This window comes from Tepidanaerobacter sp. EBM-49 (assembly GCF_001896645.1).
In the GTDB taxonomy this organism is placed as follows: domain Bacteria; phylum Bacillota; class Thermosediminibacteria; order Thermosediminibacterales; family Tepidanaerobacteraceae; genus Tepidanaerobacter; species Tepidanaerobacter syntrophicus.
Map to the genome: position 1 here is coordinate 1 of NZ_MPPE01000024.1, position 57671 is coordinate 57671.

Genomic DNA, 57671 nt, shown 5'->3' on the forward strand with positions numbered 1-57671 from the left:
CCCACCAAGAATGAACCGAAGCATGAGCTCAAGCTGGAGGACGTAAGAGCCGTCCTTGCTGAGAAGTCCCGCGCCGGTCATACCGCAGAAGTACGCGCCCTGCTAAAAAAGTACGGCGCCGCAAAGCTCTCGGAGATCGCCCCGGCAAACTACGAAGCCCTGATGAAGGACGCGGAGGTGATCGGCAATGGCAGCTAAAGCACACGCAATCCTGTCCGCATCCAGCTCCGACAGGTGGCTGCACTGCCCGCCGTCGGCAAGGCTCTGCGAAACCTATGAGGACAAAGGATCAGACTACGCTGCAGAAGGCACCGATGCTCATGCGCTTGGTGAGCACAAATTGAAAACCGCGCTGGGACTTCCTTCAGAAGACCCGACCGACAGCCTCAAGTGGTATTCCGAGGAGATGGAAGACTGCACCAGCGGCTATGCCGAATATGTGCTGGAGCAGATCGAAGCCGCCAAGGAGACCTGTGCTGACCCGGTAGTACTTATCGAACAGCGTGTAGACTTCTCCCGCTGGGTAGAACAGGGCTTCGGAACCGCCGACTGTATCATCATCGCAGACGGTACGCTCCGAGTGATCGACTACAAGCACGGCTTAGGCGTCTTAGTCTCCGCAGAGGCGAATCCGCAGATGCAGTGTTATGCCCTCGGTGCTTTGGAGCTTTTCGATGACATTTACGACATCGATCAGGTTTCTATGACCATTTACCAACCGAGACGCCAGAACGTCAGCACCTACGAAATCAGCAAGAACGACCTGTATCGCTGGGCAGATGAAGTCTTAAAGCCTACTGCAGATCTGGCTTTTGCAGGTGACGGGAACTTCCTGTGCGGTGAATGGTGCGGCTTCTGCAAGGCTAAGAACGAGTGCCGCGCCAGAGCCGAGGCAAATCTTAAGCTCGCGCAGCATGATTTCAAGCTCCCGCCACTGCTTACTGATACCGAGATCGAGGTCATTCTCGGCAAGGTAGATGAACTGGTTAGCTGGGCTTCCGATATTAAGGAATACGCCCTGCAGCAAGCTCTCTCTGGTAAGGAATGGACTGGTTTTAAGCTCGTCGAAGGACGCAGCAACCGCAGATACAGCAATGAGACCGCCGTCATTGACGCGGTCGAGAAAGCAGGCTTTGACCCGTATGAGAAAAAGCTGCTCGGCATTACCGCCATGCAGAAGCTCCTCGGCAAATCCCGCTTTGATGAACTCCTGACGGCTTACATTGAAAAGCCGCAGGGCAAACCCACACTTGTGCCGGATAGTGACAACCGCCCGGCCATGAATACAGCAAAAAATGATTTTATGGAGGAAAACGACAATGAGTAAAAATGTAAAAATCAGCAATCCCATGAAGGTTATCACCGGTGTTGACACCCGCTGGAGCTACGCAAACGTCTGGGAGCCGAAGTCAATCAATGGCGGCACTCCCAAGTACAGCGTGAGCCTCATCATTCCGAAGTCCGATACCAAGACCATCGCCAAGATTCAGGCTGCTATCGAAGCTGCCTACAAGGAGGGCGAGGCCAAGCTCAAGGGCAACGGCAAGTCCGTTCCAGCGCTCTCTGTTTTGAAGACTCCTCTGCGCGATGGTGATGCAGAGCGTCCGGACGACGAGGCCTACAAGAATGCTTACTTCGTCAACGCCAATGCAACCTCTGCACCCGGCATTGTGGACGCAGACCTGAATCCGATTCTCACCCGCTCTGAAGTGTACAGCGGCGTGTACGGCAGAGCCAGCATCACGTTTTATGCTTTCAACTCTTCCGGCAACAAGGGAATCGCCTGCGGGCTCAACAACCTGCAGAAGATCCGCGACGGTGAGCCTCTTGGCGGCAAGGCAAGCGCTGAGTCCGACTTTGCTACTGACGACGATGAAGATTTTCTCAACTAAGGAAAGGAGCGCAAAACAATGGAAAGCACAGTTATGATTTCATCCCTTCTCTGCAACATTCTGATCGGGTGCTTCTGCATCGTAGTCCTGTCTTGGGCAGTGGTCGCCATCCAGACGGTGATCAACGACTTCAAGCGTGAGAAACGTGAGGAGAAAAAGGCCGCGCAGGACGACGAATACCATATCAAGCGTATGGAATCCCTGAAATAATCCAGTACCGGCAGGCGGCTTAGGAGCGATCTTAAGCCGCTTGTTTGAATTGAGGTGAAAATATATGCAAACACTCAGTATTGATATCGAAACCTACAGCGACGTGAACCTATCCAAATGTGGCGTATATAAATATGCCGAGTCACCGGATTTTGAGATACTGCTGTTCGGCTACAGCGCCGACGGCTCCGAGGTGACGGTCATTGACCTTGCACAGGGAGAACGTCTGCCACAGGAAATTATAGATGCTCTGACTGATGATACTGTCATCAAATGGGCTTTCAATGCAAATTTTGAACGGGTGTGCTTGTCACGATATCTCCGTGATCTTGGAGTAAGCCTTGATCCCTTCCATGATAACCACCCTCTCTCGACCGAATGCGCACGCTTCTTAAATCCGGTAAGCTGGCGCTGCTCTATGGTCTGGGCGGCAACAATGGGACTGCCGCTTTCTCTGGAAGGCGTCGGTGCCGTCCTCGGTCTTGAAAAACAGAAACTCACGGAGGGAAAAGACCTGATCAAATACTTCTCCGTGCCCTGCGCTCCGACGAAAGCAAACGGCGGTCGCACAAGGAACCACCCTTTCCATGCGCCGGACAAGTGGGAAGCCTTCAAAAAATATAACATCCGCGATGTGGAAACCGAGATCGGCATTAAGGATCGTCTTGCAAAATTCCCTGTGCCGGAGGCGGTCTGGGATGAATACCACATCGATCAGGAAATCAACGACCGTGGTGTCCGGCTCGATATGGATCTGGTAAAAGAAGCCATCGAAATGGACACCCGCTCCCGGTCAGAACTGACTGCTGCCATGAAAGATATGACAGCACTTGATAATCCAAACTCCGTCCAGCAAATGAAGCAGTGGCTCTCCGACAATGGGCTCGAAACTGACAGTCTTGGAAAGAAAGTCGTGGCAGAGCTTATCAAAACCGCTCCTCCAGAACTTCAGACCGTTCTGGAACTCCGACAACAGCTTGCCAAATCCTCCGTCAAGAAATATCAGACGATGGAGCGTGCGGTCTGTGACGACGGCAGGGCTCGCGGCATGTTCGCATTTTACGGAGCCAATCGTACCGGGCGCTGGGCAGGCAGGCTTATACAATTACAAAATCTCCCGCAAAATCATCTCCCGGATCTGGCCGACGCACGCGCTCTTGTCAAATCCGGCGACTTCGATGCTGTGAAGCTCTTATATGAAGACATCCCGGACACCCTCTCTCAGCTGATCCGGACAGCATTTATCCCGAAGGATGGTACGCAGTTTTATGTTTCCGACTTCAGCGCCATCGAAGCAAGAGTCATCGCGTGGTATGCCGGTGAGACGTGGCGTCAAAAGGTCTTTGAAACAGGTGGTGACATCTACTGCGCCAGTGCCAGTCAGATGTTCCATGTTCCGGTTGAGAAGCATGGCATTAACGGCCATCTGCGTCAAAAGGGCAAAATTGCGGAACTCGCGCTCGGCTACGGCGGCTCGGTCGGTGCCTTAAAGGCAATGGGCGCTATAGAGATGGGACTTTCCGAGGATGAGCTTCCTCCTCTGGTGGACGCATGGCGGCAGACAAATCCCAACATCGTAAAATTCTGGTGGGATGTCGACCGCGCTGTCATGGAGGCTGTGAAGTATAAACACACAACCAGCAGCTACGGACTTACCTTCTCCTGCCGTTCTGGGATGCTCTTTATTACGCTACCCTCCGGACGGAACCTCGCCTATGTAAAGCCAAAGGTCGGTACGAATCAATTCGGAGGCGAGTGTATTACCTATGAGGGCATCGGCAGCACGAAAAAATGGGAACGGCTCGATTCATACGGGCCGAAATTCGTGGAAAATATCGTGCAGGCAACCTCCCGCGACATTCTCTGTTATGCCATGAAGACGCTGCGCTGCTGCTCCATCGTCATGCATATCCATGACGAACTGGTCATCGAAGCAGACCCTCGCATGTCTCTTGACGTTCTCTGTGAACAGATGGGCAGGACTCCGCCGTGGGCAAAAGGCCTGAAGCTCCGCGCAGACGGTTACACCACGCCCTTCTACAAAAAAGATTAAAAATCGTCCGCTCAAATCAGGCGTTCATCTCCAGTGGAAATTGGAGGTGGACGCCTTTAAGTCTGCCCGGAAAGGAGGACTTTTGAGTGAGCAACGAATATCGCAACAGCGAAGGCTATCCTGACCCAACTGCGGGTGAAGCGCTCTCCCGGATTGCTGCAAATGAAAAGCAGTCCCTTCGTGCTTTCCGGCCTATCGTCTACATCTGCTCTCCGTTTTCCGGAGATGTGGAGACAAACGTAGCCAACGCCAGACGCTACAGCCGCTATGCCGTGGACAAGGGATATATCCCTATCGCACCGCATCTGCTATTTCCGCAGTTCCTTGATGATGACAATCCGGAAGAACGTGAGCTGGGTCTTTTCTTCGGAAATGCTCTCATGAGCAAGTGTGCTGAGGTCTGGGTATTCGGCAGCCGCATCTCATCCGGTATGGAAACAGAAATCAAACGCGCCAAGTGGAAGGACTATCGCTTGCGCTATTTCACAGAAGAATGTCAGGAGGTTTAACGCTATGTATGAAATTAAAGAAAATCGCAGAGAGCTTTTCGATGGCACGGAGATTACTACCTACACCCGTGATGTGGTAAGTGCCAATATCCTGCAGGTCGAAGCCGGGACGACCGGCTACAAAGGTGGCGACACCGGCCACGGCGGACGCACTTATTTCCGCATTTCCGATGAAGCCAGCACAGATATCCATGTCAGGCCTTTTATGGACAGATTCGGCTGCAACGGTTTTGAAGTTACCCTCGGCGGCGACTGCGAACTGGAAACTATGATCCGCGCCCTGAAATTTATCACGAAGGTGCTGGAGGAAGAATCGGAGGAGGTGTACGACTGATGTTTACCCTGTATAGCGCCGATTTTATCGGCAATCCCGGAAACTGCTCCTATCCGCATAAGACCGTTGTCATGAATACGGACAGCATGAGAGACGCAGTCGGTCACGACTATGTGTGCGCGGAGTACAAAAACCACTACCGCAACAGCGACAATTTCCTCTCCGCTGACTGTCTTCCCGTGGACTGTGATAATGACCATTCAGAAGATCCGAAAGACTGGATCACACCGGCAGACGTGCTGGAGGCATTTCCGGGAGTAAGCCTCGCCATCCATTACAGCCGCTTTAATCAGCGCGAGAAAAACGGCAAACCGGCAAGGCCAAAGTTCCATGTGCTCTTTCCCATCGACCGGGTAACGGATGCTGCCCTCTATAGCGATATGAAGAAGCTGGTCAATTCCATATTTCCGTATTTCGATACGAAGGCTCTGGATGCTGCTCGTTTCTTCTTCGGAACACAGGAGCCGAATGTGGAGCTCTATCCCGGTCGCATGAACCTCACGGAATTTTTGAATGACGATGAGTTCGATGCAAACCTGCCCGGCGGCCACGAGAAAGACATCGTGATCCCGGAAGGAAGCCGCAACGCTACCATGTCCCGCTTTGCCGGTATCGTCATAAAGAAATACGGCGATACGGAAAAAGCCTACCAAAGTTTTCTGGAAAAGGCCGCGACCTGCGTGCCGCCTCTGGATAACAGCGAGCTTAGTACAATCTGGCACAGCGCCCAGCGCTTTTATTCCAAGATCAGCCGAGAGGACGGATATGTCCCTCCGGAAGTCTATAACGATGAGAATAGCTATAAGCCGGAGGACTTTTCCGACGTCGGGCAGGCCGAGGTGCTCTCGAAGTATTTTGCAAACGAGCTGCGCTACTCACCAGCCACCCACTTTATCCGATACAGCGATCACTACTGGCAGGAAACAGAACCCGGCGCACAGGCCGTCGCTCATGAACTTACTCGCAGGCAGCTCGCAGAAGCCAATCGAAATATGATGGAGGCTCTGCAGAAGCTCAAAAATTGCGGCGCGCAGGAAATCCTTGATAACACATCCAAGGCCAAAGCTGAACAGCTGATGAGCGACGAGCAGATGGAGGCCTATCAGGAGTTCCTTGCCGCCAAGGCCTACCAGAGCTTTGCCGTCCGAAGACGCGACTCCAAAAACATTACATCTACCCTCAAAGAGACGCACCCGATGCTTGAAATCTCACCAAGGGATCTGGACGCGGACTGCTTCCTGCTCTGCACACCGGAGGCGACCTACGACCTTCGCAAAGGTATGGCCGGAGCCCGCGAGCACTCAGCAGATGACTTTATTACGAAAATCACGTCCGTGTCACCCGGAAGTAAAGGAGCGCAGCTCTGGCAGGATAATCTGGATCTGATTTTTCAGAAGGATCAGCAGCTTATCGACTATGTACAGATGATCTGTGGCCTTGCTGCTATCGGGAAAGTTTTTGTGGAGGCGCTCATCATCGCATACGGCGATGGACGTAACGGCAAATCCACCTTCTGGAATGCCATCTCCCGCGTGCTGGGACTCTACAGCGGAAATATATCCGCAGACACCCTGACTGTCGGCTGCCGCAGGAACATCAAACCGGAAATGGCTGAGGTCAAAGGCAAACGCCTGCTGATCGCTGCAGAAATGCAGGAAGGTGCAAGACTCAACGACTCCACCGTCAAGCAGCTCTGCTCTACGGATGATGTATTTGCGGAGAAAAAGTATAAAGACCCGTTTTCCTTCAAGCCCTGCCACACGCTGGTTCTATATACGAACCACCTGCCTCGCGTCTCCGCCTCCGATGACGGTATCTGGCGCAGGCTTATCGTGATTCCGTTCAACGCCAAGATCGAGGGCAAGGCCGACATCAAAAATTACGGTGAGTACCTGTATGAAAATGCCGGTGAAAGCATACTGGCATGGATCATCGAAGGTGCTAAAAAAGTCATTGCGCTGGACTACCAGATTCCGGTACCGGACTGCGTGACGAAGGCCATCGATGAATATCGCAGCCAGAACGACTGGTTCGGACATTTTCTGGACGAGAAGTGTGATGTGGATGAGTCCTTTAAGGAAAGCTCCTCGGCGCTCTATCAGGCGTACCGCAACTACTCGCTGGACTGCAATGAATATGTGCGCAGCACGGCAGATTTTTATTTTGCGCTGGAGAAAGCCGGATTCGAGCGGCTGACACTGAATCGGAAGCGCTATTTTAAGGGCTTAAAGATTCATGAGGACACTGGTGCAGAGGAAGATTTTCTGCAGTAATCCGGGACTATGACAAGGTGTATCAAGGTCTTATATAAAAACTCCCTTAGGCCTTAAAAAATAGCTCTAAGAAAAAGTTTGGTAAATACCATTGATACACCTTGCACATCCCCTGAAATTAACGCCTGACGGAGGTTTGCAATGATAGAAAAACAGATAGAAAACAAGTTAACTATGGCGGTGAAAAAGAACGGCGGCATTGCACTTAAGCTGGTGTGTCCCTCTTTCGCAGGAATGCCCGACCGCCTGATCTTACTCCCTGACGGCCATATCGGTTTCGCAGAGCTGAAGGCACCCGGCAAAAAGCCACGCGCTCTCCAGCTCTCGCGCCACAGGCTGCTGCAGGAGCTTGGCTTTGCGGTATACGTCATTGACGATCCGGATCAGATTGGAGGGATGATCGATGAACTTCAATCCACATGATTATCAGGACTATGCCATCAGCTACATCGAAAAGCATCCCGTGGCTGTAGTCCTTTTAGATATGGGACTTGGCAAGACGATCATCAGTCTGACGGCAGTATATGACCTGTTGTTTGACAGCTTCGAAGTGCATCGCGTGCTGGTGGTAGCTCCCTTGAGAGTCGCCCGCGATACTTGGCCAGCGGAAATAAAAAAATGGGAGCACCTTGCCGGTCTAACCTATGCGGTCGCAGTCGGGACACCGAAGGAGCGAAAATCCGCCCTCATGCAGCAAGCGGATATCACGATCATCAACCGTGAGAACATACAGTGGCTCATTGACGAGTCCGGCTTTCCCTTTGACTTCGATATGGTGATTATCGATGAGCTGTCGTCCTTCAAAAATCACAAATCCAAGCGCTTCAAGTCTCTGATGAAGGTTAGACCGAAGCTCCATCGCATTATCGGGCTCACAGGCACTCCTTCCTCCAACGGTCTCATGGATCTGTGGGCAGAGTTTAAAGTGCTGGATATGGGCGAGCGCCTCGGACGCTTTATCACACAGTACCGGACAAATTACTTCATGCCGGACAAGAGAAACGGCGAGATCATCTACTCCTACAAGCCACTGCCCTATGCGGAGGACGCCATCTATCGGAGGATCTCGGATATCACGATTTCCATGAAATCTACCGACCATCTGAAGATGCCGGAGCTGGTTTCAACAGAATATGAAGTGCAGCTTTCTGACTCTGAGCGCAGCCGTTATGAAGATTTGAAACAGGAGCTCATATTGCAGCTCCCTGATGGTGAGGTGACTGCTGCCAATGCCGCATCGCTTACAGGCAAGCTCTCACAGCTCGCAAATGGTGCCATATATGCCGATACCGGTGAGGTCATCGAGTTCCACGACCGGAAGCTGGACGCTTTGGAGGATATTATCGAGGCCGCCAATGAAAAACCGCTTCTTGTGGCCTACTGGTTCCGACATGACCTAAGCCGCATCAAGAACCGCTTCAATGTTCGGGAGATCAAGACCAGTCGCGATATTGCTGACTGGAATGCGGGAAAGATTCCTGTAGCAGTCATCCATCCGGCCTCTGCCGGTCACGGTTTGAACCTTCAGGCCGGAGGCTCCACCCTTGTGTGGTTCGGCCTTACATGGTCTCTGGAATTATATCAGCAGACCAACGCCCGTCTCTGGCGGCAAGGTCAAGAATCCGGCACTGTCGTGATCCAACACATTATTACCAAGGGCACCATCGACGAAAGGATCGTAAAGGCGCTATCCAAGAAAGAAATGACGCAGACCGCACTGATTGACGCGGTCAAGGCTGACCTTGAGGTGGTGTGATGACCGATCCTTATGAAAATCTCGCCAACGCCATCGTTCTGCAGGCAGTGAAGGATTACCGGGACGCCCTGAAGCGCCTGAAAAAGAAGCCCGGTAATCAAGCCGCCATGTCGGATGCAATGGAGTGTGAACGTTTCTTCCGCTCCGGCTGGTACAAAGCACTGACGAGTGTGGATGGCGAGTATCTCATACAAAAACTACGAGAGGAGGCGAAGTCCTTATGACAGCAAAAGAATATCTCCATCAGGCCTACCGCCTTGATCAGAGAATCAAGTCCGACACGATGGAAGCACAAAACCTGCGTGAGATGGCAGGCAGCGTGTCGGCTATCCAATATGATAAAGACCGCGTGCAGACATCGCGTAATACCGAAGCACCATTTGTCCGGACGCTTGAGAAGCTGTGGACACTGGAAAAGAAAATCGCCGGTGAGCTGGAAATGCTATCAGACCTTAAGAAACAGATACGGGAGGTCATTGAGGCAGTCCCTGATACCGACGAGCGCATGGTACTCAAGTACCGCTACATCCATAACTATACATGGGAGCAGATCGGGATGGAGCTCTGTGCAGATGCCCGCACCATTCGTCGCTGGCACGGTAAGGCGCTCCTTCATGTGACGCTTCCGGATGATCCAATTATCATTTGAAATGCGCCCGAAATGTCCTGCTTTGTCCTAAGATGTCCACCCGCCCTTTATGATAGTATATAATCAGCGAAAAGAATAAAGAAACAGCTGCACGCGCAGCCCACAAGCCTTGCGGGAACACCCTGCAGGGCTTTCTTTATGCCCTGAAAGGAGGCACGGCTTATGCCAAGAAAACCACAACGACCGTGCCGCTATCCCGGCTGCCCACACCTAACGGACGGTGTTTATTGTGAGGAGCACGTCAAGGTCATGGAACAGCACTACGAGAAGTTCCAGCGTGGCTACTCTCCCGGCAAACGCTACGGCAGAGCATGGAAACGAATCCGTGACCGCTACGTTCATAAGCACCCGCTTTGTGAGCAGTGCTTAAAGGAAGGACGTTACGTCGCGGTCGAGGAAGTCCACCACATCGTGCCGCTTGCTGAGGGAGGATCGAATGACGAGTCCAACCTTATGAGTCTTTGTCGTTCGTGTCACGAGAAGATTCACCGCGAGCGCGGCGACCGGTAGGGCGGTCAAAATCTCTACGACCCTTTTCCCGGAAAACGGCGCGGGGTCTTTTACGCAAAAATTGCAATTCAAACAGGGTATTAAACCCTGCACCACAGAAATGGAAGTGATCGACATGGCAAAAGACGGAACCTATCGCGGCGGGCGGCGTGTCAAAGCTGGCTCCAAGCCGGACGCCCTCGCCGACAAAATAATGAAAGGCGCACCTGCAAAGCGTATGGAGCTGCCGGACTTCACCGAAGACATGACCGACTTCGATGTTGACGACATCGGTGACGGTGTAGAGCTGGAAGGCATGGATATGCCAAGTCCGGACGATTACCTCTCTGCTCTGCAGAAGGACGGCAAGCCCCTCGGCGCAGATGAAATCTATAAGGAAACATGGCTGTGGCTCAAGGAACGTGGCTGCGAGAGGCTGGTAAACAAGCGCCTGCTCGAAAGCTACTCTGAGGCCTTTGCCCGGTACATTCAGTGCTCCGAAGCGGTCAGCAAATACGGCATGCTCGGAAAGCACCCGACCACCGGCGCTGCCATTGCGAGCCCTTTCACACAGCTTTTAATGAACTTTCAGAAGCAGGCCAACCTGCTCTGGTACGAGATTTATGACATTGTGAAGCAAAACTGCACCGAGCCCTTTGAGGGCAGCCCGCAGGACAGCGTGATGGAGCAGCTGCTTCGAAGCAGGAGGAATATGTAAATGAACACACAGAAATTGGAACAGGTACCTATTGATAAACTGGTGCCCTATGCCCGGAATGCCCGGACGCATAGCAAGGAGCAGATCGCACAGCTCCGCGCTTCTCTCAGGGAGTTCGGCTTTGTGAGTCCTGCGGTCATTGATGCAGATTATAACATCCTCGTCGGCCACGGTCGCATTACGGCTGCCCGCGAGGAAGGATATGAAACCGTGCCCTGCGTCTTTGCCGAGAACCTGACGGAAGCACAAAAGCGTGCGTATATCCTTGCGGACAATCAGCTGGCGCTCAACGCAGGCTGGGATGAGGAAATGCTGTCGGTCGAATTATCTGACCTGCAGGATCAGTCCTTTGACCTATCTCTCCTCGGCTTTGACGCCGGTGAGCTGGATAAGCTGCTCGGCACCGGGAATGAAAAGGACATCGCCGATGATGACTTTGACCTCACCGCTGCCCTTGAGAAGGCTTCTTTCGTGGAGCCCGGCGACATCTGGACAGTCGGCAGGCATCGTGTTATGTGTGGCGACGCCACCTCGCCGGAAGATGTGGAAAAGCTCATGAACGGCAAGAAAGCAAACCTCGTCCTGACCGATCCGCCCTACGGCGTATCTTTCAAAGCCTCGGACGGCCTTACGATCCAGAACGACTCTCTCAAGGGCGAAGAATTTTACAAGTTCCTGCTGGCAGCGTTTAAGAACATGGCTGACCACCTCGAAAAAGGCGGAGCCGCTTACTGCTTCCACGCGGATACTGAAGGGCTCACTTTCCGAAAGGCATTCATTGACGCAGGTTTTCACCTCGCCGGTGTGTGTATCTGGGTAAAGAACAGCCTCGTGCTCGGTCGCTCCGATTATCAATGGCAGCATGAACCTGTGCTCTATGGTTTTTTGCAAAACGGCAAGCATCCGTGGTATTCCGACCGCAAGCAGACCACCATCTGGAACTACGATAAACCAAAGCGCAATAAGGATCACCCGACCAGCAAGCCGCTCGATCTTCTGGGCTATCCCATCCAGAACTCCTCTCAGGAGAATTCTGTAGTTATTGATACTTTCGGCGGCTCCGGTTCCACACTGATGGCCTGCGAGCAGTTGAACCGCGTCTGCTACATGATGGAGCTCGATCCGAAATACGCCTCTGTCATCCTTCGTCGCTACGTAGAGGATACCGGCGATGAGGAAAATGTGTATGTAATAAGGAACGGCGAAAAGCTCCTCTATTCCGCTCTGGCAAAGAAAGTCGAGACCTCTCCGACGGCAGGTGTATAATACACAATTTCTGCCCGGATTCTTCGGCGATTTTCTACCTGAGAAAATGTCGGAAATCGCTTGATAAATAAGGCTTTCAGAGTGATGTATATACATGCCGAAAGGCACAGCCTAAAACCTTAATTAACAAAGGAGGAACACACTCATGAAAGCAAATTACAACGTAACCGGAAACGACAGAAAAGCATTGGTCGCGGCCATTGAAAAACTCACCGGCGACAAGGCAGTCTACATGCGTATGCCGACTTGTGCTTACGAGATCGGCGACGTCACGGTCGACAAAGAAGGCGGCGTAACCTGCGAGGACGCTGACAAGCTGGAACGCATCATCCACAGCCTGATCTCGGATGGCTTCACACCGGAAGATACCGAGGTGGTTGAAAGCGACGACGAAGCCACCGGCCTTACGGTCAGCCTCCCGATCGACAAGGTGGCGGTCGGAAATCTCACCAACCTACTCACAGCCAAGGAAAGCCTCATCAAGAAGGCACTCGGCATTGACGACCTTGGCATTGAGGTCTCAGAAGATACGGTCAGCTTCCCTTGGTTTACTGAGATGCCGGAGCCGGACGAGGTCAAGGCCTACACCCACTTCATTGCATCCCTTGGAAAGATGAGCCGGAATTTGAAGCGCATCAGCGCCACCGAAAAGGAAGTCGACAACGAGAAGTACGCATTCCGCTGCTTCCTCCTGCGGCTTGGCTTCATCGGAAACGAATATAAGGCAGAGCGCAAGATTCTCCTTAAGAACCTCTCCGGCAACTCCAGCTGGAAGAACGGCGCACCGGAAAAGGAGGTGGCAGCATGCGAATGATCACGAAAGAGCAGCTTGAAGCGCTCCGCTCCCGCTTCCCGGCAGGCACCCGCGTGGAGCTTCTCCAGATGGACGATGTACAGGCACCGCCCATCGGCACCAAGGGAACCGTTACGGGAGTCGACGATACCGGCAGCCTCATGGTGAACTGGGACAACGGCTCCGGCCTGAATGTCATCTACGGCATTGACCGTGTGCGAAAGGTGGTGGACTGATATGGACGAAAAGGTAAAGGAGCAGATCCTCGCCATACGGGATACCGGCCTAACAAATATGTTCGATGTGAACACGGTGCAGCGGCTGGCCTATGAACGGGACTTCTACGAGCTGGTTTTATACCTTGAGGATCACCGGTCTGAATACGTGAAATTCATCATGTCCGGCGAGGCATAAACTACACAATTTAGGCCTCAAATGTTCCCGCAGGATTGTCACATATATTTCGATAAATAGCTTGCTATTACATGCGTTCAGAGTGATATATGTACATACCAAAAGGGAAAACAACCACAAGGAGGAACCACCATGAAGTACACAATCGAAGCCATAGAAAACGCGAAGCCCGGAATGTGCTGGGAAGAAATCGGATGCCAGTGGACACTGGGACAGGCCTACCTTTACAGCAAGGAAGCCGGAAACGACCTGCCGAATTTCGCCGAAGTCATCTGGGATTACGACATCGAAGCGATCCTCGAAGATTGCCGGAAGCTCGGAGTAAAGGAATTCACCATCAGCTCCACCTTCTCAAGCCTCATCGAGACCATTGCAAAGTTTGAGGAGCTCGGCTGCACGCTGGACGGAATTGTAAAGGTCAAGGAGCGCTACACCCACTTCGGAAGCGACGAGCACGCCCTCATCCCGGCCTTCAAGATGACGGTAAAGGAGGCGTAAGAAAATGTGGAGCGAAGGAGTTATCGGCATCCCGGATGCCAAGGACAAGAAAAAATATACCAAATGTCACTACTGGGTAAAGCACTACGACGAGCCAAGCGAGACCTACGGCATCAACGGCGGCAGGATCAGCAAGCTCATGATCAAGATTGACGGCGAGACCGTTTGCAACTATGACAGAGGCTGGGACATTCATCCCACCTGCAAAGAAGCAGAGATGGCGCTTTGCATCCTGCTGGAGAATCACAACTAAGCATTAAACCCGAATATGAATATTCCGGGAGACTGAGCCAGTAGGCTCTTTCTCTCGTACTGATACCAGATCGCTATGGCGGTCTTTTATTTTGCCCTGAAAGGAGGCGGCTACCGTGCCAATGCGAAAACTGAAAAACTATAAGCCGACCCGCTTCATGGCAGAGACTTCTCACTACAGCAAGCAGATGGCGGACTTCGCGGTGATGTTCATCGAGCAGCTCACCCACACTAAAGGCACGTGGGCAGGAAAGCCCTTCGAGCTCATCGACTGGCAGGAACGGATCATCCGCGACCTGTTCGGTGTCCTGAAGCCGAATGGTTACCGTCAGTTCAATACGGCCTATATCGAAATTCCTAAGAAAATGGGAAAGTCAGAGCTGGCCGCTGCTGTCGCCCTGCTCCTTTGCTGCGGTGACGGTGAGGAACGCGCCGAAGTCTACGGCTGCGCTGCAGATAGACAGCAGGCCACCATCGTTTTTGATGTTGCTGCGGATATGGTGAGAATGTGCCCGGCGCTTAATCGTCGCGTCAAAATACTGGCCTCCCAGAAACGGATCATCTATGAGCCTACCAACAGCTTCTATCAGGTGCTCTCCGCTGAGGCCTACAGTAAGCACGGCTTTAACATCCACGGTGTGGTATTCGATGAGCTGCACACCCAACCGAACCGGAAACTCTTTGATGTAATGACAAAGGGCTCCGGCGATGCCAGAATGCAGCCGCTGTATTTCCTGATTACCACAGCCGGAAATGATACAAACACCATCTGCTATGAAGTCCACCAGAAAGCGCAGGACATCCTCGACGGCAGGAAGGTCGATCCAACCTTCTATCCGGTCATTTACGGTGCGGAACCTGACGAGGACTGGACTGATCCGGAAGTGTGGAAAAAGGCAAACCCCTCTCTCGGTATCACGGTCGGCATTGACAAGGTGGAAGCGGCCTGCGAATCGGCAAAGCAAAACCCCGGTGAAGAGAATTCCTTCAGGCAGCTGCGCCTTAATCAATGGGTAAAGCAGGCTGTCCGCTGGATGCCAATGGATAAATGGGACGCCTGCGCCTTTCCAGTTAATGAGGACGACCTCGAAGGCCGTGTCTGCTATGGCGGCCTTGACCTGTCCTCCACTACGGATATTACTTCCTTTGTACTGGTATTCCCGCCACGGGATGAAGACGACAAGTATGTGATCCTCCCGTACTTCTGGGTGCCAGAGGATACGCTGGATCTTCGCGTGAGACGCGATCATGTGCCCTACGATACTTGGGAGAAGGAAGGCGTGCTGCAGACGACCGAAGGCAACGTCATCCATTATGGTTATATCGAGAAATTCATCGAACGCCTCGGCGAGCGCTTCAATATCCGTGAGATCGCATTCGACCGCTGGGGAGCAGTCCAGATGGTTCAGAACTTGGAAAACATGGGCTTTACTGTCGTGCCCTTCGGACAGGGCTTTAAGGATATGAGCCCGCCCACAAAGGAACTCATGAAGCTGACACTTGAGCAAAAGCTCGCTCACGGCGGCCACCCGGTGCTCCGCTGGAATATGGATAACATCTTCATCCGTACTGACCCAGCCGGAAATATCAAGGCTGACAAGGAAAAATCTACAGAGAAGATTGACGGAGCCATCGCTACCATCATGGCGCTTGACCGTGCGATCCGCTGCGGCAATGACAACGGTGCTTCTGTCTATGACGACAGAGGCATTTTATTTATCTGAAAGGCAGGTGATCAATATGAGCATATTTTCAGGACTGTTTCGTTCAAGAGATAAGCCTACCAATTCAACAACCGGAAGCTCCTACCGCTTCTTCTTCGGCGGCACGACCTCCGGCAAGGCTGTAACGGAGCGCTCCGCCATGCAGATGACGGCGGTCTACTCCTGCGTGAGGATTCTGTCCGAGGCGATTGCAGGACTGCCGATTCACCTCTATCGATACGGCGAAGGCGGCAGCAAGGAAAAAGCGATAAATCATCCGCTCTATTTCCTGCTTCACGATGAGCCAAATCCGGAAATGACATCCTTTGTATTCCGGGAAACATTGATGACGCACCTACTCCTGTGGGGAAATGCCTACGCGCAGATCATTCGGAACGGCAAAGGTGAAGTGGTCGCGCTCTATCCTTTGATGCCAAATCGTATGACGGTCAACCGTGATGAAAACGGAGAGCTTTATTACGAATACCAAACATCACAGGATGAGGCGCACACGATGAACGGCAGCCGTGTGAGGCTACAGCCGTCCGACGTACTGCATGTTCCCGGCCTTGGCTTTGACGGTCTTGTGGGCTACAGCCCGATTGCTATGGCTAAGAATGCCATCGGCATGGCAATAGCCTGCGAAGAATACGGCGCTAAGTTTTTTGCAAACGGCGCGACTCCCGGCGGTATCTTGGAGCATCCCGGTGTGGTAAAAGATCCGGAGCGTGTTAGAGAAAGCTGGAACTCTGCTTTCGGCGGCAGCTCTAATGCAAACAAGGTGGCTGTGCTGGAGGAAGGCATGAAATATACGCCTATCTCCATCTCACCGGAACAGGCGCAGTTTTTGGAAACACGTAAGTTCCAGATCAATGAAATCGCACGTATCTTCCGCATCCCGCCTCACATGATCGGCGATCTTGAGAAATCGAGTTTCTCAAATATCGAGCAACAGTCGCTGGAATTTGTGAAATACACGCTCGACCCGTGGGTATGTCGCTGGGAACAGTCCATGCAGAGAGCCCTGCTCTCTCCGGATGAAAAGAAAAACTACTTCTTCAAATTCAACGTGGACGGTCTGCTCAGAGGCGACTACCAGAGCCGCATGAACGGCTATGCGGTCGGACGCCAAAATGGCTGGATGTCCGCTAACGATATCAGGGAGCTTGAAAACCTCGACCGTATTCCAGAGGAGGAAGGCGGCGACCTGTACCTGATCAATGGCAATATGACCAAGCTCAAGGACGCAGGTATTTTTGCGGCCTCAGCACAGACGCAGGAGGAAGCTGATGAAACGAAGGAAACACAAACCGAACCGGAACCCGAAGACGGGCGCATCCGGTTCAGAAAGAAGGAGGCACTATGACCAGAAAGTTTTGGAACTGGGTGCGAAACGAGGAGCCGGACAGCTTTGGCTCCGACCGAACGCTCTACCTCGACGGCGAAATTTCCGATGAAACGTGGTTCGGCGACGAAGTAACACCCAAGCTATTTAGTGATGAACTGCATGCAGGAGATGGAAACATCACCCTCTGGATCAACTCTCCGGGCGGTGATGTTTTTGCTGCTGCACAGATCTACAACATGCTGATGGACTACCCACATGATGTGACGGTCAAAATTGATGCTCTTGCTGCTTCGGCGGCATCGGTTATCGCTATGGCCGGAACAAAGGTCTGCATGAGTCCCGTAGCCATGATGATGGTACACAACCCTGCGACCATCGCCATCGGTGATACCGAGGAAATGCAGAAAGCCATCGACATGTTAAACGAAGTTAAGGAATCCATTATGAACGCCTACGAAATCAAGTCCGGGCTCTCCCGTCACAAGATTTCACAGCTCATGGATGCCGAGACATGGATGAACGCCAAAGAAGCCGTGAAGCTCGGCTTCGCTGACGAGATTCTGTTCAGGGATGGAGAAAAATCCGTCCCGGAGGATACGGCTGACGCGGAGATGCTTTTCTCTCGCAAGGCCGTCACTGATTCACTGCTTTCCCGACTGATTCCTAAGAAAAAGCCGGAAGCAAATAAACACATGGTACCAGTAACCGATCTTGAGAAGCGCCTTTCGCTTCTCGCACATTAAAGGAGGATTTTTATTATGACTCAGATTATGGAACTCATGGACAAGAGAGCGAAGGCATGGGAGGCCGCTAAGGCGTTTCTTAATAGCCACTCTCAGAACGGCGGCATGGTTTCTGCGGAGGATGCCGCAACCTACGACAAGATGGAAAAGGAAGTCACCGACCTCACCAAGGATATCGAGCGCCTGCAGCGTCAGGAGCAGATCGACAAGATGATGAGCGCACCGACTTCTACTCCGCTCACCGGAAAGCCCGGTGTAAAGGATGAACCGGAGGATAAGCCCGGCAGAGCTTCTGCAGCCTATAAAAAGGCCTTCTGGGACAACATCCGTCATCCCGGCAATCCCGCAATCCGCGATGTACTTGAGGAAGGAACCGATGCAAACGGCGGATACCTTGTTCCGATTGAATTCGAGCACACCCTTGTTCAGGCGCTCAATGAAAACAATATCATGCGTACTATCGGCTGCAAGGTCATCACCACGCAGAACGAGCGCAAGATCCCTGTGGCAAATGGTCACACGCAGGCGGCGTGGACTGCCGAGAACGGTGCCTACACCGAGAGCAATCCGACCTTCGCGCAGACCAGCATTGACGCTTTTAAGCTGACTGACCTCATCAAGGTGTCCGACGAGCTGCTTTCCGACAGCTTCTTTGATATCGAAGGCTACATCTCTGAGGAATTCGGTCGCGCCTTCGGTGAAGCTGAAGAAGATGCCTTCATCAACGGTGCTGTGCAGACCGGCCAGACGGCTATCGACAGACCTACTGGCCTGTTCATTCCTTCTGCCGCTGGTGGTGCTCCTTCCGGCGTAACCGCAGCTTCCGCTACGGCAATTACCGCCGATGAGCTGATCAGCCTTGTGTACTCTCTCAAGGCACCGTATCGCAGCAAGGCGAAGTTCCTCATGAACGATGCCACTGTCGCAGCTATCAGAAAGCTCAAGGATCTGAACGGCGTCTATGTATGGCAGCCTGCTCTTACTGCCGGAGAACCTGACAGACTGCTTGGCTATCCGCTCTACACCTCTCCGAAGGTACCTACAATGGCCGCAGGTGCAAGAGCCATCGCATTCGGCGACTTCTCCTGCTACTGGATCGCTGATAGAGCTGGTCGCACGATCAAGCGCCTCAACGAGCTTTACGCTACCAACGGTCAGGTCGGCTTTACCTGCACGGAGCGTGTTGACGGCAAGCTGATCCTTTCCGAAGGCATCAAGATTCTTGACATGAAGGCAACTTCCGGTTCTTAAGGCAAGGAGGTGAACGACCGTGGCTTTGATTTCAACTGAAGATGCGAAGGCCTATCTGCGCGTAGATTCGTCGGATGAGGATGCCACGGTCGGTATCCTCTTGGCCTCCGCAATTCGCTTATGTATTGATATTGCAAGACTTACGGATGATCAGTGGGAAGTGGTCGACTCCGATGCGGCTTCTTCTGATGAATATACCGAAGCGGAGCTGTCTGCAATCCGGGAAACCATGAAGGTCGCTATCCTCTATACCTGTGCCTATCTCTTTGAGCACAGGGAGGAAGCCGACCACCATGCTCTTACCATGACACTACGCTCACTTCTTTTTGCAATACGGGAAGGAGCGTTTTCATGAATATAGCAGCTATGAGGGTGCGCGTCACTTTCCAGAAAAATACAGTCATCGTCGACAAATACGGAAACCACAAAACCGGCTGGTCGGATTATTTTTCCTGCTGGGCGACTGTCGGCACGAGCTCCGGTTCCGAATCTTCCGATGTAGTCATCAATCCGGAGGAATCGCTGGACTTCACCTGCCGCTACTGCTCTGAGCTTGCGGCTGTGGAATCGACAAAATACCGGATCATCGCGGAAGGCCGCACCTACAACATCACCTATGTGAATCCGATGGGCTATAAGCATAACAGCCTGAAATTCAACTGCAAGCTGGAGAAGAACGCATGAGTAGAAATGTATCAATAAACGAGATGGGCGACGCCATTATGGAGGAGCTTGAAAAATATTCAAAACTCGCCACAGATGACCTGAAGGCCGCTGTGAAAGAAACTGCTGCTTCCGTCCGTAAGGATATTCAGGCAGGCGCTCCGGTCGATACCGGCAAATACAAGAAAAGCTGGTCGGTCAAGAATATGCACGAGGATTCACAGAGCATTGACCTTGTAGTGCATTCGAGGAACCGCTATCAGCTGGCACACCTTCTGGAGCATGGGCATGTGAAACGTGGCGGCGGACGTGTTCCGGCACAGCCTCATATCGCCTCAGCCGAGGAGCGCGGAAACGAAAAGCTCGTCAATACCATCAAGCAGAAGCTGGGAGGTGGATCATGACATACGACGATGTAATCACCATGTTAGAGGAAGCCGGTCTGCCGCTTGCCTACGACCATTTTGCCGAAGGCGAGTCACCAGACCCACCCTTCCTCGTTTTTCTTTATCCGGGCTCTGACAATATGTTCGCGGATGACACGGTGTTCAAGAAAATTGATGAACTGAACATCGAATTATACACGGACGTAAAAGACCCGGAAACAGAAACCCAGATCGAGGACATCTTAATCGCCCACGACCTGCCTTATGAGAAATCTGAGGTATGGATCGAGTCGGAGAAGTTGTACGAGGTCTTATATCAAACACAGATCATAGGAGGTTAAAAACTATGCCTAACACGAGTAACAAGGTCAAGTTCGGCCTTAAAAACTGCCACTACGCCATTGCTACGCTTGCCGCTGACGGCACTGTCACCTTTGGTACACCCGTAGCAATGCCCGGTGCCGTATCCCTTTCGCTGGATGCTGAGGGAGATAATGATCCATTCTATGCGGACGACTCCGTATATTACATGGTTTCAAACAACAACGGCTATTCCGGCGACTTTGAACTGGCGCTGATCCCGGAGAGCTTTCTTACGGATGTCATGCACGAGACTGAGGATGCAAACGGCGTCATTGTTGAGAACAAGGATGTAGAGCCGGAGCATTTTGCGCTGCTCTTTGAGTTTTCCGGCGACCAGAGAAAGATCCGTCACTGCATGTATTACTGCAGCGCGACCCGTCCTTCCGTCACCGGCAGCACCAAGGAGGACTCTACCGAGGTGCAGACTGAGACGCTCTCCATCACAGCTTCTCCGCTCCCTTCCGGCATTGTGAAGGTCAAAACTGGTACGAACACTACAAGTGCTGTTTACGACGCTTGGTACAGCTCTGTATATGAGCCGAGTGCTTCAGTAAGTAGCGGTGAATAAGGAGGCGCGATATGGCAGTAACAAAAACAATCGAAGTTGACGGCAAAGAGGTGCAGTTCCGCGCCTCAGCCGCCATTCCTCGCCTTTACAGAAATAAGTTCCACAGGGATATTTACAAGGATTTAAACGAGCTGCAGAAAGGCATCGATGAAAGCGACGCAGAAAGCTCCAATCTGGACACTTTCAGTCTGGAGCTTTTTGAGAATATCGCATGGCTGATGGCAAAGCATCAGAATCCTGATGTCCCGGATACTCCGGAGGACTGGCTCGACCAGTTCAACACCTTCTCCATTTATGAAATCCTGCCTCAGATCATCGAGCTGTGGGGACTCAATGTGGAACAGCAGGTGGAATCTAAAAAAACATCATCCGACAGAGCGGGAAATGACAACCCCGCTCTTTTTACTCCGGTGTGTGCAGATCGGGCTTTCCATCTCGGAGCTCGACCTGCTCACTATCGGGACTGTCAATGACATGTATGCAGAAATGAGCAACGACGATTACAACTATCCTGCGCTCGCGACACAGGAGCAGATGGATCGATTTTAACAGGAAGGAGGTCACCGCATGGCCGACAGAATAAAAGGCATAACCGTGGAAATCGGCGGCGATACGACCGGCCTTTCCAAAGCCCTCTCCGGCGTAAACAAAGAAATCAAATCAACTCAGTCGCAGCTAAAAGACGTCAACAAACTCCTAAAGCTCGACCCGACAAATACCGCGCTGCTCGAACAGAAACAGAAGCTCCTACAACAGGCAGTCTCCGAAACGAAGGAAAAGCTCACACAGCTGAAGTCCGTGCAAGACCAGATGGATGCTGGACTTAAAAACGGTACCGTCACCCAGCAGCAATATGATGCATGGCAGCGTGAGATCATAGAGACCGAAAACGAGCTCAAAAACCTCGAACAGCAGTGTCGGGAAACAGATACTTCTATCACGGCAACACTCCGGGCTACCGGCTCTAAACTGCAGGAGGTCGGCGGGAAAATATCTGATGTCGGTACGAGCCTATCGACGCATGTAACGGCTCCCATTGTCGCCATCGGCGCTGCCTCCATTGCAGCCTTTAACGAGGTGGATGCTGGCCTTGACATCGTTGCACAGAAAACTGGTGCTACCGGCGATGAGCTGGAGGATATGTGCCAGATCGTAAAAGACCTCGCCACGGAGATACCGACGGACTTCGAAACTGCCGGTGCTGCTGTCGGCGAGGTCAACACGCGTTTCGGCCTGACCGGGCAGGCGCTGGATGACCTCTCGGCAAAATTCATCAAGTTTGCCCAGCTCAATGATACCGATGTTTCGACATCTATCGACAATGTATCCTCCGTCATGAACGCCTTCGGCATGGACGCTTCCGAGGCAGATAATCTTCTGGATGCCTTAAACGCTACCGGTCAGGCCACCGGCATTGATATGGACACGCTGGCAAATGCCCTCTCCTCCAATGCCGCGCAGCTGAAGGAAATGGGACTCACTGCCCAGCAGGCCGCTGGCTTTATGGGCATGGTGGAAATGTCCGGCCTTGATACCTCTGCCGCTATGATGGGCTTAAAGACCGCCATGAAAAATGCAACGGCAGACGGCAAAACGCTGGATCAGGTGCTTGCGGAATTTTCTGCTACCATGCAGGGAAGCGGCAGCGATGCTGAAAAGCTGCAGGCGGCCTATGACCTTTTCGGAAGTAAGGCCGGTGCCTCCATCTATAATGCCGTGCAGACCGGAAAGCTCAACCTGTCGGATTTCTCCGGCTTCCTCGGAGATTTTGAAGGCAGTGTCGAGAACACCTTCAATGAGACACTCGACCCGATTGACCAGTTCCAGATGACCATGAACTCTCTGAAGGAAACCGGTGCAGAGGTCGGCAACTCCCTGATGTCAGTTCTCGCTCCTGTCCTTAAAGAGCTCTCTGACAAGCTGAAATCTCTCGCCGAATGGTGGAACAACCTCGGAGAGCCTATGCAGCAGATGATCGTAAAGATTGCGCTCGTGGCTGCTGCAATCGGGCCGGTACTTGTAATCGTCGGTAAGGTAATCTCCGCTGTTGGTACGATTATGACGATTATTCCTACTGTTACCACTGCTATGGCCGGAGTAAAGACGGCGATGGCTGGTCTGAATGCTGTCATGGCGGCAAATCCGATAGGCCTGATCATTACGGCCATCGGCCTACTGGTAGCTGCATTTATCTACCTGTGGAACAACTGTGAGGGCTTCAGAGAATTCTGGATCAACCTCTGGGAAAATGTCAAGGAGATCGCCATTACTGTATGGACGGCGATCAAGGACTTCTTCGTCAGTGTCTGGGAGGCAATAAAGAACACCTTCACCACTGTGGTAAATGCAATCAGCAGTTTTCTTACCACAGCTTGGAATACGATAAAAAGCACGGTCGAAACCGTGATGAATGCCATAAAGACGGTTATCTCTACGATCTGGAATGGCATCAAGAGCCTTTTTGAAACTATTTTCAATGCAATCAAAACTGTAGTGACCACCTATTTCAATATCTATAAGACGATCATCGAAACCGTCCTGAACGTGATAAAGACCGTGGTTACTACTGTTTGGAACGCGATAAAAACAGCTGTTGAAACTGTCGTGAATGCTATAAAGACGGTCATCACCACCGCATGGAATGCCATCAAAACTACGACCTCTACGATTTTCAATGCCGTTAAGAGCGTGGTCACTTCCGTTTGGAACGGTATAAAGAGCGCAGTCATGAATGTGGTTAATGCCATGAAGTCCGGCATCAGCAATGGCTTCAATGCGATCAAGAGCACGGTGTCCAATATCGTAAATGGGATCAAGAGTACCATCTCGAATGTGTTCAATACCATCTGGAGCACGGTATCCGGCATCGTAAACAAGCTAAAGAGCGTATTCAACTTCAGCTGGAGCCTACCGAAGATCAAGCTGCCGCACTTCTCCATCACAGGCAGCTTTTCGCTGAACCCGCCATCCATACCGCACTTTTCTGTAGATTGGTATAAGAAGGCGATGTCCGGCGGCATGATCTTAAAGGATGCGACCATCTTCGGCCAGAGCGGCGGCACGCTTCTTGGCGGCGGTGAGGCCGGTGATGAAGCTGTGGTCGGTGTGAGCTCGCTGCGCTCCATGATTCAGGATGCAGTAAGCAGCGCTACTCTCAGTGTTTCAGGCGACCAGCCTCTCATCAATATTGAGGAAATGAGTGTCAGAAGCGACGACGATATCCGGAAGATTTCTCAGCAGCTCAATACTCTGCTGACTGCCGGACGCAGGGCGAAAGGACTGGTGTAACATGGGATTTTCATTTAACGGAACAACCTCCCAGTCTATGGGACTTGCGACAAGAATTACAAACGAATACCGGATGCCGGATCTTAGAAACAACACGATCACCATGCCCGGACGACACGGTGTATTTGATTTTGGAGAAACGGTATCCGAGCGAAAGATACTGATTTCCTGCTTCATTCCTCCGGGAAAGACGGACGAGCAGTTTCTTTCAAAAAAGGACGATATTATCGAATGGCTGAATCCGGACAAAGGCCTCTGCCAGCTCATTCTGGACAAGGAACCGGGACGAGTGTATGAAGCAAGGCTTACATCCGGATTCTCCTTTGACCGGGCAGTCCGTAATTCCTGCACCTTTGATCTGGAATTTTTCTGCCCAGACCCTTATGGCTATGCCATATCAGACGAGACCTTTGATTTTGCGGAAACCGGAACCTTTACCGCGTCTCGCGCTCTTGGGAATATCGAGTCCTACCCGGTCTACTCCTTAACGGGTGTAATTCCTTCCGGGACGGACTCGTATATCTCCATAACCACAAACGGCAGCGAGCTACAGATCATTGGACGGCTTGCCGCCGGAGAAACATTGATTATTGACTCCGATCTGATGACGGCAAAAGTAGTTGACTCTAACGGAGAAACCCTCCGAAACGGTCTCCCGCTTTTGTCGGAGCTTAATTTTCCGGTCTTAAACACGGGAGATAATACCATCGTGATTGCTGTGGTCGGTACGAGTACAACATTTACGGAACTGAACATTCAAGCCAGAAGCCGCTGGAGGTGATATTGCATGGCTCTTAAAAATATATTGAATACCCAAGATGCCTTCACCGGCGAGTTCCCGGCTGCATGGGCTCCCGACGGTCTCTGGCGTTTTAACGAGTCCGAACCGGATGCAGATGATTATCTGGCGGATTCCTCCGGGAAGGATCGTAAGGCATATATTCATAACTGGAGCGGAACAACCGCAGATATGAAAACAGGCAATTTCGGTCGCTATTTTCAGATGAACATCAATAATCCTTCATCGGAGAAAACCTACCTGAAAGTAGAAAATGACGGCAGCATCTTCTCAAGCCTCGGTGAAACCATCGTGGTCGGCGGCTGGATGAAGCCCACGACATATTCAGTCGGCAACACCTATACTCCGATCCTAAATACCCGCTATGGTTCCGGACAGCCGATTTTCTATCTGTCGCTGATCAGAGGAAAACCGAGGATTATGCTGTATAACTCCTCCGGTTCTCTGATCCTCGATACGTCGGTAACGCCATCATTCTCTTTGCTAAACGGCTACTGGTATTTTATCGCCTGTGTGATCAAGCCAAATGCCAAGACAGCGCAGTACATCCTTGGCGATAAAAGCTCCGGCACGGTTTGGCAGTCAAGTGTGCTGACCTTTACCGGAGAGCTGAACCGTAGCTGTGTGGCTGACCTCATCTGGGGAATGCACGCAGACTCCTACTGGTATGCAGGCGGCTTTGATGATTGGTTCCTCGACTGTGATTCTGATCTAACTGCCGATGACCTTGCAGAATATTTTCTGGAATCGCTCTCCGCAAACGGTGCAGATCTGACCGGTGATGTGGACGCTCTGACGACACCGGATGTCGTTACGCTTCGAGCTACAGACTCTGTCTATCCATCAAGCGGACAGCTCATTACTGCAGCAAGGGACTGTGGCGTGACTGGCAACGGCAGAGTTTCTGTAAAAGCTGATTACTCTCCGGGAGAGACCTCTATCTCGCTTGTGGAAACAGCCACCTCAGATGACCTCTCCGCTTGGACAGAGTGGCAGGCTGTCGGTGCAAACGGCGAGCTGGAATCTCCTGCAAAGAAATACATCAAATACCGCGTCACGCTTTCTACCACAAATACAGCAAGGACGCCTACGCTGACATCTATCAGTCTGTACGATAATCCAAAGCCGCTCTATACCAAACTTGGCTATGCAAGACCGGTCATTCTGGACTCAGACGGGAATGTGGAAGCTGTGTTGGATAACGCATATGACATTATTGTGACCAGTGAGATCAACGGTGTGGATGAGCTGGAATTTAAGCTGCCGTTTCAGGATAGCAAACGCGCCTATATCGATAACGAAAAGACCGTGCGTATTGTCAGCGACACCTATCGCATCCGCACGATTACGGACGACAAGGAAGAAAGCGGCAAGGCCATCACCACGGTCTATGCAGAAGCGGCATTCTATGATCTTGCCTACTCCGTGAAAAAGGACGAGATTACCTTTAACGCAGACACGGCTGATGTGCCGATGGCTTATGCCCTGCAGGGTACCGACTGGGATGTGGGCACGGTTAATGTCTCCACAAAGCGTACTTGGACTTGCTCTGAGAAAAACGCGCTGGCAATTTTGCGTGCAGTACAGAACATTCACGGCGGCGACCTGATTTTTGATAACGCAAACAGGATCGTGAAGCTCCTAACCTTCTCCGGTGAAGATTCCGGCGTACTGTTCTGCTACAAGAAAAACATGAAATCCATCCAACGCGTCATTGATACGACCAGCCTGATTACAAGGCTTTACGCCTATGGCAAGGACGGCATGACCTTTGCTTCGATCAATGGCGGCAACGAATATGTGCAGGACACGACCTATACTTCCGAAATACGAATTGCTACGCTGGATTGCTCGAACTTCACCAATCCATATCAGATGCTGGAATATGCCAACATGCGACTTGCAGACTATGCCTCTCCGCGTATCTCCTATGTGCTAAAGGCGATGGATCTGTCAGTATTGACCGGCTATGAACATGAAACATGGGCGCTGGGCGATACGGTCATGGTGAAGGATGATGACCTGAACCTGTCTGTAAAGACCAGAATCGTCCGCAGGGAATACAACCTGCAGGAGCCTTGGAATACGGTGCTGGAGCTTTCCACTACCCTCCGGGAGCTGGGCGATTCCTCCTCACGCTGGGATAGCGCAGCCGATACGCTGGAGTCTACCGATCTGATAGACAGTCAGGAAATGAAGGATCTGGTGCCGTTTAATCACCTGCGTAATTCCAGAGCAGATTCCGGTCTTACCTACTGGCAAAACTCCGGATTTACCGTGGATGCAGATAATGGCGTATCCGGCACGGCTTCCTTCAAATGCGAAAGTGCGCTGAATACCACAAAGAGTCTTTCACAGACCATAACGCCCGCCAACCGGCAGTGCTATACCTTTTCGGCGCAGATTGCCTCTGAGAATCTCTCAAAAGGTACGAATGGACAGGTGGGCATTGAGGTGACCTTTGAATACGAGGACGGAACAACGGAAACACGATTTATAGACCTGATCTGAAGGAGGGATTTCTATGGCTTCATTTACACACGTGGCACAGGATGTCTCTCCTCAGTATGGACGCGTTACAAAGATCACCATCCGGGTATGCGTGACCGACTGCACTGGAACTGTATATATCACAGATATGCTCCTGCAGGGCGGCTCCATCGCCACCGGCTGGGTAGGCCATGTATCAGAAATTCAATGGACGGAGGACGGATAAATGCCGGAGTTTACACGCTTTACAGAGACAATTACAAAAAAACAGGATAAGCGCGTCGTAAACATCACGGTAAAGCCCACCGTCATAGATTGCACCGGTTCGGTCTGGTTTACCGACTTGATGCTGCAGGAAGGCGATAAAGTCACAGGCTTTGTCATCAACACCGAAACGTTTCTGGAAAAATACGATGGCGATGATGCTACAGACGGAAAGAGGTTTTATAACGGTATCGTCCGCTCCGCTGCTACCTGCGTCATCTTCAATCTCGGTACCACTGCTGCCGGTCTTGACTACAAGGTCTATCCGATTCAGGCGATGGCTGCCGGGTGTATATCGCTTGCGCTGGGTGAAGGTGCTCATAAGGCAACTTTCAAAGCAGCGGCTGCTGCCGGTGATGAATTTGACCTTTTTGCTTCTACGAGGAAGTGCCTGAAGAACGGTGCTGCAACATCCAAGGACGGCTTTTTCCAATACTCTGCTGCCGGTGACAGCAAGCACCCGATTACTGTGGCAGATAAAAAGTCTGCACGCATCTATGTTGAGTTTCAGGAAATGCAGGACGGAGGTGATGCCCTATGAGCTATGATTATTTGAAAGGCCGCAAATGCATGGTCTGGACATTCATGGGCAATTCCAGAATGTATCAGGCACTTGCCGCATATGGAGACCGCCTCTCGCAGGTAGGTCTCTTTTCTTTTAAGGTATCGCGCACCGGTGTCATCACAGAAAGCGGCGTGGCCATCTCCAATATGCTGACCTACATCAACAGCTGGCCGCATATCAAATGGCTGCTGACGATATCCAACGATGGCACGAACAGTATCTTTGCTGCTCTCCGGGATAACACCGACGGTGCTCAGGATACCTTCCTTTCGGAGATCGTCCGCATTATGGAAAAATACCCGTGGTGCGACGGCATCGACATCGACCTTGAGAAGGGCGACGGGTATTCCACGCACGCTGCCTCCACGGCAATGTTTCGGAATATATATAACACAGTAAAAGGATATGACAGCAGCAAGCTCATGAACATCTGTCTGCCGGGCATGAATTCCATCAACGGCTCGGTCGGCGGCGAGAACTGGTGCGTTTACGGCGACCTCAACGCTTACTGCGATACGGCGGCCATCATGAGCTATGGCATGGCGTGGGCAGGCTCTGCTCCCGGAGCCGTCTCTCCAAGAGACTGGCTTGAGGGCATTTACGACTATGCGGTCACAGTCATGAATCCGGAGAAGATATTCTTCGGCCTTCCTGCATACGGCTGGAACTGGCAGATTTATGATCTTCCTGCAAACCTCGGTAAAACCTATCGCGGCACATCAAATACCTATTACGCGGCAAAGAACTGGATGACCGGACAATACAACTTCACGGACGATGCTCCTCCGCAGCCCTTCATCCCGATCCTCGCATATTGGGATGACTACGATATGGTGCCTTGGGCGCTTCCGCAAGTCTACGACTTCATGGAAGGCAGAGATGCCACAAGCTATGAGTATCCTCTGATGAACGGAACCTATAACAGGAGGCATTACCTGACGGCTTACAGCAAAGAGCAACACACAGAGTTCGGTACCATTTATGTGGATGCGGATGGAACGACAAGCTCCTACTCCGGCATTGTATCCTTTGAAAATGGTGTGGCCACTCTCGGTGACGCTGGCTCTGCCACATATACCTTTTCCGTATCAAGCGCCGGAACCTACGACATCGCCATCCGCCTCTGCTATCCCTTCTGGGATAAAAACGGCATTTATGTTTCGATTGACGGCAACACGACGCATTTTACGGAAAGCAGGCTCTGGTGGCCATATTGGAGAAGCACCTTCTGGACGACGCTCGCCAGCAGCATTTCACTCTCTGCCGGTACGCACACCATCGTGATATCCGTGGATGTAAAAGGCGTACAGTTTTATGGCTACCGTGTTTGCAGCAGCTTTTCGGAGGCTCCCTCCGCAGGCACTGCGACCTTTACACTCTCTCCACGCCACTTTATCGACGTGGACGGCAATGAGTGTCAGCCGGATAGAGCTTTCAAACTCACCTGCGAAATGCTGAGACGAAAGCCGGACTCTGCCCTCATCTGGTATGAGGATTTCCGAGACTACGGTGTGCTGCAAACAAACTACTGGACGACGCTTTCAGGCTCTTGGACTGTATGGCGCGAGGATGAATATTCCGAAAGCCGCGTTTACTCCCAGCTTGACGGCTCCGGAAAGCTCGCATGGCGATACGATGGTTTTTTCGATATTCACCTGCGGGCAAGGCTGGCTTTTCCTGCGACAGGAAGTGGCAAAGCCGGAGTATTCTGTGGTGATCTGTTCTGCTGCCTAAATTATGATTCTCAGGCTGTGGAGCTTTATAACGGCAGCACGCTCCTTGGCAGCTACAGCCAGACCATAGAGCGAACAGCAAATGCAGACCTGCGTACCGATCCATCCATGTACACGGTCGAGTTGCGTATCCGTGGAAACAAGGTGCGTGTTTATTCCGGTTCTTCCTATACGCTTCGCTTCACAGCTACGGTCAGCGGCTTTTCCGGAGGCTATGCCGGATACCGTTCAGATAACCGGACGGTCTGCGAGCTGCTCCGCCTTGGCGATGCATGGACTTACGAGCCCTACGAGCGCTTTGATGTTACCTTCCCGGACGGCACAGTTACACAGTATGGAAGGATCAGCAGGTCGAACGCCACATGGGATACGGAATTTCAGGTGTTTACGCTGACCTCGGATATCGAGGAGGATGCGACACGCAGCGAGAGCATTTCTCTGGATTATGAGTTCTACCACTCCCATGAGCTTGCCCTGACCTGTGGCAACGATTATACGGTGACCATCACGCCAAAGGACATCGACATCTGGATATCAAGGCTCTTTCTCGGTGATGCTGACGGCTTTTCCATCCTCTACTATCAAGACGTGGATTCGCTCGTTTACTGGGCAAATGAAGCGGCCTACCGCTGGGGAGTGAGAGGCTTTGCCATGTGGTCGCTGGGACAGGAGGATATGCGGCTCTGGGAAGCGCTGCCAAAACAGATATAACTTCATACACGGATACAGTTCATGAGGCTGTCTGCAAAATGCAGGCGGCTTTTATTTTGCACAAAGGAGGGATTTTCTCATGAAAGAATTCTGGAACACGATCCAACTGGTATTTGCCGCTGTCGGAGGATGGCTTGGCTATTTCCTTGGCGGCTGTGACGGGCTCTTGATTGCGCTGGTGATCTTTGTGACCTGCGACTACCTTACCGGCATCATGTGTGCCATCTCAGACAAAAAGCTCTCAAGCGAGGTCGGCTTTAAGGGAATCTGCCGCAAGGTGCTGATCTTCCTGCTGGTAGGCATCGGAAACGTCATTGATGTTCAGGTACTCGGCCATCCGGGAGTGCTCCGCACGGCGATCATCTTCTTCTACCTGTCCAATGAAGGTCTGTCGCTGACGGAGAACGCAGCACACCTCGGCCTGCCGGTACCGGAGAAATTAAAGGAGGTCTTGGAGCAGCTCCATGACCGTCACGATGAGGAGGAAAAATAACATGACGAGAAAAGGAATCGACGTCAGTCATTGGCAGGGAACCATTGACTGGAATAAGGTCAAAAAGGCCGGTATCGAGTTTGCCATCATCAAAGCTGGCGGCTCCGATGCCGGTTTTTATACGGATAGCAAATGGGAAGCAAATTACAAAGGCGCGAAGGCTGCCGGTATTCCCATCGGCGCTTACTACTTTGTCGGAAAGGACTGCGTAACTGCTTCCGCCGGAAAAGCAGATGCAGAACGCTTCCTGCAAATCCTGAAGGGTAAACAGCTGGAATACCCGGTCTACATGGATAACGAAGCGCAGCCTGCCTCTGCCAAGGCCGGAATCACTGAGGCCACCATTGCTTTCTGTGAAACTATGGAAGATGCCGGATACTTCGTCGGGATCTACGGCTCCGCTGTTTCCGGCTTCAAAGAACGCATGGATGACACGAAACTCACGCCCTACGCTCACTGGGTAGCGCAGTATGCCAGCAAATGTTCTTATAAAGGCGACTACGGCATCTGGCAGTATTCTTCCAAGGGCTCTGTTGACGGCATCAGTGGTAATGTGGATATGGACTACGCCTATGTGGATTATCCTGCCATTATCCAGAACGGCAGCTTCAACGGCTTTACAAAGTCTGCGTCCGATGACAGCAAGCCTGTCACTCCTGCTCCGGTCACTCCGGCAAAGACCGTAGATGAGCTGGCGCAAGAGGTGCTGGACGGCAAATGGGGAAACGGAACCGACCGCAAAGAACGCCTCACCGCTGCCGGGTATGATTATTCTGCCGTGCAGGCAAAGGTCAATGCTCTGGTGAAAAAGCAGGAATCTACTCCTGTCTACTACACCGTAAAAAGCGGTGATACCCTCTCCGGAATTGCTAAGAAATACAGCACCACGGTTTCGGCGATCCAGAAGCTCAACCCGACGCTCATCAAAAACGTCAACCTTATTCTGACCGGCTGGAAGATCAGAGTGAAATAACTGAATATCCAATCTGCTATGCCTGCGAGTGTTCTTCGGAATGCCCGCAGGCTTTTTTTATTTTCCTCCGCTCAAAAAGGCAGTTCATCTCCAGTGGAAACTGGAGGTGGATATGTTATGACAGACGAAATCACAAATGTTCAATCTGGATATTTCACGCAGGAGCGGATTCAGGGCGATCTGGACTACCGCAGAGCACAGACAATCGCAAAGAAGATGCTCGATGACGGCCTCATTTCTGTGGCTGAATTTAACAAATTAACCGCCATCAATCGGGAAACTTTCTCTCCCTTGTTCGCGGAAATAATGCCGAAAATCCCTTGATATGTAGTCGCTTTAGAGTGATGTATAGACGTACGGAAAGGAGGTACTTCCCTTGAAAAAAGTTACGAAAATCGCGGAAACAGCGAACTCGAAAGTTAAACTCAAGAAGATCAGGGTAGCCGCCTACTGCCGCGTCTCTACGGATTCCGATGCCCAGCTTGAAAGCCTTGAGGCACAGAAAACCCACTACGAAAATTACATCACATCCCGTGATGACTGGGAGTTCGCTGGACTCTATTTCGACGAAGGCATCACTGGCACCAAGAAGGACAAGCGCCCGGAGCTCCTACGACTCATTGACGACTGCAAGGCCGGTAAAGTGGACTTTGTTATCACAAAATCCATCAGCCGCTTCAGCCGGAACACAACGGACTGCTTAGAACTGGTAAGAAAACTGCTCGCCCTGCACATTCCGATTTATTTCGAGAAGGAAAATATCAACACCGGCTCAATGGAGAGCGAGCTGTTTCTGGCAATTCTCTCCAGCATGGCCGAAGGCGAGTCTGTTTCCATATCAGAAAACAGCAAGTGGTCAATCCAGAAACGCTTTGAGAGCGGCACCTATAAAGTCAGCTACCCACCCTACGGCTACGATTGGGATGGCGAGCAGATGGTAATTAATCCGGAGCAGGCGGCTGTGGTAAAAGAAATCTTCGCAGCGCTGCTCTCCGGCAAAGGCACCCACGCCATCGCGGACGACCTGAACCGGCGAGGCATTCCTACCAAGCGAAACGGACGCTGGACAGCCACAACCATTCGCGGGATGCTCTCCAATGAGAAGTATGTCGGCGACTGCCTTTTCCAGAAAACGTACTCGGATTCACGCTTTGTCCGGCACAACAATCACGGCGAGCAGACACAGTACATGGTCAAGGATCATCACGAGGCAATCATCAGCCGGGAGGACTTTGAAGCTGCTCACGCTTTTATTCACCAGCGGGCAACGGAAAAAGGTGTCGTCAAAGGGAGCGACAAATACCAGAATCGCTACACCTTCTCCGGGAAGATCATCTGCGGCGAGTGCGGCGATACCTTTAAGCGCCGGATACACAGCTGCACCGGATACAAATACACCGCATGGTGCTGCAGTACCCACATCAAGGATAAAGATAAATGCCACATGCTTTTTGTAAAGGACGATGATCTGAAGCAGGCTTTCGTCACCATGATGAACAAGTTGGTCTACGCGCACAGGATCATCCTAAAACCATATGTGGACGCATTGAAAAACACTTCGTCTGATGACTCGCTTCGGCGCATTCAGGAAATACAGACCCTACTGGCGCAGAACACAGAAAAGCGCGAGACGCTGACAAAGCTCATGACACAGGGCATCATCGACCCGATCCTTTTTAACAAAGAAACGAACGAGCTGCTTTCTCAGGCAGACAGTTTCCGGGATGAGATCAACGCCTTAAAAAACGCTGTTTCCGGAGATGTAACAAAGGTCACAGCAGCCACAGCGCTTCTGCACTTTACAGAAAAAGGTGGAATACTTCATGAATTCGATGATGACCTGTTTAATGAATATGTGAACTGCATCATTGTCCGCTCCAGAAATGAAGTGCGCTTTGAACTGAAATGCGGTCTGACGCTTCGAGAAAGGATGTGAATACATGGGACATACACCCTACGGCTACAGCATTGAAAACGGCTGCGCCACGATTAAAGAGGATGAAGCCAATAAAATACGAAAGCTCTATGAGAATTACCTCTCCGGGATGGCACTGGCCAAGGCTGCTGCCGCTGCTGGCATTGAAACCTACCACGGCACGGCAAAGCGCCTGATGGAAAACAGGCACTACCTCGGAGACGACTTTTACCCGGCTATCATTGATCAGGAAACCTACGATAAAGCTGCCGCCATCCGATTTGAACGCGCCGGGAAACTTGGCAGGCTGAACAGGAAAAAGAGTGTAAAACCCGCAGCGTCTCCTACCGGCTTTCGCATGGCTGCGGCAGAGCAACACTATGAAGATCCGAGGCTGCAGGCAGAATACCTCTACAGCCTCATTGAAAGCGAGGTAAACTAATGGGAAATGTAATGGTGATTCCGGCCAGAAGGCAGGTCGGAAATACAGTAAAGCAATCAGCGCAGAAAAAACTCCGTGTTGCAGCCTACTGCCGCGTCAGCACGGATTCCGAAGAACAGGAAACAAGCTATGAGGCTCAGGTCACGCACTACACCGAGTACATTCAAAAGAATCCGGAATGGGAGCTGGCGGGCATATTTGCAGACGACGGTATCTCCGGCACCAACACAAAAAAGCGTGATGAATTCAATCGAATGATCGACGAGTGCATGGCTGGTAACATCGACATGGTCATCACCAAGTCCATCAGCCGATTTGCTCGAAACACTCTCGACTGCCTGCAATACATCCGGCAGCTGAAGGATAAGAACATACCAGTTTATTTTGAGAAGGAAGCCATCAACACGCTGGACGCTAAAGGCGAGGTGCTGATCACGATCATGGCGAGCCTTGCCCAGCAGGAAAGCCAGTCAATGAGCCAGAACATCAAACTGGGACTGCAGTACCGCTACCAGCAAGGTAAGGTGCAGGTCAATCACAATCGATTCCTCGGATACACCAAGGATGACAACGGGCACCTGATCATTGACTCGGAACAGGCAGAAATCGTAAAGCGCATCTACCGGGAATACCTCGAAGGCTCCAGCATGGATAAGATCGCCGACGGGCTTATGGCTGACGGTATCCTCACCGGCGCTGGCAAGACAAAGTGGCACACCAGCACCATCAACAAGATTCTCCGCAACGAGAAATACATGGGTGACGCACTCCTGCAAAAGACCTACACCACAGACTTCCTGACAAAGAAGCGCATCAAGAACAACGGCACCGTCCCTCAATACTACGTTGAAGGCGACCACGAAGCGATCATTCCAAAAGACCTCTTCATGCAGGTGCAGGCGGAGCTTGTGCGTCGCCGGGTAGTCCATGTCAGCCCGACAGGCAAGAAACGCAGCTTCTCCTGCAATCACTGCTTTGCACAGATGGTTTTCTGCGGAGACTGCGGCGAGCTTTACCGGCGCGTTCACTGGAATAACCACGGCTGCAAGTCCATCGTCTGGCGCTGCATCAGCCGATTGGAGCCGGGCTCCGCAGACACAAACTGCACCAACCGGACGATTAACGAGCTCCTGCTGCAGGAAGTCACGGTCACAGCCATCAATCAGATTCTGACAGAGCGCGGCACCTTCCTAAAACAGTTGCAGACCAATATCGCCAAGGCCGTAGTCAGCGCCGATACCCTATCGCCGGATGGCATTCAAGCTCGGCTGGAAGAACTGCAAAAAGAGCTCATCAAGAAGGCAAACAACAAGCAAGACTATGACGCCATCGCCGATGAAATTTTCCGGCTCCGCGACCAGAAGGAACAATCAGAACTCGACAGCCACCACCGGGAAGAACTCATGAAACGGATCAGGGAGCTGCAAGACTTCATCGCCGGGCAGGAAACCGACATCACAGAGTTTGATGAGGCTCTGGTCAAAAAGCTCATCGAGAAGATCATCGTCTTTGCCGACCACTTCACGGTGGAATTTAAGTCCGGGCTCACAATCAACATCGAAGCATAAAAAAGGCTCCCTTACTACCGATGATGGCAGTTTGGGAGCCTTGTGGCAAGTTCCTATACCTTTTTCTCAATCATCTCTTTACAAATAACGTGATTTCCTGCTCCAAGAGCCTAAATACATTTGCCACCAGATAACCATCAGCAATCGCATGATTTAGACGGACAGTCACAGGCATCACAAGTCTGCCGTTTTCCTCCCTGTATTTTCCCCAGTTGATGACAGGCGCAAAAAACATATGAACATCGGGCAGTTCAAGATGCATGGCATCATAAGACAGCCACGGTATACATGACGCATCAAACCAGTTGGGATGATTCATAATATCAAAACCATATTCTCTGGTCTTTTTTGCCTCTTCAGCATCACGCAGAGCTTCTGCGTAGAATTTCTCATAATCTTCATCGTATTCTGTATAGACAAGCGTGAAGGTTTCTGTATCATCATGAAAGATATACTGTATGGGATTGATCACATCATAACAGATCAGTTCGTCCGTTTCCCTAAGATACCCCATCCTGTAATCCTCGCGGGAATTCAGAACCTTTGACAGGATAAAAAGAAAGTTGATGTAAAACTTTGTCCCGATCTCTTTGGAATGATGAACAAGATCGGTAACATCAATCCTCGCTGTCATGGAAGTCGAACACGCACAATCTTCTGTGAAATGACGGAACACGCCTTTTCTATAGTAAGTTTCTTTATCGATCACCTTATAATTCATACTGCGTCAACCTCCGAAATAATGATCTGTTATTCCCTTTAATATATGGCCGCCTGTTGGTGCCGACAATGTGGGAGCCTTGGTGTATTTTCTTTATTTTTTCTTCGGCGCAGGTAGTTCCGAATACATCGCTTCAAGCAGTTCTGTAAGGAACTCCTTATTGTCAACATCATCTACGAGCAGCATTTCCTTCGCCCCTTCATATGGCAGTTCCATGTCTGCATTCGGCATCATTGCCACAGCGGACTTTGTAGGCTTCACAAGAAAGCGGTCATCGTAAATGCCGCCGATGATCTTGCCGCGATAATAGAAGATGTATTCTCCCATCATTGCCCGGTATGATATATCGTCCAGTTCTGACAACTGCTCCAATATGAAATCCAAGTATTCTTTGCTTGATGCCATAATCCTACCTCTCCCTTATCGGATGTCTGATCACTGTTTTTAGCTTTTCCGGTGCAACCTTTCTGGCATCACTCAGATAAATTTCATGATGCAAACGCTGCTCTGTAATATCCAGAACATAGCCCTGCTGCTCCATGTATTCGTGCATAAGTGCGACAGTGGCAGGCTCATCGTCATAAGAACCGATGTGCATGCACTGAACGCACAAGCCCTCATCATAGGTCAGAAATTCGACCTTTGAAAAGTCTGTCTTTTTCTTCTTGGTAGCTTCCTCAATCGCCCAGTCAAAATCAACCTTTGTAACGAAATCTGGCAGACGAATGACGGAGATCCACTCGAAGTTTTCTTTGTGAGCATAGTCGATCCCGGCGACACCATCCTGCCACCAGAATCCTTCCAGCGGAGGGACTACATAATCGAAATAACCATCAATCTGGTGATCTCCCTTTTTGCTCATCTTGATCGTGAAGGCGATACCATAGAGCAGCCCGATAGACTGCTTATATTCCCCATCCTCCGCATTCGGATCACCGTGTCCACGAACCGCAATATAATTCATGCTCGGAACCGTGATGATACCGGGCTTATTCTTCGGCATGTAGAATTCCTTATACTCTTTTTTATAATCAAAAGCCATAACGCTTCCTCCTATCTTTCCTGACATCTATCTCGCAGCCACAACTCCCCGACATCTAACTCGGCAACTCAACATATTGACATCTAACTTGGCAACTCAACTCTCACACTTTTTGAGCCGGATTGCCCTTGGATAAGTTACCGAGAAGCGTTTGGTCTGCCCGATGCCAAATTTGCCCGATTGCCAGAAAACCGCAGTATACTTAAGCTTTCGCGGCTATTTTCCTTCGACCCTTGACATCAAACAAACCGTCTCAACATGAATTGTATTTCTAAACAAATCTACGCCTATAAACTGACCATAATCTTTATTAATTTCATAGATTGCAGAGCGTCGGCCACCAATTGAATCTTCCATGCCATTGCAAACTAATAGTTTGAGCTTGAGTAAACTATTAACCGAGGAGGATACTGTAGAGTTGCTCAGACCAGTCAATTCAACTAATTGTGTTTTAGTCGCTCTCTGCTTAGAAAATAAATTAACTAAAATATTTGTTAAATTTTTTATTTTTAATTGATCTAGCATTTATCCACCAACTATAGCTTATTATGAAGCTCGTAAAAAGTATTTAAAATACATATGAATTATACTGTAATATTTACTTATTGTCAAATTGTGAAAATACCCAAATCTTGCTTTTTCTTTAGATCACATCAATTTATGCAAGTTTTACCTTAGCCTTAATATTTCTCAAGGCATAATTAAAAGGTTAGATATGATTATCCATTTTTCATCAAGGTTCCATAATTTTTTCGCAATCTTTGTGTTTATTGTCTGTTAATGTAATACTTCCTGGCAGTACTTTAATTTTAGCATTTTTGTCGTGTATGCCGCACATTATACTATTTTTAAACAAAATTATGTCTTTCTATTATATAGCTTTATATAAAAAGGTCCTTTGATCTCGTTTTATTGCTGTGCCATATCAAAGGACCTTTTTATTTTTTATGTCACTGGTATATATTTCATTACGGTTAAAGTTTCATTTAATACCTGAAAATTGCTGCTGCTCCGGTATCTGTCGGCATTCTTTCTTTTGGAAGTACGACTACTTCCCCCTTGTTTTTAAACACCATTTCAGCAAGATCGTCCAATATATCGCCTACCTCTACATCTTTTAAATCTCCTTCTATAAGTTCACTTGTTTCCCTATTAATTTTCCCCGGAATTATCCTGTCTGCCTCTACGAGTAAAGTTCCGACATTATTCGACAGCGCTGCTCTTGCAATCTGCGCCAAATCATCTGTAGCCAAAAACTTAGACCTTGCCAGTTCATAGGCATCAATTAATTTTTTTGTCTTTCCTAAATATATTGGCTCCATTTTTTCCCATGCAGCATCTTTCAATTCGCTTACTGTTAAGGAATTAAAAGCTGTTTCAATACCTTCCTTCATTAGAAAAGGATTGCGGCTGATTTTTTTAAAAAATGTATGGTGTTCTTTTAAGGCTATTAACATAAGAGGCAATCCTGTGGGGCGAGAATAATTTTCCCAAACTACTTTGTCTACATATCTAAAAAATTTTTCTGTCTCACTATCAATTATATCTTTTTTACTGCCTTGCCCATAAAACACGCCGCTTCCCATAGAACTAACAGTTCTTGCGCTTAACGAAGGTTCTTTGCGGCCATAAGTTTCCCCTAAGGCTTCTTCAATGGTCGTTGGGATGTCAGGTGGAATTTTAACTTCCTTAAATCCATATCTATTGCCTTCATAAAGCTTAAATTCTTTTCTATTAAGTCCTAAAAGATGATAGCGATCTGCTGACTGAAAAATTCTTATGAGGGGTTTGATATAAAAGGTATCAGCTACTACCACTACCTCTTTTACAGGTCTTGGAAGATTATATACTATACATCTGTCTTCTGTAGCAAGCACTGCCAAGCCATCTAAGGTATAATTCCAAAACATTTTTTCTTTGGCTATGGCATAAAAAGGTTTCATGATATTGACTATTTCTCTTTTTGGGTGTTTTCGCATTAGCGAATCTTCCACTTCTCGAATAAGATTCTTAAATCTAATTGCATCCTGTTTATTTTCAGGACTGTAGCGGTGGGTCGGCTGATAAAGTGAGATAAAAGGGGGATTTTTCGCATTTAAAATCTCGTGAGGAAAATCATTTACAATCTCATAAAGCATATTTTTTCCCTCCTAAACCGTCATATAGTGAGCCTACTGTCTTCACGCAAGTATGCATGCATTATATAAAGCAGCTACCTGCTTAATACAATAATACACTAAATTAAGAGATAAATCCATTAATTTCTGATTTTGAGAAATTTTTGTTTTCAAGAAGTACACAAAGTACACAGAGGGACGGTTCTTTTGTGTTCTTTTGTGTTATTTTCGTATTTTTCAAATAAAGTTTCCAAAGCACACAAATATTACTATTTTCAGCCTCAGCAAAAGATCTTTATCAAAAATAACCTTGAGATTCTCATCTTAACTTCACTCAGAATGACAAAAGTAAAATTGGCGCACATAAAAAAGCCGGATGGTAAAATCCGGCATTAGATAAAATTTCTAAGAGCTAAATGTGCACATATTTGAATGGCTACTTTAAGGCAGGATTCATCAAAATCAAACCTGTTTGTATGATGATCGGATGCAATTGGAGTTTTAACTTGAAAATAAAGGGCTTTACCCCCTTGTGATTGAACCCTTTCCATGAAATATGTAGCATCATCACTGGCGCCAAAGTTACTTTCATTTTCTATTTTCGAAATTCCTAAGCTCTCACCAATCTGTTTTACTGTTTTAGCAAGCTCTTCATCGCCTTTGGCACTTGGCGCACTGCCGGCATCTTTGATGTGGCAGCCAAGAGTGTACATATTTGCGCAAGCCTTAAGTATGATTTTTGCTTTCTCCTGCATGTAATTATTTAATGCTGTAGTCTCGCCTCTAGTTTCAATTTTCATATGAGCACTTCCGGGTATTATATTGGCAGCTGTGCCTGCTGTCAATACGCCAACGTTTATGCGAGTGATTCCTTCACTGTGAGGTGCTATGGCGTGCAGATTAAGAGCTGCAGATGCAGCCCCCAGCAGGGCGTTTTTCCCTTCTTGCGGGCAAGCACCGGCGTGGGCAGTTTGACCTATATAATCAACATCTATTTTTGATGTAGCTAAAAAACCTGTGGTCTTAGCTACAAGGCTCACTGAATCAGCGGCTCCAAAGCCTATGTGAAAAGCAAAAAAGTAATCCGCATCATCTACGACACCTGCCTCCACCATGGCTTTCGCGCCTCTTACCCCCTCTTCAGCCGGTTGAAAAATAAGCTTTATCGTTCCGGATAAATCATCTTTGATTTTCATAAGAATTTCTGCAAGAGCCAGTCCCACTGCTGTATGACCATCATGGCCGCAAGCGTGCATTATTCCGTCATGCACCGAAGAAAAGTTTTCTTTGTGTGGTCTGTGCTCATCATCTTGAGCTTCTGTAATACTTAGGGCATCCATATCAAAGCGAAAAGCCATCGTAGGACCCGGTTTATCGGTATGAAGAATTCCTACAACCCCCGGCAGATTTTCCATCATCTCTATTATTTTAGGGTCCGCCCCTTCTTTTATCGCCCGCTTTATTTCATTTAGTATTTCCTTCTGCGAGGGAAAACCCATGATCGCTTCTTCTTTTAGAATTTTTCTGCCAAGTTTTACTTCATAGCCTAAATCCATGAGAATTTCAGCTACTTTACTGCTTGTGCGAAACTCCGTCCAGCCTACTTCGGGGTATTTATGAAAATCTCGGCGATATGCAATAACTTTCGGTTCTATCTTATTTACCAATGTTTTTATATCATCCATGCTATTCCTCCTGCTGCAACAGTTCCATGCTCAGTACCACTAGTGCCTTAATGCCAATGGGTATGCAGCCTTCATCAAAAATTACGCGGCTATTGTGTAGGGGCAATATTTCCTTGGTATTTCTCGAAGAAGAACCTAATTTCATATATACCGACGGCACCTCTTGAGAAATAAAGGAAAAATCTTCGCCGGAAGTTTCCTGGGGAATATCTTTTATAGTATCTTTGCCCATCTTTTCGATAAGAATTTCTTTTACTTTCTGCGTAAGGCTAACATCATTTATTACCATAGGATATCCTTCTAGATAATTCATTTCAAAAAAGGCACCATGGCCGTAAGCTACACCCTTTCCTACCTGGTTCATATATTCCTTAATTTCATCTTCATATCCCGGCGTCATGATTCTTACAGTGCCTTCCATCTCCACTTTATCACATATAACGTTGTATCTCTGGCCGCCTGTGATTTTGCCAATGGAGATAACTACACTGTCCCGAGGATCTATCCGCCTTGATACTATAGTTTGCATGCTTGATATTACATCCGCAGCCGCTACCAATGCATCTATTCCTTGATGGGGAGCTGATGCATGACCGGATTTACCTGTTACTTTTAAAAAGAACCGATCTGATTTAGCTGTGCAAGGTCCGGAACATAAACCGATTTCGCCTACATAAAGCTGTGGCATTACATGTAGTGCTAAGGCATAGTCTACCTTCGGATTTTTAAGTATTCCTGCATCTATCATTGCCTTAGCCCCACCCTGTGGACTGCACTCTTCTGCCGGTTGAAATACAAATTTTATTTGCCCACAGATGCGATCTTTGTATTTTGATAACACTTTAGCTGCGCCAAGCAAAATAGCTGTATGAATATCGTGACCGCAGGCATGCATGATGCCGGCGACTTTTGAGCTAAAGGGAAGTCCGGTTTCTTCCTCAATAGGAAGTGCATCCATATCGGCTCTGAGGAGTAGAGTTTTTCCCGGTCGGTCGCCTTCCAAAATCCCTACTACGCCGTATCCGCCCACGCCTTCTTCCACCTTAAGGCATAAAGACTTTAATTCCTTTGCAACTAGTTCCGAAGTAGCTTTTTCCTCATAGCCCAGCTCCGGATTTTGATGAATATGTCTTCTAATTGATATTATATGTTCTAAAATCTCGGATATTTGTTTTTCCAATTCTTCCATGCGATTTAGGCACTCCTTTTTGCAAGATTTACATATAAATTCCTGCTCCCGGTCCCAATGGCAAATCTAAGACCATCCACACTATCAATTGCAGTGTCCACACTACCAAAAATATCAATGCATAAGGCAGCATCAAAGACATCAAAGTCCCAATTCCGGCATCTTCATCATAGTACTGAGCAAGACCCAAGGCTATGGGGAAGTATGGAAAAAGCGGTGTTATCGGATTGGTTGAAGAATCGCCGATGCGGTATATTACCTGAGTCATTGCCGGAGAATAGCCTAACAGCATCAGCATCGGTACAAATATGGGCGCAAGTATAGACCACTTGGCAGATCCGCTGCCGATAAACAGGTTTACTATGGTAGAAAGCAATATAATTCCTATAATCAGCGGCAAACCTGTAAATCCCACATTTTGCAGAAATTCTGCCCCTTTTACCGCTATTACAACACCTATGTTAGTCCAGTTAAAATATGCTACGAACTGGCCTATGATAAAAACAAGAACTATGTAACTTGACATGGTTTTTACTGCTTCAGCCATAAGTTTTGGTATGTCGCCGGCAGTTTTTATGGTGCCGACAGTCTTTCCGTATGCCACACCTATTGTTATAAAAAACAGCATTAAAATCGGAATAATACCGTTTAAAAACGGTGAAGGTATAAGTCCTCCGGTTTCAGCATTTCTTAAAATGGCATTTTTAGGCAATGTAGCAGCAGCTAGTATCGCAAGAAATATTAAAGCTGCCTTGCCTGTATTTTTTAAGGCAAGATTTTCAATAGGCGTAAGGTCTTGGTTTTCGGAAACTTTTATCTTGCCTTTGTATTCTCCAAGTCTCGGTGCTATGATTTTGTCAGTGATCCATGCCCCCACAAATGTAAAGATAATCGTCGAGGCAAACATAAAGTACCAGTTAATAGAGGGATTAACTTGGATACTTGGATCTATGATTTTTACAGCTTCTTGAGTTATGCCTGCAAGTAGCGCATCGGTTCCGGCTATTATAAGGTTTGCGGAAAAGCCGGCACAGGCTGCAGCATATCCCGCCATAAGACCTACCAACGGATTTTTCCCCAGGGAAAGATAGATACTTGCCGCAAGTGTCGGTATAATGACTATGGAAGCATCTGATGCAATGTTCCCATTTATGCCTACAAACATTACTGCTAAACTAATAGCCCATAAAGGTGCGCCATACATGGTTTTTCTCATGAAGGCAGACAGCAAACCCGCCTGTTCTGCAAGACCAATACCCATCTGCATAGAAAGCACCAGACCGAGAGGAGCAAAACCGGTAAAGTTTTTAAGGGCATTTACCAGCATCCACTCCACGCCTTCTCGGGTTAAAAGGCTTTTGACCACAACTTCTTCCCCGCTGCCGGGATTTATCGCCGAAACTTGCAGTATAGATAAAACAGCAGATAGAAGCATTATCCCTATAGTCAGATAAACAAACAGGAAAAATGGATGTGGTAGTTTATTCCCTACGCGCTCCACCCAATCCAAAAACCTTTCAAAACTGCCTTTCTGTTTTGTCAACTCATTTTTAGTCACATGATTTCCTCCTTTTCGGCCAAATTTTGGTTATGTGGCCATATATGTTTTATTATGAATTCTTCCTCTTTTTCCAAAATCCTTCTTGATTTTAAAATGTATACAGTATACTTGTCATCGCAAAAATTTATTTATACGAAAAGTCCTTTTAAACATAAAAATACCGGTTATAAGCACCGGTACACTTTTTTTGTAAATTGTTAATTTTTAAGTCGGTTACATCTAATTAAATAAAGTGATGATCTTCATATAATTAGTTTTCTAACCGAACTAGCTCTATATTAATATTTGATATACCCGACTTGGCCTGCCCTTCCCTAATACACTTTTGTTTTCCAAAATTTTAGCCGCTCCTTTTTCTTCCAATTGAGCTAAAATCCTACGAGCGCTTCGTTGACTTATGTTCATACTTTCGCTGAGCTCCTTAGCAGTTACCTTGTTTTTCCCTAAGCGGCGAAGAGAAGATTTGAATTTACTCAAATTTATTACATTCATATTTAGTTTTTTCGCCAGTTCTTCCAAATCTAAATCTGCAACACTTTTTATTGCGCCCTTATCTTCTCGCATAGGTCCAATGGCCTTACCTTCTTCCGTCACCAAAAAGCAGCAGTCGCTTCCGTTTTCCTTAGAAAGCTTTACTGCCTGTCGGGCATTGGTCTCGGCCATCTTCGCTGTTCTGCCGAATCCTATTCCTACGGTTACTTTAAGATTCGTATTGGATTTTAGCGCTCGAAGCAGAGGCGAACCTAAAAATATATCTGTAGATTCTTCCAAACACCCGCGGGTAGTTATTATCATAAATTCTGTGTCATTTATCTTGGTTACTGTAGCGTTCGTCTGATCGCCATAGCCTAAAATTATCTGATAAAGCTCAAGAAGCTTTATTTGCAATTGATAGTTGGAGCTTTCATATAATGTATCTTCAACGTCTTCGACCCTTACTAATATAAGCGCCATTTGAGTTTCCTTAAGCTTGATACTTTCTCCATACATTATCGCTTTTTCCAAGCTGTGCCGGACGCTAGAAATAGTAGGCAATATTCTATAGGCAGGGATGCCTGATTTCTTAAGCTCTTCATAAGTTTTGTTAAGGCACGTCACTGCCGCATGGGTTTTGCCCTCATTCCATAAACTTTTATGATAATCTACAAGTTTTCCATAGGGAAGATATTTATCGTAATCCATTGTGAATACCTGGGTAAGCGGCAGATTAAGTTCCATATAAGTTTCCTCGATATCGCGACGGCTTATCGTATCAAAGCTCAAAGCAGAAACATCTTTGCCATCACGATAAATGTCAAAAAGCACCTTGTAAAGGCTCGTCCCGTTTCTAGGGATATAAACCCCGGGTGTCTCAATATTAACATTGGATTTTACCCAAAAGTAAGGTGCCTGACCACTATAAAGTATTATATCCACATCTTGAACCATTGTTGCAATATCCCTAAGGTCTTCAAAATTTTCATAAGCTTTTTCAACCACCGTAATCTCTCTGTCAAACTCACGCAAGACTTTTCTTAGTAAAATCAGAGAATCTTCCGGTCCAACAATGCCTAGACGTATATTCATGGATCTCGCCTTTCTCCCTATTATTATAGCTGAGTATTTTCTATATTTACTATAATAATGATACACTAAGTCTGAGCAGCAAGTCCAATACTTTTTGATTTCAACAAAAAATCAGCCCCAATACACCCAAATTTTATGGTGTGGTAAGGCTGAATAATTAAAGCGTCGTTTTTAGTAGAGCATTTATATTTATCGCATAGAAAAATAGCTGTCAACCATCTTTCTATCAGGCAGTGATGCTTGAGCACCTTCTCTGCTCACGGTTATACCGGCTGCACATGTGGCAAATTCGATTGCTTTTTCAAGATCCATTCCTTCAGAAAGCCCAACTGTAACAGCACCTACGAAAGCATCACCTGCTGCCGTCGTATCTACCACAGGAAATGACATAGCGGGAAAGTGTTTTGTTGTTTTCTCATTTACTAACATAGAACCATTTCCGCCCAATGTTACAATCACATTTTCAATGCCTTTTTTGTGCAAGCTTTTTGCCATATCTTCTATCGTGCCGCTGTTATTGCAAAGAATTGCAAGTTCTGTTTCATTGGGAAGTATCATATAGATACCTTCTAGCGTTTCATCGCTTAGCAAATGGGCGGGAGCCGGATTTAAAATTACCTTAATATTTTTCTTCTTGCAGAAATCAATTACGTATTCTATGGTACTAATTGGTATTTCCATTTGGAGTATACAGTAGTCAGCATCTTGTAAAATACATTCATACCTTTTTATTTGTTCAATGTCAAGCCTGCCATTGGCTCCTTGATTTACGACAATTGTATTATCGCCTTTGTCCGAAACACATATATATGCTGTTCCGGTAGGAAAATTTGTATCGTATTCTACGGCTTTTGCTTTCACATTATTATTAACTAATTCATTATATAGTTTTTTGCCATAAGCGTCATCGCCAAGCCGGCCTATCATATAAACATTGCCGCCTAATCTGCTTGCTGCAATAGCTTGATTGGCCCCTTTGCCTCCGCCATAAAGCTGCTGACCTTTTGCAAGCACCGTCTCGCCTATAGTAGGGATATGAGGCACCCTTATGACTACATCCATATTAATACTTCCAACTACGACAATTTTTTTCAATCTATAACCCTCCTACTCAGGTTTCAACTTTATCAGCGGGATAAGCAACGCTTTTTCTTACAGATAGTGTAGGTTTGTATTCCACCCTCAACTGTTTTAGTTCCTCGTTTTTAATCTTTTTTATTAGCATGGCTGCTGACATTATACCCATCTCATAAGTCGGCTGTTTCACTGAAGTTAGGGGAGGCGACAGTATTTCTGATAAAAATATGTCATCAAAGCCGACTACGGATATATCATAGGGGATACTCAGGCCCTCATCATGAACTGCTTTATATACCCCATATGCCATCATGTCGTTTGAGGCAAAGATTGCAGTTGCTCCTGCTTTTAAAAGTTTTTTTGCGCCAAGTTCTCCGCTTCTTGTTTTAAAATTACCCTCATATATTAACTCCTCATTAAAATCAATATGTGCTTCTTTTAGCGCCTTTTTGTAACCCTCAAGACGTTGTATTGCAAGTTTAGGTTTCAGTGGCCCTGTAATGCATCCTATTGCCTTATGCCCAAATTCTGTTAAATGCTTCGTCGCAAGGTAGCCGCCCATGACATTATCAATAAATACAGCCAATATATCTTCATCATCAAATGCCCGGTCAAGTACTATAACGGGAAAGCCTTTCCTGCTTAGTTCTCTGATTGCGCTATGATTTGACAGTGCTGTAGAAAGAAAAACTATTCCATCCACATGTTTCGACTTTAAAACGCTTAAGTATTGGTTTTCTTTTTCGGGATCATCGTCTGTATTGCAGAGGATAACATTGTAACCTTCGCAATTTGCTCCATCTTCTACACCTCTGGCAAGCTCGGCAAAAAAAGCATTGGATATGTCAGGCAAGAGCAGGCCTATAGTATTAGTTTTCTTAGTCACAAGGCCTGTAGCCAATGCACTTGGAATATAATTATATTCGTCAATTACTTTTAATACTTTATTCCTTGTTTTGTCACTTATATCATCATCTTTTTTATTAATTATTTTAGAAACTGTGGTAATGGATACGCCGGCCTTTTCAGCAATATCTTTAATTGTAATAGACATATCGTTTCTTCCTTAAAAAATTTATGATGTTTTCTACAGAATATTACATAATAGTTTAACTTACAAAATAAATATCATAAAAAAGAGTAGAAAGTCAAAATAAACTTACTTCGTCAGGTAATCCATTAAATTTGCCCAAAGTATATCATAAAATTCCCAATTTACAAAAGCAGGGGGACCCCAATGAGGCGCACAGTCAGATGTAAATACTGCTGATTTCCCCTTTCCAAATTCGCCGACGGCTATAAAAGGATCGCCATCTATTGTGGCTATTACCTCTCCTTGAGGAATTGGTTTTGTTTTATTATAGCCAAGAAATTGTGGCCATTCCTCTGGGATTCCTCTAAAAACCTCATGTTCTTTTACAATTATGGGCGATATGCCTTCAGGATGTTCTGCTCGGTCATCTATTTTTAGGCACTCTACCGGCAAGATATCTTTTACAGGTGTAAATCCATATCTTGCTTTCGCATCAATTCCCGAAAAAGACATATAGCCTCCAATCATCATAAATCCTCCGCCTTGGTAAACATATTCTTTTAGAAGTTCACACCTGTTTGGTGTCTTTATACTTTTAGAAAACGTTTCCGGGCTTAGGAGTAAAGTATTCGATCCTATATCGGATAAGATAACGCAAGAATAGGTGTTCAATTCCGCTATAGAAGATGGAAATTGCACTGGAGCAAGATGGTTTGGAATAAATTCGACCACATATCCTGCTTTTTCAATAGCTTTGCGTATGTATTCCACGCCTTCTTCATATACAACAGTAGAAAAGCTGTCAAAGCCTTTTATATGAGTAGTTTGGCTAACCCATGATTCTCCAGCAATCAAAACTTTCTTCATTAGTTTTCCCTCCTGTTTTGAGCAAAGTTGCCCAAGCAAAGTTGCCCACTTATTTAATTTTATCCCTGGCACCATTCTAAGATCAAATTCGCATATATCAATATAGATTTGAAATACTGTTCCATATCAATAAATTCATTTATTGCATGGCATTGGCTCGGTGAACCCGGTCCAAATTGTACAGTTGGACATTTGGCAATATTTTTCCAAACTCTTGCATCACATCCAGACGGCGAACCTACAATCTTTATTTCCTTACCTTCTGCTGATCCATATGCGCGTTCAAATGACTTTACAAATTCATGATCCTTTTCCATTTCAAACGGGCCGCCGGCTTGATATATTGATACGCGAGGCTTGTGATCTTTCAGCCAGTCATCCCCCTCGCAAGCTCTATAAATTGCTCCTGTGTACTCCTTAACAACTTTCTCATGATTCATAGAACCCGGTAAATAATGCACACATGTTTTAAAACAACAATAATCTGCAACAGTAGAACCTGCTACACCGCCATTAATAACACCCACATTTGAAGACGGTCCAGGCAGAAGAATATGTTTATGCTGCATAAGCCACTTATGCTCGAGCTCGTCTATTGCATTCATTATCTTCACAGCTTTTTCTATAGCGCTTACCCCAACCCATTTCATCCCTGAGTGAACCGCCAGTCCCTCTATTTCAATTTTAAAAAATATAAAGCCCATGTGTGCGATAACAAGTTCTAAATTTGTCGGTTCGCAAACTACAACTCCATCAGCCTTTTGGCCATTCATTGCGGCTATGATAGAACCATTGCCGCCGCCTTCCTCATCTATAACAGAAGTAATTATTACATCCCCTGGAAGTTCGATTCCTGCCTCCTTTAGAAGATCAACAGCCATTATAGGGGCCATTAATCCGCCTTTCATATCACAAACTCCAAGACCGTACATTTTCCCATTTTTAATTATAGGCTCATGAGGTGGTGTATTCCATTTATTTACATCACCGGCAGGCATAGTATCTATATGGCCATTAAACATTATGGACTTGCCGCCGTTTCCCTTGAAAGTAGCGTATACATTAAACCTGCCATCGTAATTGTGGCCTAAGTTGCCCTCATTATATAGATTAAGACTCTTTTCCAGAATTTCTTTGCTAGGAAAGTCTTTAACAATTGAATCTGCATTCATTTGCTCAAATAATTTTATCAAATATTCCTGCCCTTTTTGTTCTAATCCGCCGTCAATGCCATGACCCAATACATGAGTATCAATTGCCACAAGTTGGGAAAGTTGCAATGCATACTCGTCTTTTTTCTTGTCCAAAATTGACTTTAATCTATCATTTTTGGCATCCATAAAATTGTCTCCTTAATGAGAGTTAATTTTTTAATTATAAAACTTAATGCATTCCTCTACTATATCCCAGAATTTTTCTTGATTTAGCTTTACTCCAACTTTAGCATTTGGTTCATTTTTCGTTACATGAAAATAGTCGCAGAGTGTCCTCCCATAACATTTTTCGCTTCTTATCTCAACTTCAACAAACATAGATCGTGTTTCAACACAGCTAGGATCTATTAAATAAGCAATACAAGTGGGATCATGTAGAGGTCCTCCTTCCCACCCGAAGACCTTTTTCTGTGTGGAATTAAAAAACCTCATTAGATCTACGAATAGTCGGGCAGCTCTGTTATTTATTTTATCCATTCTGTCTACTATGCTTGGGTAACACAGAGCTTGTCTTGTTAAGTCAAGACCCATCATTACAATTGGTCTCCCCGAAGTAAATACTACATAACCGGCTTCGCCATCTGCTGCCATATTAAATTCTGCAGCAGGCGTAACATTGCCCAGTTGATAAGCTCCTCCCATCAAGACTATTTCTTGGATTTTATCTAATATCTTCGGCTCTCTTCGCATAGCCATTGCTATATTGGTAAGCGGCCCTGTAGGCACAAGGGTTATGTCGCCATTAGAGGCCATTAAGGTTTCGATTATAAAATCAACTGCATGCTTCGGCTCGGCTTTTCTGGTAAGCGGCTCGAATGTGGGTCCATCTAATCCGGTTGTGCCATGAATATCCTCAGCTATTATTTGTTGAGAACGAACCAACGGCAAACTGCATCCGGCATATACAGGCACATCAATATCTAAAAATTGGCAGACGTTTAATGCATTTCTTGTTGTTTTTTCTAATACCTGATTACCTGCAACTGTAGTTATTCCTAAAAGCTCTATATCTGGATGTTTTGCCGCCATCATAATTGCTACAGCATCATCATGCCCCGGATCACAATCTAAAATTATTTTTCTCATATAGTTCAGCACTCCTTTTATTTTTGTAATAAAGAACTCTTCATTTTCTCTCTTCTTTTAGCACTGCGCCACAAAGAAACAGATAAAACTAATATTGTTATAATATATGGGAGCATTAATACAAATTGTGAAGGCCATCCATATGCCTGCAACCTTCCTCCTATACTGTCGATAAGTCCAAAAAGAAGACTGCCTATCCAAGCTAAGACAGGATTTGCGCCTCCAAAAAACATAGCTGCCACTCCCATGAAGCCTCGTCCATTTGTCATGTTTTCTATAAACATTTTAGAATATCCAATCGACAAATGGGCTCCTGCTAATCCTCCTAGCAACCCGGAAATTGCCATAATTTGGTATTTGATACTTTTAACATTTATACCTGCAGTCTCGGCAGCCATTGGCAAGCGCCCCACAGAACGCAAGCGCAGCCCCCACACCGTGTGATAAAGCACAAATGTTAATGCCAAAACCATCAAGATACCTATTACTTCCATCAGAGACCAATTATTAAATATTCCATTAAGATACTTATATTTTTCAAGGAATCCAAAATGGAGGCGAGGAATACCCGCAATTTTGGGATCTGTAAAACTTCCTGTTGTTCCCAAAAACTGTTTAATCCCGAATTTCGTAACGGCCAGAGCGAGCATATTTATTGCCATTCCAATTGCAGTTATATCCGCATTATACTTGATACTTGCAACAGCCATAATCATTGCCATTATAACTCCGACTATCATCGCCACAGCAATACCTAAAAGCCAATTGCTTGTCAAATAACTTACTAAAACAGCTGAAAATGCTGAAACAAGCATAATTCCTTCTACGCCTATATTTAATATATCGCCTTGCTGTGTAATCACTGCCGCTAATGTTGCAAATAAAATCGGCGTAGAAGCTCTTATAGTGGAATATATTAAAGTATAATCAAAAATAGTGCCCAGATCCATTTATAGCATCCTCCCCTTAATCTCGTTCGCTAACCGAAGCTTGAACTGTTTTCATTCTCTTCTTCTTATAAAAAGAAAATAAATTTTCCATGGTTGCAAATATGATAAATATCGCTATTATAGTATCAACGATCGATTTAGGTAAACCTGTATAGCGTTCCATACCTAAGGCTCCAGCCTTTAAGGCAGCTATGAAGAATGCGACAAATGGCACCATTTTCATGTCGCCCTTAACCATAAGCACAACTAACATTCCATCAAATCCGACTCCTGAAGAAAAGCCGTCTAAAAAATATCCATATACTCCTAAAACTTCAATGGCACCTGCCAAGCCGCCTACTGCGCCACTTAGAAGCATCGAATTGATTATTGTTTTTTTAGGATTTATTCCTACGTATTCTGCATGCATAGGATTTAATCCTACACTCTTAAATCTGTATCCAATTGTTGTATTTTGTAATATCCAATAGATAATTGCAACGATTGCTAGTGCGATAAAAAGGCCTGTATTTGCTTGACTTGGCTTTAAAATCTTTGTCAACTGGGCCCCTTCTGCAATTGTTGGGGTTTGAGGCACGCCAGTCTTTGCGCTAAGCGGACCATTGACCAAATATGAAGTAATATATGTCGCAACATAATTCATAAGTATAGTTACACATATTTCATTGACGCCAAGATAAGCTTTCAAAGATCCTGGTATATATGCCCATGCTGCGCCAACGATGACAGCAATAGCAAGGCACATAAGTATTAAAATCGGACCTGGGACACTCGTAAATGTAAAACCTACCCAAGCTGCTGCTATCGCTCCTAAGTATAGCTCTCCATCGACGCCAACATTAAAAACGCCAACGCGCGAAGCTACCAGAAAAGCCACGGAAGTCAAAAGAAGAGGAACAAATTTTTGCAGTGTTGTTCCAAAGTTTAATTTACCGACAAAAGCGCCTCTTAGAAGTTGAATATAGGCCTCGATTGGATTATGACCCAAAAACAGCATTATCAGCCCGCCAATAATTGTTGACAAAAGAATTGTAAGGAGGAGGTTTAGATATTTGTTTGTTTGCTCCATAGTCTATATCATCCCCGTTTTAATTAAATGTTCACAAGCTAACTTCAGTTTCTCCGCCCATCATAAGTATACCTACATTTTCTTCATTGGCTTCCTCAGCATTTAAAATGCCCATTATTTTGCCTTCATACATAACAATAATCCTGTCAGAAAGCGAAAGTACTTCTTCTAAATCAGCCGAAATTAGAAGGACTGCTTTGCCTTCTTCTTTAACCTTATTAATTTTACTTCTTATATATTCAGTAGCGCCTATATCTACTCCTCGTGTAGGCTGAGCGGCAATTAATAATTTAGCATCTGCATCGATTTCCCTTGCAATTACAACTTTTTGTGCGTTTCCGCCCGATAAAGAACCTGCTAAAGCCCAGGGGTTATTCGGCCTTATATCAAATGTTGAAATTAGCTGTTTTGCAAAGCTTTCAATTGATTTGCGGTTTTGAACAATACCCTGTGCTAATGGTTCTTTGTCATATTTTAGAGCAACTAAATTTTCCGCAACATTCATTTTTAAGTTTAGGCCTCTTGTATTCCGATCCTCTGCAATATGAGCTACTCCGGCTTCTCTTATTTGTAAAGGAGAAAGATTGGTTACATTTACATTATCAACAGTTATCTTGCCGCGCTCTACCTTTCTTAATCCTGTCAGTGCTTCTACAAGTTCGCTCTGGCCATTTCCGTCCACGCCAGCAATGCCAACAATTTCTCCTGCTTTTACATCAAATGAAATTCCACGTATTTTTGATAATTCTTTTTCACCTGATGTCCACAAATCATTTACTTCTAATATTTTTTTTCCAGGGTTGGATTCCTTTTTCTCTATATTTAGAAATATCTCGCGTCCTATCATCATTTTGGCTAATTCATTTTTATTTGTGTCTGATTTGTTAACAGTATTTACATACTTTCCCTGGCGCATAACAGTAATTCTGTCTGAGATTTCCATTACTTCATTTAATTTATGTGAAATAAATATTATTGATTTGCCGTCTGCTTTCATATTGTTTAGGATCTCGAAGAATTTTACAGTTTCCTGGGGAGTTAAGACGGATGTAGGTTCATCAAAAATAATAATTTCTGCACCTCTATAAAGAGTCTTTATTATCTCAACTCTCTGGGCTTCACCTACTGAAATTTGATTAATTTTTTTATTCGGCTGTATGTCCATTCCGTAAGTATTAATGTATTTTTTAATTTCTTTTTCTGCCGCATCAAAATCTATGACGATGCCTTTTCGAGGTTCAAAACCCAATATAATATTCTCAAGCACTGTTAAATCCCCAACAAGCATAAATTCTTGATGAACCATCCCAATTCCGTATTGGATTGCTATTCTAGGGGTTAGCTCTCTTACTTCTTCTCCTCTGATTTTAATTATTCCAGAATCTTTTTGATGTATGCCATATAGTATTTTCATCATTGTAGATTTGCCAGCGCCATTTTCACCTATTAATGAATGTATCTCGCCTTTGCGCAAATTAAATTGTCCATTTTGAATTGCTTTTACATCGCCAAAGCTTTTTGTGATATCTATCATTTCTATAATATATTCATCCATTAATATATACCCCGCTTGTAGATTTTTAGGATTGCTAGTTTTTATTAAACTAAGGAATAACCGAGCATAAAGCTCAATTATTCCTTAGAAAAGGCTTTTTGCTATTAAAGGTTACTTTCTTCCAAATCCTTCATAAGCATTCACTTTAATTTCTCCGGATTTAACTTTTTCTTCCAGTTCTGCTATTTTCTCAGGAATATCTTGAGGGAACTTATCTCCCAGAGCTTCCTTCATTACTGACATATCCGTCAAGCTTACTCCGCCCTTATTTATATCGAGGTATTCTGTAGTGTTGCCTTTATAGGTTCCTTTTACTACTGACTCTATTACTAAATAAGTAGCATTATCCACTCTTTTTACCATAGATGTTAGAATATGGCCGGGATATACATCGTCTTGATTCATATCGACTCCGATAGCATACTTGTCTGCTTCTTTAGCTGCTTCTAGTACACCCATGCCAGTGCCCGAAGCTACGTTCATGACAATATCAGCACCTTGGCTGTATTGAGCAAGAGTTAGTTCTTTGCCTTTCAAGGGATCGTTAAATGTTCCTGCAAACGACTGCAAAATTTTTATATCAGGATCAATGTACTTTGCTCCCTGCTCATATCCTACAAAAAAGTCATGTAAAACCGGGATATCCATTCCGCCTACCCATCCGATTACTTTATCAGCATTCACATTAGGTACTTGCGTTTTTGTTGTAAACATTGCTGCTGCAGCGCCCGCAAGAAATGATCCTTCATTTTGTGCAAAAGTAGTAGATACGATATTATCTCCTTTTGTTACTCCATCAATTAATGCAAACTTTATATCAGGAAATTCAGGGGCGTGTTTTGCAAGAATATCTTGAAACTGGGTCGAAACACATACAACTAAATCATATCCTTCAGATGCCATAGCTACTACATTAGATTCCCATTCAGCCGGTTCTTTCGATTCCAATTCTTTTAACTCGATGCCAAAATCGTTTACAGCTCTCATAGCGCCTGCATGAGCTGAATCATTAAAAGACTTATCTCCTAAAAACCCGGAATAGACCAACGCAACTCTAAGTTTTTTAGACCCGGCGGCATTATCGCCGGATGTTTCCTCTTTTGAAGAATCAGCTGGTTGAGATGACTGTGATGAACAGCCGGCTACCATCACCATAACGAAAACAAAGATTAACATGACACTAAGGATTTTTTTCATTTAACTTTTCCTCCCTGATTTAAATTTATTTTAATTTTATAAATTAGCTGGCCACAATATTTATTGTGAGCAGCTGTAAAAAGGTAAACCGTATTTGTGTAAAACGCAAAACCGCCTGCCGCAAAGAGTGTATAAATCTTACTCAGGGCTTTTTGTCATTCATCTTTACTAACTAAAACGCTTTACTAAAACGCTTTAGTTTATTATATTATTGATTATTAAAATTGTCAAACATGTATAAATATATGAATTTTGACGATAGCAGCAGAAAGTAAAAGCTAAATGTGATTTAATCATGCATTTGGTTCTAATAGAAAAAATTAGCTATTCAAAGAAAAGAGACAGTAGTATTATTAAATATAAATTAAATACTTAAGGATAAATTAAATATTAATTAATTTCTTATTGACTTTCTACTCTTGATAATGTTAGAATTAGAATTGCCAAAATAATCAAGAAAGGACGAAGAAAATGAACCCTTTATTCACTGTTTTTTCAATTGCTATTTCTATTTCTGTATTAGTTTTTTTAACAGTTAGAGTAAAATTACATCCATTCTTTTCTTTAACTGCAGCGGCATTTACTTTTGGAATCTTAACCGGTCAGTCTATCCCAGACATCATAGCTGCATTTTCATCAGGACTAGGCAGCACAATAGCCGGAATCGGTGTTGTCATTGCCATCGGGACAGTTATGGGTGCTTTGCTTGAAAAGAGCGGAGCAGCAGAAACAATGGCCAAAACTATTTTAAAAATTACCGGCCCAAAACATGCTGCATTGGGATTGGCAATTACCGGCTACTTCGTTTCAATACCGGTTTTTTGCGATTCAGCTTTTGTAATACTTTCTCCTTTGGCAAAACGTTTAAGTAGGGATACAAAGGTTAGCATGACTACAATGGCAGTATCTTTGGCAATGGGCCTTCATGCAACACATATGTTGGTTCCACCTACACCAGGTCCTTTAGCTGTTGCCGGTATTTTAAACGCAGATCTGGGACTTGTTATTCTTTTGGGTATGGTTGTATCAATACCTGTTACTCTAGTTGGCTACTATCTTGGAACACGTTTTGGCTCAAAATATTATTATCTCCCATCTGATACCGAGGAAATCGTTAATGACAAAAAACTGCCTGGTGCTTTTCAAGCATTTTTACCCATTTTATTGCCAATTCTCTTAATGTTCCTAAATACAATTTCCTCACTGGAAAGCGCTCCCTTTGGAAAAAATAATTTTATTACAGGATTTTTTGCAGCAACAGGTCAGCCTGTATCCGCCTTGCTTATTGGCTTAATTTTTGCATTTATCACATATCGCAGCATTTACCCTGAAGATAATTTAGTCTGGACATTTGATGGTGCTTTTGGTGA

At 47.0% G+C, this 57671-nt stretch carries 59 protein-coding genes and 2 pseudogenes (1 of these 61 running past the window's edge); 43 read left to right on the forward strand and 18 right to left on the reverse strand.

All coding sequences use genetic code 11. The features are described 5' to 3' along the window. The 42 genes and pseudogenes from BUE08_RS03475 to BUE08_RS03680 all read left to right on the forward strand — a co-directional run. Positions 1–198 (forward strand): annotated as a pseudogene (locus BUE08_RS03475) (DNA ligase); the annotation flags it as partial. Beyond that, complete coding sequence (locus BUE08_RS03480; protein ID WP_270189977.1) at positions 188–1327, forward strand: DUF2800 domain-containing protein; 1140 nt, start codon at positions 188–190, stop codon at positions 1325–1327. The pseudogene BUE08_RS03475 and the gene BUE08_RS03480, both read left to right, overlap by 11 nt. After that, complete coding sequence (locus BUE08_RS03485) at positions 1320–1892, forward strand: DUF2815 family protein (protein WP_138337770.1); 573 nt, start codon at positions 1320–1322, stop codon at positions 1890–1892. Before BUE08_RS03480 ends, BUE08_RS03485 begins: the two co-directional genes overlap by 8 nt. A gap of 18 nt (positions 1893–1910) precedes the next feature. Continuing rightward, entirely contained in the window at positions 1911–2102 is a 192-nt protein-coding gene (locus BUE08_RS03490) for a hypothetical protein (protein ID WP_009242850.1), read from the forward strand. Between the two features lie 64 nt (positions 2103–2166). Then, positions 2167–4155 carry a DNA polymerase gene (locus BUE08_RS03495; protein WP_286680375.1) on the forward strand — a complete coding sequence of 663 codons (1989 nt, stop codon included), beginning with the start codon at positions 2167–2169 and terminating at the stop codon, positions 4153–4155. 86 nt (positions 4156–4241) lie between these two features. After that, positions 4242–4664 carry a DUF7768 domain-containing protein gene (locus BUE08_RS03500; protein ID WP_270189975.1) on the forward strand — a complete coding sequence of 141 codons (423 nt, stop codon included), beginning with the start codon at positions 4242–4244 and terminating at the stop codon, positions 4662–4664. A gap of 4 nt (positions 4665–4668) precedes the next feature. Further along, a complete protein-coding gene (locus tag BUE08_RS03505; protein ID WP_195389745.1) occupies positions 4669–4998 on the forward strand; it encodes a hypothetical protein in 330 nt (109 codons plus the stop codon). Continuing rightward, positions 4998–7271 carry a phage/plasmid primase, P4 family gene (locus tag BUE08_RS03510; protein ID WP_270189973.1) on the forward strand — a complete coding sequence of 758 codons (2274 nt, stop codon included), beginning with the start codon at positions 4998–5000 and terminating at the stop codon, positions 7269–7271. The genes BUE08_RS03505 and BUE08_RS03510 overlap by 1 nt, the downstream gene beginning before the upstream one ends. Positions 7272–7412: 141 nt before the next feature. Beyond that, entirely contained in the window at positions 7413–7694 is a 282-nt protein-coding gene (locus BUE08_RS03515) for a VRR-NUC domain-containing protein (RefSeq protein WP_270189972.1), read from the forward strand. Beyond that, positions 7675–9027, forward strand: coding sequence for an SNF2-related protein (locus BUE08_RS03520; RefSeq protein WP_270189971.1), 1353 nt, complete (start codon positions 7675–7677; stop codon positions 9025–9027). Before BUE08_RS03515 ends, BUE08_RS03520 begins: the two co-directional genes overlap by 20 nt. Next, positions 9027–9251, forward strand: a complete 225-nt coding sequence (locus BUE08_RS03525) for a hypothetical protein (protein ID WP_009242858.1) — start codon at positions 9027–9029, stop codon at positions 9249–9251. Before BUE08_RS03520 ends, BUE08_RS03525 begins: the two co-directional genes overlap by 1 nt. Beyond that, positions 9248–9676, forward strand: a complete 429-nt coding sequence (locus BUE08_RS03530; protein WP_270189970.1) for a DUF722 domain-containing protein — start codon at positions 9248–9250, stop codon at positions 9674–9676. The genes BUE08_RS03525 and BUE08_RS03530 overlap by 4 nt, the downstream gene beginning before the upstream one ends. Positions 9677–9838: 162 nt before the next feature. Further along, on the forward strand, positions 9839–10186 hold the full coding sequence (locus BUE08_RS03535; RefSeq protein ID WP_270189969.1) for an HNH endonuclease: 348 nt from the start codon (positions 9839–9841) through the stop codon (positions 10184–10186). A gap of 115 nt (positions 10187–10301) precedes the next feature. Further along, positions 10302–10883: a P27 family phage terminase small subunit gene (locus tag BUE08_RS03540; RefSeq protein ID WP_009242861.1), complete on the forward strand. Its 582-nt coding sequence runs from the start codon at positions 10302–10304 to the stop codon at positions 10881–10883. After that, the gene (locus tag BUE08_RS03545; RefSeq protein WP_270189968.1) at positions 10884–12149 is read left to right on the forward strand and encodes a site-specific DNA-methyltransferase; all 1266 of its coding nucleotides are present in this window, start codon (positions 10884–10886) and stop codon (positions 12147–12149) included. Positions 12150–12294: 145 nt separating this feature from the next. Beyond that, complete coding sequence (locus tag BUE08_RS03550) at positions 12295–12963, forward strand: virulence protein (RefSeq protein WP_270189967.1); 669 nt, start codon at positions 12295–12297, stop codon at positions 12961–12963. Then, positions 12954–13178, forward strand: a complete 225-nt coding sequence (locus tag BUE08_RS03555; RefSeq protein WP_270189966.1) for a DUF4314 domain-containing protein — start codon at positions 12954–12956, stop codon at positions 13176–13178. Before BUE08_RS03550 ends, BUE08_RS03555 begins: the two co-directional genes overlap by 10 nt. 1 nt (position 13179) lies before the next feature. Then, the gene (locus BUE08_RS03560) at positions 13180–13356 is read left to right on the forward strand and encodes a DUF5049 domain-containing protein (RefSeq protein WP_118475223.1); all 177 of its coding nucleotides are present in this window, start codon (positions 13180–13182) and stop codon (positions 13354–13356) included. 132 nt (positions 13357–13488) lie between these two features. Beyond that, positions 13489–13854, forward strand: coding sequence for a DUF7698 family protein (locus BUE08_RS03565; protein WP_270189965.1), 366 nt, complete (start codon positions 13489–13491; stop codon positions 13852–13854). Positions 13855–13858: 4 nt separating this feature from the next. Further along, on the forward strand, positions 13859–14107 hold the full coding sequence (locus tag BUE08_RS03570) for a DUF7678 domain-containing protein (protein WP_257271399.1): 249 nt from the start codon (positions 13859–13861) through the stop codon (positions 14105–14107). A 121-nt stretch (positions 14108–14228) separates the two neighbouring features. After that, on the forward strand, positions 14229–15830 hold the full coding sequence (locus tag BUE08_RS03575) for a terminase large subunit (RefSeq protein ID WP_099225064.1): 1602 nt from the start codon (positions 14229–14231) through the stop codon (positions 15828–15830). Between the two features lie 16 nt (positions 15831–15846). Further along, a complete protein-coding gene (locus BUE08_RS03580) occupies positions 15847–17175 on the forward strand; it encodes a phage portal protein (RefSeq protein WP_333490398.1) in 1329 nt (442 codons plus the stop codon). Next, complete coding sequence (locus tag BUE08_RS03585; protein ID WP_031475236.1) at positions 17172–17900, forward strand: head maturation protease, ClpP-related; 729 nt, start codon at positions 17172–17174, stop codon at positions 17898–17900. Before BUE08_RS03580 ends, BUE08_RS03585 begins: the two co-directional genes overlap by 4 nt. 15 nt (positions 17901–17915) lie before the next feature. Beyond that, complete coding sequence (locus tag BUE08_RS03590) at positions 17916–19151, forward strand: phage major capsid protein (RefSeq protein ID WP_009242871.1); 1236 nt, start codon at positions 17916–17918, stop codon at positions 19149–19151. A gap of 19 nt (positions 19152–19170) precedes the next feature. Next, positions 19171–19506: a head-tail connector protein gene (locus tag BUE08_RS03595; RefSeq protein ID WP_031476029.1), complete on the forward strand. Its 336-nt coding sequence runs from the start codon at positions 19171–19173 to the stop codon at positions 19504–19506. Beyond that, positions 19503–19835 carry a phage head closure protein gene (locus BUE08_RS03600; RefSeq protein ID WP_270189963.1) on the forward strand — a complete coding sequence of 111 codons (333 nt, stop codon included), beginning with the start codon at positions 19503–19505 and terminating at the stop codon, positions 19833–19835. Before BUE08_RS03595 ends, BUE08_RS03600 begins: the two co-directional genes overlap by 4 nt. Then, positions 19832–20218 (forward strand): HK97 gp10 family phage protein, encoded by a 387-nt coding sequence (locus tag BUE08_RS03605; protein ID WP_009242874.1) that lies wholly within the window; start codon positions 19832–19834, stop codon positions 20216–20218. Before BUE08_RS03600 ends, BUE08_RS03605 begins: the two co-directional genes overlap by 4 nt. Further along, complete coding sequence (locus BUE08_RS03610; protein WP_099224999.1) at positions 20215–20541, forward strand: hypothetical protein; 327 nt, start codon at positions 20215–20217, stop codon at positions 20539–20541. Before BUE08_RS03605 ends, BUE08_RS03610 begins: the two co-directional genes overlap by 4 nt. A gap of 5 nt (positions 20542–20546) precedes the next feature. Continuing rightward, positions 20547–21131, forward strand: coding sequence for a major tail protein (locus BUE08_RS03615; RefSeq protein WP_009242876.1), 585 nt, complete (start codon positions 20547–20549; stop codon positions 21129–21131). A gap of 11 nt (positions 21132–21142) precedes the next feature. Further along, positions 21143–21511: pseudogene (locus BUE08_RS03620) on the forward strand (hypothetical protein); the annotation flags it as partial. Between the two features lie 187 nt (positions 21512–21698). Beyond that, positions 21699–24419, forward strand: coding sequence for a phage tail tape measure protein (locus BUE08_RS03625; RefSeq protein WP_270189962.1), 2721 nt, complete (start codon positions 21699–21701; stop codon positions 24417–24419). A 1-nt stretch (position 24420) separates the two neighbouring features. Further along, positions 24421–25200, forward strand: coding sequence for a distal tail protein Dit (locus BUE08_RS03630; protein WP_286680377.1), 780 nt, complete (start codon positions 24421–24423; stop codon positions 25198–25200). A gap of 6 nt (positions 25201–25206) precedes the next feature. Next, positions 25207–27729 (forward strand): phage tail spike protein, encoded by a 2523-nt coding sequence (locus BUE08_RS03635; protein ID WP_286680378.1) that lies wholly within the window; start codon positions 25207–25209, stop codon positions 27727–27729. A 13-nt stretch (positions 27730–27742) separates the two neighbouring features. Continuing rightward, positions 27743–27934, forward strand: a complete 192-nt coding sequence (locus BUE08_RS03640; protein ID WP_022117855.1) for a hypothetical protein — start codon at positions 27743–27745, stop codon at positions 27932–27934. After that, on the forward strand, positions 27935–28513 hold the full coding sequence (locus tag BUE08_RS03645; protein WP_286680379.1) for a hypothetical protein: 579 nt from the start codon (positions 27935–27937) through the stop codon (positions 28511–28513). It abuts the gene before it with no gap. Next, positions 28510–30981 carry a glycosyl hydrolase family 18 protein gene (locus BUE08_RS03650; RefSeq protein ID WP_286680380.1) on the forward strand — a complete coding sequence of 824 codons (2472 nt, stop codon included), beginning with the start codon at positions 28510–28512 and terminating at the stop codon, positions 30979–30981. The genes BUE08_RS03645 and BUE08_RS03650 overlap by 4 nt, the downstream gene beginning before the upstream one ends. Positions 30982–31060: 79 nt before the next feature. After that, a complete protein-coding gene (locus BUE08_RS03655; protein ID WP_270189957.1) occupies positions 31061–31474 on the forward strand; it encodes a phage holin family protein in 414 nt (137 codons plus the stop codon). Position 31475: 1 nt separating this feature from the next. Continuing rightward, positions 31476–32447, forward strand: a complete 972-nt coding sequence (locus BUE08_RS03660; RefSeq protein WP_270189956.1) for a GH25 family lysozyme — start codon at positions 31476–31478, stop codon at positions 32445–32447. A 117-nt stretch (positions 32448–32564) separates the two neighbouring features. Further along, the gene (locus BUE08_RS03665; protein ID WP_006291492.1) at positions 32565–32771 is read left to right on the forward strand and encodes an SHOCT domain-containing protein; all 207 of its coding nucleotides are present in this window, start codon (positions 32565–32567) and stop codon (positions 32769–32771) included. A 52-nt stretch (positions 32772–32823) separates the two neighbouring features. Continuing rightward, positions 32824–34383, forward strand: coding sequence for a recombinase family protein (locus BUE08_RS03670; protein WP_270189955.1), 1560 nt, complete (start codon positions 32824–32826; stop codon positions 34381–34383). 4 nt (positions 34384–34387) lie between these two features. After that, complete coding sequence (locus BUE08_RS03675) at positions 34388–34804, forward strand: integrase (protein WP_270189954.1); 417 nt, start codon at positions 34388–34390, stop codon at positions 34802–34804. Further along, complete coding sequence (locus BUE08_RS03680) at positions 34804–36372, forward strand: recombinase family protein (RefSeq protein WP_286680381.1); 1569 nt, start codon at positions 34804–34806, stop codon at positions 36370–36372. The genes BUE08_RS03675 and BUE08_RS03680 overlap by 1 nt, the downstream gene beginning before the upstream one ends. A 70-nt stretch (positions 36373–36442) precedes the next feature. Here BUE08_RS03680 and BUE08_RS03685 read toward each other — a convergent pair whose 3' ends face one another. The 18 genes from BUE08_RS03685 to BUE08_RS03770 all read right to left on the reverse strand — a co-directional run bounded on the left by BUE08_RS03685 (position 36443) and on the right by BUE08_RS03770 (position 56301). Further along, positions 36443–37093 carry a CatA-like O-acetyltransferase, family 3 gene (locus BUE08_RS03685; protein ID WP_009242890.1) on the reverse strand — a complete coding sequence of 217 codons (651 nt, stop codon included), beginning with the start codon at positions 37091–37093 and terminating at the stop codon, positions 36443–36445. Positions 37094–37186: 93 nt separating this feature from the next. Beyond that, entirely contained in the window at positions 37187–37498 is a 312-nt protein-coding gene (locus BUE08_RS03690; protein ID WP_009242891.1) for a TfoX/Sxy family protein, read from the reverse strand. Between the two features lie 4 nt (positions 37499–37502). Next, complete coding sequence (locus tag BUE08_RS03695; RefSeq protein WP_009242892.1) at positions 37503–38135, reverse strand: GyrI-like domain-containing protein; 633 nt, start codon at positions 38133–38135, stop codon at positions 37503–37505. A 216-nt stretch (positions 38136–38351) separates the two neighbouring features. Further along, positions 38352–38660: a hypothetical protein gene (locus BUE08_RS03700; RefSeq protein WP_286680382.1), complete on the reverse strand. Its 309-nt coding sequence runs from the start codon at positions 38658–38660 to the stop codon at positions 38352–38354. 461 nt (positions 38661–39121) lie between these two features. Beyond that, positions 39122–40273 carry a baeRF3 domain-containing protein gene (locus BUE08_RS03705; RefSeq protein ID WP_059031982.1) on the reverse strand — a complete coding sequence of 384 codons (1152 nt, stop codon included), beginning with the start codon at positions 40271–40273 and terminating at the stop codon, positions 39122–39124. Positions 40274–40644: 371 nt separating this feature from the next. Further along, positions 40645–41937: an amidohydrolase gene (locus BUE08_RS03710; RefSeq protein ID WP_213997533.1), complete on the reverse strand. Its 1293-nt coding sequence runs from the start codon at positions 41935–41937 to the stop codon at positions 40645–40647. Position 41938: 1 nt separating this feature from the next. Beyond that, the gene (locus tag BUE08_RS03715; protein WP_213997532.1) at positions 41939–43126 is read right to left on the reverse strand and encodes a M20 metallopeptidase family protein; all 1188 of its coding nucleotides are present in this window, start codon (positions 43124–43126) and stop codon (positions 41939–41941) included. Between the two features lie 28 nt (positions 43127–43154). Further along, complete coding sequence (locus BUE08_RS03720) at positions 43155–44684, reverse strand: AbgT family transporter (RefSeq protein ID WP_213997531.1); 1530 nt, start codon at positions 44682–44684, stop codon at positions 43155–43157. Positions 44685–44960: 276 nt separating this feature from the next. After that, a complete protein-coding gene (locus BUE08_RS03725; protein ID WP_213997530.1) occupies positions 44961–46253 on the reverse strand; it encodes a helix-turn-helix domain-containing protein in 1293 nt (430 codons plus the stop codon). Between the two features lie 189 nt (positions 46254–46442). Then, positions 46443–47348 carry a ribokinase gene (gene rbsK / locus BUE08_RS03730; RefSeq protein WP_213997529.1) on the reverse strand — a complete coding sequence of 302 codons (906 nt, stop codon included), beginning with the start codon at positions 47346–47348 and terminating at the stop codon, positions 46443–46445. Positions 47349–47364: 16 nt separating this feature from the next. Continuing rightward, a complete protein-coding gene (locus BUE08_RS03735; RefSeq protein WP_213997528.1) occupies positions 47365–48384 on the reverse strand; it encodes a LacI family DNA-binding transcriptional regulator in 1020 nt (339 codons plus the stop codon). A gap of 105 nt (positions 48385–48489) precedes the next feature. Beyond that, complete coding sequence (locus tag BUE08_RS03740; RefSeq protein ID WP_059032001.1) at positions 48490–49230, reverse strand: glutamine amidotransferase; 741 nt, start codon at positions 49228–49230, stop codon at positions 48490–48492. 59 nt (positions 49231–49289) lie between these two features. Further along, the gene (locus BUE08_RS03745) at positions 49290–50570 is read right to left on the reverse strand and encodes a M20 family metallopeptidase (RefSeq protein ID WP_213997526.1); all 1281 of its coding nucleotides are present in this window, start codon (positions 50568–50570) and stop codon (positions 49290–49292) included. Positions 50571–50600: 30 nt separating this feature from the next. Continuing rightward, positions 50601–51530, reverse strand: a complete 930-nt coding sequence (gene rihB, locus BUE08_RS03750) for a ribosylpyrimidine nucleosidase (protein ID WP_213950520.1) — start codon at positions 51528–51530, stop codon at positions 50601–50603. 17 nt (positions 51531–51547) lie between these two features. Beyond that, the gene (locus BUE08_RS03755; protein ID WP_213997525.1) at positions 51548–52480 is read right to left on the reverse strand and encodes an ABC transporter permease; all 933 of its coding nucleotides are present in this window, start codon (positions 52478–52480) and stop codon (positions 51548–51550) included. A gap of 16 nt (positions 52481–52496) precedes the next feature. Beyond that, positions 52497–53549, reverse strand: coding sequence for an ABC transporter permease (locus BUE08_RS03760; protein WP_213997524.1), 1053 nt, complete (start codon positions 53547–53549; stop codon positions 52497–52499). 31 nt (positions 53550–53580) lie between these two features. Beyond that, a complete protein-coding gene (locus BUE08_RS03765; RefSeq protein ID WP_213950518.1) occupies positions 53581–55104 on the reverse strand; it encodes an ABC transporter ATP-binding protein in 1524 nt (507 codons plus the stop codon). 111 nt (positions 55105–55215) lie between these two features. Continuing rightward, the gene (locus BUE08_RS03770; protein WP_059032013.1) at positions 55216–56301 is read right to left on the reverse strand and encodes a BMP family lipoprotein; all 1086 of its coding nucleotides are present in this window, start codon (positions 56299–56301) and stop codon (positions 55216–55218) included. 471 nt (positions 56302–56772) lie between these two features. Between BUE08_RS03770 and BUE08_RS03775 the strand changes: the two genes are divergently transcribed. Beyond that, a protein-coding gene (locus BUE08_RS03775) for a GntP family permease (RefSeq protein WP_286680383.1) crosses the window boundary here: on the forward strand, positions 56773–57671 show its 5' portion. The gene runs 448 nt beyond the window's last position; 899 of the gene's 1347 nt are visible here — the first part of the coding sequence; the start codon lies at positions 56773–56775; the stop codon falls past the right edge of the window.

What these genes read in the sequence shown, in the direction of transcription:
- BUE08_RS03480 (WP_270189977.1), top strand. Translation starts at nt 188, where the DNA reads ATGGCAGCTAAAGCACACGCAATCCTGTCCGCATCCAGCTCCGACAGG.
- BUE08_RS03485 (WP_138337770.1), top strand. Translation starts at nt 1,320, where the DNA reads ATGAGTAAAAATGTAAAAATCAGCAATCCCATGAAGGTTATCACCGGT.
- BUE08_RS03490 (WP_009242850.1), top strand. Translation starts at nt 1,911, where the DNA reads ATGGAAAGCACAGTTATGATTTCATCCCTTCTCTGCAACATTCTGATC.
- BUE08_RS03495 (WP_286680375.1), top strand. Translation starts at nt 2,167, where the DNA reads ATGCAAACACTCAGTATTGATATCGAAACCTACAGCGACGTGAACCTA.
- BUE08_RS03505 (WP_195389745.1), top strand. Translation starts at nt 4,669, where the DNA reads ATGTATGAAATTAAAGAAAATCGCAGAGAGCTTTTCGATGGCACGGAG.
- BUE08_RS03510 (WP_270189973.1), top strand. Translation starts at nt 4,998, where the DNA reads ATGTTTACCCTGTATAGCGCCGATTTTATCGGCAATCCCGGAAACTGC.
- BUE08_RS03515 (WP_270189972.1), top strand. Translation starts at nt 7,413, where the DNA reads ATGATAGAAAAACAGATAGAAAACAAGTTAACTATGGCGGTGAAAAAG.
- BUE08_RS03520 (WP_270189971.1), top strand. Translation starts at nt 7,675, where the DNA reads ATGAACTTCAATCCACATGATTATCAGGACTATGCCATCAGCTACATC.
- BUE08_RS03525 (WP_009242858.1), top strand. Translation starts at nt 9,027, where the DNA reads ATGACCGATCCTTATGAAAATCTCGCCAACGCCATCGTTCTGCAGGCA.
- BUE08_RS03530 (WP_270189970.1), top strand. Translation starts at nt 9,248, where the DNA reads ATGACAGCAAAAGAATATCTCCATCAGGCCTACCGCCTTGATCAGAGA.
- BUE08_RS03535 (WP_270189969.1), top strand. Translation starts at nt 9,839, where the DNA reads ATGCCAAGAAAACCACAACGACCGTGCCGCTATCCCGGCTGCCCACAC.
- BUE08_RS03540 (WP_009242861.1), top strand. Translation starts at nt 10,302, where the DNA reads ATGGCAAAAGACGGAACCTATCGCGGCGGGCGGCGTGTCAAAGCTGGC.
- BUE08_RS03545 (WP_270189968.1), top strand. Translation starts at nt 10,884, where the DNA reads ATGAACACACAGAAATTGGAACAGGTACCTATTGATAAACTGGTGCCC.
- BUE08_RS03550 (WP_270189967.1), top strand. Translation starts at nt 12,295, where the DNA reads ATGAAAGCAAATTACAACGTAACCGGAAACGACAGAAAAGCATTGGTC.
- BUE08_RS03555 (WP_270189966.1), top strand. Translation starts at nt 12,954, where the DNA reads ATGCGAATGATCACGAAAGAGCAGCTTGAAGCGCTCCGCTCCCGCTTC.
- BUE08_RS03560 (WP_118475223.1), top strand. Translation starts at nt 13,180, where the DNA reads ATGGACGAAAAGGTAAAGGAGCAGATCCTCGCCATACGGGATACCGGC.
- BUE08_RS03565 (WP_270189965.1), top strand. Translation starts at nt 13,489, where the DNA reads ATGAAGTACACAATCGAAGCCATAGAAAACGCGAAGCCCGGAATGTGC.
- BUE08_RS03570 (WP_257271399.1), top strand. Translation starts at nt 13,859, where the DNA reads ATGTGGAGCGAAGGAGTTATCGGCATCCCGGATGCCAAGGACAAGAAA.
- BUE08_RS03575 (WP_099225064.1), top strand. Translation starts at nt 14,229, where the DNA reads ATGCGAAAACTGAAAAACTATAAGCCGACCCGCTTCATGGCAGAGACT.
- BUE08_RS03580 (WP_333490398.1), top strand. Translation starts at nt 15,847, where the DNA reads ATGAGCATATTTTCAGGACTGTTTCGTTCAAGAGATAAGCCTACCAAT.
- BUE08_RS03585 (WP_031475236.1), top strand. Translation starts at nt 17,172, where the DNA reads ATGACCAGAAAGTTTTGGAACTGGGTGCGAAACGAGGAGCCGGACAGC.
- BUE08_RS03590 (WP_009242871.1), top strand. Translation starts at nt 17,916, where the DNA reads ATGACTCAGATTATGGAACTCATGGACAAGAGAGCGAAGGCATGGGAG.
- BUE08_RS03600 (WP_270189963.1), top strand. Translation starts at nt 19,503, where the DNA reads ATGAATATAGCAGCTATGAGGGTGCGCGTCACTTTCCAGAAAAATACA.
- BUE08_RS03605 (WP_009242874.1), top strand. Translation starts at nt 19,832, where the DNA reads ATGAGTAGAAATGTATCAATAAACGAGATGGGCGACGCCATTATGGAG.
- BUE08_RS03610 (WP_099224999.1), top strand. Translation starts at nt 20,215, where the DNA reads ATGACATACGACGATGTAATCACCATGTTAGAGGAAGCCGGTCTGCCG.
- BUE08_RS03615 (WP_009242876.1), top strand. Translation starts at nt 20,547, where the DNA reads ATGCCTAACACGAGTAACAAGGTCAAGTTCGGCCTTAAAAACTGCCAC.
- BUE08_RS03625 (WP_270189962.1), top strand. Translation starts at nt 21,699, where the DNA reads ATGGCCGACAGAATAAAAGGCATAACCGTGGAAATCGGCGGCGATACG.
- BUE08_RS03630 (WP_286680377.1), top strand. Translation starts at nt 24,421, where the DNA reads ATGGGATTTTCATTTAACGGAACAACCTCCCAGTCTATGGGACTTGCG.
- BUE08_RS03635 (WP_286680378.1), top strand. Translation starts at nt 25,207, where the DNA reads ATGGCTCTTAAAAATATATTGAATACCCAAGATGCCTTCACCGGCGAG.
- BUE08_RS03640 (WP_022117855.1), top strand. Translation starts at nt 27,743, where the DNA reads ATGGCTTCATTTACACACGTGGCACAGGATGTCTCTCCTCAGTATGGA.
- BUE08_RS03645 (WP_286680379.1), top strand. Translation starts at nt 27,935, where the DNA reads ATGCCGGAGTTTACACGCTTTACAGAGACAATTACAAAAAAACAGGAT.
- BUE08_RS03650 (WP_286680380.1), top strand. Translation starts at nt 28,510, where the DNA reads ATGAGCTATGATTATTTGAAAGGCCGCAAATGCATGGTCTGGACATTC.
- BUE08_RS03655 (WP_270189957.1), top strand. Translation starts at nt 31,061, where the DNA reads ATGAAAGAATTCTGGAACACGATCCAACTGGTATTTGCCGCTGTCGGA.
- BUE08_RS03660 (WP_270189956.1), top strand. Translation starts at nt 31,476, where the DNA reads ATGACGAGAAAAGGAATCGACGTCAGTCATTGGCAGGGAACCATTGAC.
- BUE08_RS03665 (WP_006291492.1), top strand. Translation starts at nt 32,565, where the DNA reads ATGACAGACGAAATCACAAATGTTCAATCTGGATATTTCACGCAGGAG.
- BUE08_RS03675 (WP_270189954.1), top strand. Translation starts at nt 34,388, where the DNA reads ATGGGACATACACCCTACGGCTACAGCATTGAAAACGGCTGCGCCACG.
- BUE08_RS03680 (WP_286680381.1), top strand. Translation starts at nt 34,804, where the DNA reads ATGGGAAATGTAATGGTGATTCCGGCCAGAAGGCAGGTCGGAAATACA.
- BUE08_RS03685 (WP_009242890.1), bottom strand. Translation starts at nt 37,093, where the DNA reads ATGAATTATAAGGTGATCGATAAAGAAACTTACTATAGAAAAGGCGTG.
- BUE08_RS03690 (WP_009242891.1), bottom strand. Translation starts at nt 37,498, where the DNA reads ATGGCATCAAGCAAAGAATACTTGGATTTCATATTGGAGCAGTTGTCA.
- BUE08_RS03695 (WP_009242892.1), bottom strand. Translation starts at nt 38,135, where the DNA reads ATGGCTTTTGATTATAAAAAAGAGTATAAGGAATTCTACATGCCGAAG.
- BUE08_RS03700 (WP_286680382.1), bottom strand. Translation starts at nt 38,660, where the DNA reads ATGCTAGATCAATTAAAAATAAAAAATTTAACAAATATTTTAGTTAAT.
- BUE08_RS03705 (WP_059031982.1), bottom strand. Translation starts at nt 40,273, where the DNA reads ATGCTTTATGAGATTGTAAATGATTTTCCTCACGAGATTTTAAATGCG.
- BUE08_RS03710 (WP_213997533.1), bottom strand. Translation starts at nt 41,937, where the DNA reads ATGGATGATATAAAAACATTGGTAAATAAGATAGAACCGAAAGTTATT.
- BUE08_RS03715 (WP_213997532.1), bottom strand. Translation starts at nt 43,126, where the DNA reads ATGGAAGAATTGGAAAAACAAATATCCGAGATTTTAGAACATATAATA.
- BUE08_RS03725 (WP_213997530.1), bottom strand. Translation starts at nt 46,253, where the DNA reads ATGAATATACGTCTAGGCATTGTTGGACCGGAAGATTCTCTGATTTTA.
- BUE08_RS03735 (WP_213997528.1), bottom strand. Translation starts at nt 48,384, where the DNA reads ATGTCTATTACAATTAAAGATATTGCTGAAAAGGCCGGCGTATCCATT.
- BUE08_RS03740 (WP_059032001.1), bottom strand. Translation starts at nt 49,230, where the DNA reads ATGAAGAAAGTTTTGATTGCTGGAGAATCATGGGTTAGCCAAACTACT.
- BUE08_RS03745 (WP_213997526.1), bottom strand. Translation starts at nt 50,570, where the DNA reads ATGGATGCCAAAAATGATAGATTAAAGTCAATTTTGGACAAGAAAAAA.
- rihB (WP_213950520.1), bottom strand. Translation starts at nt 51,530, where the DNA reads ATGAGAAAAATAATTTTAGATTGTGATCCGGGGCATGATGATGCTGTA.
- BUE08_RS03755 (WP_213997525.1), bottom strand. Translation starts at nt 52,480, where the DNA reads ATGGATCTGGGCACTATTTTTGATTATACTTTAATATATTCCACTATA.
- BUE08_RS03760 (WP_213997524.1), bottom strand. Translation starts at nt 53,549, where the DNA reads ATGGAGCAAACAAACAAATATCTAAACCTCCTCCTTACAATTCTTTTG.
- BUE08_RS03765 (WP_213950518.1), bottom strand. Translation starts at nt 55,104, where the DNA reads ATGGATGAATATATTATAGAAATGATAGATATCACAAAAAGCTTTGGC.
- BUE08_RS03770 (WP_059032013.1), bottom strand. Translation starts at nt 56,301, where the DNA reads ATGAAAAAAATCCTTAGTGTCATGTTAATCTTTGTTTTCGTTATGGTG.